The 57,671-nt window shown below is 74.1% G+C and carries 56 protein-coding genes; 27 read left to right on the top strand and 29 right to left on the bottom strand.

Annotated elements, in window-relative coordinates; all coding sequences use genetic code 11:
* Positions 1–233 precede the first annotated feature (233 nt).
* On the bottom strand, positions 234–533 hold the full coding sequence (locus VG869_09190; protein ID HEV3451366.1) for a GNAT family N-acetyltransferase: 300 nt from the start codon (positions 531–533) through the stop codon (positions 234–236).
* Positions 534–661: 128 nt separating this feature from the next.
* Here VG869_09190 and VG869_09195 point away from each other — a divergent pair, with 128 nt between their 5' ends.
* Positions 662–1,954 (top strand): lysylphosphatidylglycerol synthase transmembrane domain-containing protein, encoded by a 1,293-nt coding sequence (locus VG869_09195; protein HEV3451367.1) that lies wholly within the window; start codon positions 662–664, stop codon positions 1,952–1,954.
* On the opposite strand, the gene VG869_09200 is transcribed toward VG869_09195, so the two are convergent.
* The 10 genes from VG869_09200 to VG869_09245 all read right to left on the bottom strand — a co-directional run bounded on the left by VG869_09200 (position 1,935) and on the right by VG869_09245 (position 12,169).
* Entirely contained in the window at positions 1,935–3,047 is a 1,113-nt protein-coding gene (locus tag VG869_09200) for a hypothetical protein (protein HEV3451368.1), read from the bottom strand. The two genes, VG869_09195 and VG869_09200, sit on opposite strands and share 20 nt — an antisense overlap.
* A gap of 145 nt (positions 3,048–3,192) precedes the next feature.
* Entirely contained in the window at positions 3,193–4,452 is a 1,260-nt protein-coding gene (locus VG869_09205; GenBank protein HEV3451369.1) for a VOC family protein, read from the bottom strand.
* A complete protein-coding gene (locus VG869_09210) occupies positions 4,445–4,972 on the bottom strand; it encodes an RNA polymerase sigma factor (GenBank protein ID HEV3451370.1) in 528 nt (175 codons plus the stop codon). The genes VG869_09205 and VG869_09210 overlap by 8 nt, the downstream gene beginning before the upstream one ends.
* A 168-nt stretch (positions 4,973–5,140) precedes the next feature.
* Positions 5,141–6,493: a DUF2254 domain-containing protein gene (locus VG869_09215; protein HEV3451371.1), complete on the bottom strand. Its 1,353-nt coding sequence runs from the start codon at positions 6,491–6,493 to the stop codon at positions 5,141–5,143.
* 190 nt (positions 6,494–6,683) lie between these two features.
* A complete protein-coding gene (locus tag VG869_09220) occupies positions 6,684–7,220 on the bottom strand; it encodes a helix-turn-helix domain-containing protein (protein HEV3451372.1) in 537 nt (178 codons plus the stop codon).
* Positions 7,221–7,242: 22 nt separating this feature from the next.
* Positions 7,243–8,052, bottom strand: a complete 810-nt coding sequence (locus VG869_09225) for a potassium-transporting ATPase subunit C (protein ID HEV3451373.1) — start codon at positions 8,050–8,052, stop codon at positions 7,243–7,245.
* Positions 8,052–10,121: a potassium-transporting ATPase subunit KdpB gene (kdpB, locus tag VG869_09230; protein HEV3451374.1), complete on the bottom strand. Its 2,070-nt coding sequence runs from the start codon at positions 10,119–10,121 to the stop codon at positions 8,052–8,054. The genes VG869_09225 and kdpB overlap by 1 nt, the downstream gene beginning before the upstream one ends.
* A gap of 30 nt (positions 10,122–10,151) precedes the next feature.
* Positions 10,152–11,897: a potassium-transporting ATPase subunit KdpA gene (gene kdpA, locus VG869_09235; GenBank protein HEV3451375.1), complete on the bottom strand. Its 1,746-nt coding sequence runs from the start codon at positions 11,895–11,897 to the stop codon at positions 10,152–10,154.
* Positions 11,898–12,005 (bottom strand): potassium-transporting ATPase subunit F, encoded by a 108-nt coding sequence (locus VG869_09240; protein HEV3451376.1) that lies wholly within the window; start codon positions 12,003–12,005, stop codon positions 11,898–11,900.
* Positions 12,002–12,169 carry a hypothetical protein gene (locus VG869_09245; protein HEV3451377.1) on the bottom strand — a complete coding sequence of 56 codons (168 nt, stop codon included), beginning with the start codon at positions 12,167–12,169 and terminating at the stop codon, positions 12,002–12,004. The genes VG869_09240 and VG869_09245 overlap by 4 nt, the downstream gene beginning before the upstream one ends.
* A gap of 151 nt (positions 12,170–12,320) precedes the next feature.
* Between VG869_09245 and VG869_09250 the strand changes: the two genes are divergently transcribed.
* Both VG869_09250 and VG869_09255 read left to right on the top strand, forming a co-directional pair.
* The gene (locus tag VG869_09250) at positions 12,321–14,906 is read left to right on the top strand and encodes an ATP-binding protein (protein ID HEV3451378.1); all 2,586 of its coding nucleotides are present in this window, start codon (positions 12,321–12,323) and stop codon (positions 14,904–14,906) included.
* Positions 14,903–15,640 (top strand): response regulator, encoded by a 738-nt coding sequence (locus tag VG869_09255; protein ID HEV3451379.1) that lies wholly within the window; start codon positions 14,903–14,905, stop codon positions 15,638–15,640. Before VG869_09250 ends, VG869_09255 begins: the two co-directional genes overlap by 4 nt.
* 169 nt (positions 15,641–15,809) lie before the next feature.
* Here VG869_09255 and VG869_09260 read toward each other — a convergent pair whose 3' ends face one another.
* The 3 genes from VG869_09260 to VG869_09270 form a co-directional block, all read right to left on the bottom strand.
* Positions 15,810–17,024 carry an acyl-CoA dehydrogenase family protein gene (locus tag VG869_09260; GenBank protein HEV3451380.1) on the bottom strand — a complete coding sequence of 405 codons (1,215 nt, stop codon included), beginning with the start codon at positions 17,022–17,024 and terminating at the stop codon, positions 15,810–15,812.
* Between the two features lie 107 nt (positions 17,025–17,131).
* Positions 17,132–17,779, bottom strand: a complete 648-nt coding sequence (locus tag VG869_09265) for a hypothetical protein (protein ID HEV3451381.1) — start codon at positions 17,777–17,779, stop codon at positions 17,132–17,134.
* Positions 17,780–17,878: 99 nt separating this feature from the next.
* Positions 17,879–18,343: a hypothetical protein gene (locus VG869_09270; GenBank protein ID HEV3451382.1), complete on the bottom strand. Its 465-nt coding sequence runs from the start codon at positions 18,341–18,343 to the stop codon at positions 17,879–17,881.
* 163 nt (positions 18,344–18,506) lie between these two features.
* Here VG869_09270 and VG869_09275 point away from each other — a divergent pair, with 163 nt between their 5' ends.
* Positions 18,507–19,196: an inositol monophosphatase family protein gene (locus tag VG869_09275; GenBank protein ID HEV3451383.1), complete on the top strand. Its 690-nt coding sequence runs from the start codon at positions 18,507–18,509 to the stop codon at positions 19,194–19,196.
* Between the two features lie 63 nt (positions 19,197–19,259).
* Positions 19,260–20,015 carry an alpha/beta fold hydrolase gene (locus VG869_09280; GenBank protein HEV3451384.1) on the top strand — a complete coding sequence of 252 codons (756 nt, stop codon included), beginning with the start codon at positions 19,260–19,262 and terminating at the stop codon, positions 20,013–20,015.
* 6 nt (positions 20,016–20,021) lie between these two features.
* Here VG869_09280 and VG869_09285 read toward each other — a convergent pair whose 3' ends face one another.
* The 5 genes from VG869_09285 to VG869_09305 are packed head-to-tail and all read right to left on the bottom strand — an operon-like array spanning position 20,022 to position 25,207.
* Positions 20,022–20,858 carry a DegV family protein gene (locus tag VG869_09285; GenBank protein HEV3451385.1) on the bottom strand — a complete coding sequence of 279 codons (837 nt, stop codon included), beginning with the start codon at positions 20,856–20,858 and terminating at the stop codon, positions 20,022–20,024.
* Positions 20,855–22,096: an MFS transporter gene (locus VG869_09290; protein HEV3451386.1), complete on the bottom strand. Its 1,242-nt coding sequence runs from the start codon at positions 22,094–22,096 to the stop codon at positions 20,855–20,857. The genes VG869_09285 and VG869_09290 overlap by 4 nt, the downstream gene beginning before the upstream one ends.
* Positions 22,093–22,695 carry a glycerol-3-phosphate acyltransferase gene (locus VG869_09295; protein HEV3451387.1) on the bottom strand — a complete coding sequence of 201 codons (603 nt, stop codon included), beginning with the start codon at positions 22,693–22,695 and terminating at the stop codon, positions 22,093–22,095. The genes VG869_09290 and VG869_09295 overlap by 4 nt, the downstream gene beginning before the upstream one ends.
* Positions 22,696–22,752: 57 nt before the next feature.
* Positions 22,753–23,961: an amidohydrolase family protein gene (locus VG869_09300; protein ID HEV3451388.1), complete on the bottom strand. Its 1,209-nt coding sequence runs from the start codon at positions 23,959–23,961 to the stop codon at positions 22,753–22,755.
* A 1-nt stretch (position 23,962) separates the two neighbouring features.
* Positions 23,963–25,207 (bottom strand): cytochrome P450, encoded by a 1,245-nt coding sequence (locus tag VG869_09305; protein ID HEV3451389.1) that lies wholly within the window; start codon positions 25,205–25,207, stop codon positions 23,963–23,965.
* 104 nt (positions 25,208–25,311) lie between these two features.
* Between VG869_09305 and VG869_09310 the strand changes: the two genes are divergently transcribed.
* The 9 genes from VG869_09310 (at position 25,312) to VG869_09350 (ending at position 34,712) form a co-directional block, all read left to right on the top strand.
* A complete protein-coding gene (locus VG869_09310) occupies positions 25,312–25,773 on the top strand; it encodes a hypothetical protein (protein ID HEV3451390.1) in 462 nt (153 codons plus the stop codon).
* Positions 25,770–26,972, top strand: coding sequence for a cytochrome P450 (locus tag VG869_09315; GenBank protein HEV3451391.1), 1,203 nt, complete (start codon positions 25,770–25,772; stop codon positions 26,970–26,972). The genes VG869_09310 and VG869_09315 overlap by 4 nt, the downstream gene beginning before the upstream one ends.
* 80 nt (positions 26,973–27,052) lie before the next feature.
* Positions 27,053–28,318: a hypothetical protein gene (locus VG869_09320; protein HEV3451392.1), complete on the top strand. Its 1,266-nt coding sequence runs from the start codon at positions 27,053–27,055 to the stop codon at positions 28,316–28,318.
* 45 nt (positions 28,319–28,363) lie between these two features.
* The gene (locus VG869_09325) at positions 28,364–29,617 is read left to right on the top strand and encodes a hypothetical protein (protein HEV3451393.1); all 1,254 of its coding nucleotides are present in this window, start codon (positions 28,364–28,366) and stop codon (positions 29,615–29,617) included.
* Entirely contained in the window at positions 29,614–30,411 is a 798-nt protein-coding gene (locus VG869_09330) for an enoyl-CoA hydratase-related protein (protein ID HEV3451394.1), read from the top strand. The genes VG869_09325 and VG869_09330 overlap by 4 nt, the downstream gene beginning before the upstream one ends.
* Positions 30,408–31,661 (top strand): acyl-CoA dehydrogenase family protein, encoded by a 1,254-nt coding sequence (locus VG869_09335; GenBank protein HEV3451395.1) that lies wholly within the window; start codon positions 30,408–30,410, stop codon positions 31,659–31,661. The genes VG869_09330 and VG869_09335 overlap by 4 nt, the downstream gene beginning before the upstream one ends.
* Positions 31,658–32,461, top strand: a complete 804-nt coding sequence (locus VG869_09340) for an enoyl-CoA hydratase/isomerase family protein (protein ID HEV3451396.1) — start codon at positions 31,658–31,660, stop codon at positions 32,459–32,461. The genes VG869_09335 and VG869_09340 overlap by 4 nt, the downstream gene beginning before the upstream one ends.
* A complete protein-coding gene (locus VG869_09345) occupies positions 32,458–33,279 on the top strand; it encodes an enoyl-CoA hydratase/isomerase family protein (GenBank protein HEV3451397.1) in 822 nt (273 codons plus the stop codon). The genes VG869_09340 and VG869_09345 overlap by 4 nt, the downstream gene beginning before the upstream one ends.
* Entirely contained in the window at positions 33,276–34,712 is a 1,437-nt protein-coding gene (locus VG869_09350) for a class I adenylate-forming enzyme family protein (protein HEV3451398.1), read from the top strand. The genes VG869_09345 and VG869_09350 overlap by 4 nt, the downstream gene beginning before the upstream one ends.
* Positions 34,713–34,764: 52 nt before the next feature.
* On the opposite strand, the gene VG869_09355 is transcribed toward VG869_09350, so the two are convergent.
* The 4 genes from VG869_09355 to VG869_09370 form a co-directional block, all read right to left on the bottom strand.
* Positions 34,765–35,184, bottom strand: coding sequence for a DUF3054 domain-containing protein (locus VG869_09355; GenBank protein ID HEV3451399.1), 420 nt, complete (start codon positions 35,182–35,184; stop codon positions 34,765–34,767).
* Entirely contained in the window at positions 35,181–36,320 is a 1,140-nt protein-coding gene (locus tag VG869_09360) for a lysylphosphatidylglycerol synthase transmembrane domain-containing protein (GenBank protein HEV3451400.1), read from the bottom strand. The genes VG869_09355 and VG869_09360 overlap by 4 nt, the downstream gene beginning before the upstream one ends.
* 123 nt (positions 36,321–36,443) lie before the next feature.
* A complete protein-coding gene (locus tag VG869_09365; protein ID HEV3451401.1) occupies positions 36,444–37,445 on the bottom strand; it encodes a cytochrome d ubiquinol oxidase subunit II in 1,002 nt (333 codons plus the stop codon).
* Complete coding sequence (locus VG869_09370) at positions 37,442–38,848, bottom strand: cytochrome ubiquinol oxidase subunit I (GenBank protein HEV3451402.1); 1,407 nt, start codon at positions 38,846–38,848, stop codon at positions 37,442–37,444. Before VG869_09370 ends, VG869_09365 begins: the two co-directional genes overlap by 4 nt.
* 226 nt (positions 38,849–39,074) lie before the next feature.
* Here VG869_09370 and VG869_09375 point away from each other — a divergent pair, with 226 nt between their 5' ends.
* Together VG869_09375 and VG869_09380 are read left to right on the top strand one after the other, a co-directional pair.
* The gene (locus VG869_09375; protein HEV3451403.1) at positions 39,075–39,704 is read left to right on the top strand and encodes an alpha-ketoglutarate-dependent dioxygenase AlkB; all 630 of its coding nucleotides are present in this window, start codon (positions 39,075–39,077) and stop codon (positions 39,702–39,704) included.
* Between the two features lie 126 nt (positions 39,705–39,830).
* Entirely contained in the window at positions 39,831–40,682 is an 852-nt protein-coding gene (locus VG869_09380; GenBank protein HEV3451404.1) for a fumarylacetoacetate hydrolase family protein, read from the top strand.
* A 6-nt stretch (positions 40,683–40,688) separates the two neighbouring features.
* On the opposite strand, the gene VG869_09385 is transcribed toward VG869_09380, so the two are convergent.
* Positions 40,689–41,534 carry an ABC transporter permease gene (locus VG869_09385; protein ID HEV3451405.1) on the bottom strand — a complete coding sequence of 282 codons (846 nt, stop codon included), beginning with the start codon at positions 41,532–41,534 and terminating at the stop codon, positions 40,689–40,691.
* A gap of 2 nt (positions 41,535–41,536) precedes the next feature.
* Positions 41,537–42,541, bottom strand: coding sequence for an ATP-binding cassette domain-containing protein (locus VG869_09390; protein ID HEV3451406.1), 1,005 nt, complete (start codon positions 42,539–42,541; stop codon positions 41,537–41,539).
* A gap of 97 nt (positions 42,542–42,638) precedes the next feature.
* On the opposite strand from VG869_09390, the gene VG869_09395 reads away from it, so the two are divergent.
* The 3 genes from VG869_09395 to VG869_09405 are packed head-to-tail and all read left to right on the top strand — an operon-like array spanning position 42,639 to position 44,946.
* Complete coding sequence (locus VG869_09395; GenBank protein ID HEV3451407.1) at positions 42,639–43,088, top strand: MarR family transcriptional regulator; 450 nt, start codon at positions 42,639–42,641, stop codon at positions 43,086–43,088.
* Positions 43,089–43,090: 2 nt separating this feature from the next.
* Entirely contained in the window at positions 43,091–44,071 is a 981-nt protein-coding gene (locus VG869_09400) for an ATP-binding cassette domain-containing protein (GenBank protein ID HEV3451408.1), read from the top strand.
* Positions 44,071–44,946, top strand: coding sequence for an ABC transporter permease (locus tag VG869_09405; GenBank protein HEV3451409.1), 876 nt, complete (start codon positions 44,071–44,073; stop codon positions 44,944–44,946). The genes VG869_09400 and VG869_09405 overlap by 1 nt, the downstream gene beginning before the upstream one ends.
* Positions 44,947–45,001: 55 nt before the next feature.
* Here the strand turns inward: VG869_09405 and VG869_09410 are convergent, their stop codons facing one another.
* Entirely contained in the window at positions 45,002–45,439 is a 438-nt protein-coding gene (locus tag VG869_09410) for a hypothetical protein (GenBank protein HEV3451410.1), read from the bottom strand.
* Between the two features lie 158 nt (positions 45,440–45,597).
* On the opposite strand from VG869_09410, the gene VG869_09415 reads away from it, so the two are divergent.
* The 6 genes from VG869_09415 to VG869_09440 all read left to right on the top strand — a co-directional run bounded on the left by VG869_09415 (position 45,598) and on the right by VG869_09440 (position 51,571).
* On the top strand, positions 45,598–46,608 hold the full coding sequence (locus tag VG869_09415; GenBank protein HEV3451411.1) for a D-2-hydroxyacid dehydrogenase: 1,011 nt from the start codon (positions 45,598–45,600) through the stop codon (positions 46,606–46,608).
* A 272-nt stretch (positions 46,609–46,880) separates the two neighbouring features.
* Positions 46,881–47,948, top strand: coding sequence for a cytochrome P450 (locus VG869_09420; protein ID HEV3451412.1), 1,068 nt, complete (start codon positions 46,881–46,883; stop codon positions 47,946–47,948).
* Positions 47,945–48,868: an NAD(P)-dependent oxidoreductase gene (locus VG869_09425; protein HEV3451413.1), complete on the top strand. Its 924-nt coding sequence runs from the start codon at positions 47,945–47,947 to the stop codon at positions 48,866–48,868. The genes VG869_09420 and VG869_09425 overlap by 4 nt, the downstream gene beginning before the upstream one ends.
* Positions 48,869–48,980: 112 nt before the next feature.
* The gene (locus tag VG869_09430) at positions 48,981–50,084 is read left to right on the top strand and encodes an alpha-hydroxy acid oxidase (protein HEV3451414.1); all 1,104 of its coding nucleotides are present in this window, start codon (positions 48,981–48,983) and stop codon (positions 50,082–50,084) included.
* Positions 50,081–51,106: a hypothetical protein gene (locus VG869_09435; protein HEV3451415.1), complete on the top strand. Its 1,026-nt coding sequence runs from the start codon at positions 50,081–50,083 to the stop codon at positions 51,104–51,106. The genes VG869_09430 and VG869_09435 overlap by 4 nt, the downstream gene beginning before the upstream one ends.
* A gap of 27 nt (positions 51,107–51,133) precedes the next feature.
* Complete coding sequence (locus VG869_09440) at positions 51,134–51,571, top strand: pyridoxamine 5'-phosphate oxidase family protein (GenBank protein ID HEV3451416.1); 438 nt, start codon at positions 51,134–51,136, stop codon at positions 51,569–51,571.
* Between the two features lie 33 nt (positions 51,572–51,604).
* Here VG869_09440 and VG869_09445 read toward each other — a convergent pair whose 3' ends face one another.
* Entirely contained in the window at positions 51,605–52,381 is a 777-nt protein-coding gene (locus VG869_09445; GenBank protein ID HEV3451417.1) for an SDR family oxidoreductase, read from the bottom strand.
* Positions 52,382–52,663: 282 nt separating this feature from the next.
* On the opposite strand from VG869_09445, the gene VG869_09450 reads away from it, so the two are divergent.
* On the top strand, positions 52,664–54,007 hold the full coding sequence (locus VG869_09450) for a hypothetical protein (protein ID HEV3451418.1): 1,344 nt from the start codon (positions 52,664–52,666) through the stop codon (positions 54,005–54,007).
* A 26-nt stretch (positions 54,008–54,033) separates the two neighbouring features.
* Here VG869_09450 and VG869_09455 read toward each other — a convergent pair whose 3' ends face one another.
* Positions 54,034–56,019, bottom strand: a complete 1,986-nt coding sequence (locus tag VG869_09455; protein HEV3451419.1) for an AarF/UbiB family protein — start codon at positions 56,017–56,019, stop codon at positions 54,034–54,036.
* Positions 56,020–56,060: 41 nt separating this feature from the next.
* On the opposite strand from VG869_09455, the gene VG869_09460 reads away from it, so the two are divergent.
* Positions 56,061–56,984: an SGNH/GDSL hydrolase family protein gene (locus tag VG869_09460; protein ID HEV3451420.1), complete on the top strand. Its 924-nt coding sequence runs from the start codon at positions 56,061–56,063 to the stop codon at positions 56,982–56,984.
* 47 nt (positions 56,985–57,031) lie between these two features.
* Here the strand turns inward: VG869_09460 and VG869_09465 are convergent, their stop codons facing one another.
* Positions 57,032–57,640, bottom strand: a complete 609-nt coding sequence (locus tag VG869_09465) for a GNAT family N-acetyltransferase (GenBank protein ID HEV3451421.1) — start codon at positions 57,638–57,640, stop codon at positions 57,032–57,034.
* Positions 57,641–57,671: the final 31 nt, after the last annotated feature.

The raw sequence follows: 57,671 nt of genomic DNA on the forward strand, positions 1-57,671 counted from the left end.
GACGTCGACGAGGGTGACGTCGGCGTCCTGGAGCGACGGGGTGTTGGCAAAGTCGGAGAGGAGCCGCGGGGTCCAGTGCGTGCTCCCGCCGCCGACGATCGTGACGCGAGGGGTCATGGTTCCTCCGCCGGCGACCCTAGACCGCGGCGGCGGGTCGACAGCCGAAGCCGTGGACGGGGTCGCGGCCCGGCGGGCGGCCGCCTCGCCGCGCCCGCACGGCCGATCGCCAGGGGTTAGGAGGGGGCGACGAGGTCGGCGTAGCCGGGATGCTCGTCGATGAACCGGGCGATGAAGGGGCACCGCGGGGTGACGGACAGCCCACGGGCCCGGGCGTCGTCGAGCACGAAGGCGGCGAGCTGGCTGGCGACGCCGTGGCCCTGCGCCGACGGGTCCGTCTCGGTGTGGGTGAACACGATCCGGCCCGGCTCGAGCCGGTACCGGACGTGCCCGACGAGGCGGTCTCCGATCCGGGCCTCGTAGCGGTGCGCGTCGGGATGGTCCGTCACCCGCACCGGCTCCGGCGCGCTCGTCACGCCCACTCCGGCCCCGACCTCCGTCGACCCACGCCGGCGACGATAGGGCCGTCGCCCATCCCGTCGTGACGGGACGGTCGCCGACGCAGACAGGCCGGATCGGCGCGCCCTCGGAGCAGACTGGCGGCATGGCCGACCCCGACGACGCGCCCGCTCCGGCTCGGGCGCGGCTCGCCGACGTGGCCGTGAGCGCCGCCGGCGAGACCGCGGGCGCGACGAGCGGGGACGAGCACCGAGCCCGTGGCGACGGCGCCGGCGCCAGCCGACCGCGGTGGCGGTGGCCCCGACGCATCGTCGTCGTCGCGCTGCTCGGCGGGGCCGGGTACGGCGCGTTCACCCGCCGCCACGAGCTGGCGCGGGCCGCCCGGCTGCTGGCCCACCTGGGCTGGGGCTGGCTGCTCGTCGCGATCGTGTTCGAAGCGGCGTCCCTCGTCGCCTTCGCCCGTCTGCAGCGCTGGCTGCTGGCCGCCGGCGGCGTTCGGGTGGGACCGGGCACGATGCTCGAGATCGTGCTCGCCGGCAACGCCCTCTCGATGTCGCTGCCCGGCGGCGCCGCCTGGGCCGCGGCGTGGGCCTTCGGTCAGCTCCGGCGCCGGAACGTCGACCGCGTGCTGGCCGCGTGGGTCGTGCTGATGGCGGGCGCGCTCGCGAGTTTCGCGCTCTTCCTCCTGTTCGTTGTCGGGGCCCTCCTCGCGGGGTCGGAAGGACCGGTGGCGTCGCTGCGCTGGGTCGGCGTGGCCCTGGCCACCATCCCCGCTGTGGTCGTCGCAGTCGCCGTGCTCGCACGCCGCGCGCCACGCGTGCGAGCGGGCCTGCGCGCCACGTGGCGGTTCGCGACCCGTCACACCGGCGGCGCGCGCGTGGGGGCTGCCGCCGAGCGCCTCGCGGCGCGGGTGCGAGCGGTGCAGCCGACGACGGCGGCGTGGGCCGAGGCGTTCGGCCTCGCCATGGTGAACTGGCTCGCGACGTGCGCCTGCCTCGTGGCCTGCATCTGGGCGGTGCACGGGTCGGTGCCGTGGCACGGCATCCTCGTGGCCTTCGCGGCCGCGCAGGTCTTCGCGAGCATCCCGATCACGCCGGGTGGGATCGGGATCGTCGAGGGCGGCCTGACCGCGCTGCTCGTCGCCTACGGCATGCCCACCCAGGTCGCCCTGGCCGCGGTGCTGCTGTTCCGGGCCGTGAGCTTCTGGGCGTTGGTGCCGATCGGCTGGGGCGTGTGGGGGTCGCTCGAGCTCGGTGCCCGCGGGCGCGCCCGCGCGCACCCGTGGGCCGTGCACCGGCACGGCGACGGCGCGGCGCCGGCGCCGGCGCGCCAGGCACCGGACCGGATCCTGCCCCCGCGCCCCTGCGATGGGTGCGAGCAGCAGGCCGCACCGGGCGCGCGACCCCGCCGGCCCGCGGCTACGGCGCGACGGCGTTGAGGTCGGCGAAGCCCGACGGGACGTGGCGACCGATGGCGGCGTGCTCGAAGATCCCCCACCCGGTCTGGTCGTCGAAGGTCGCCCGGGCCAGGTGGTCGGCGATCGAGAATGCGGCCCGCCCGGCCACCGCCGGGTCGTGGTGGTCGTACACCGACCCCTCGACCCAGTGCTCCCCCTTCCAGACGCCGTGGGTCCACTCCGGGTCGGCGCCGTACCCGCAGCCGACGTTCAGGGGGATGCCGAGCAGCGGCTCGATCTCGAGGGTGCCGGTCTTGCCGTCCCGGGTCGTGAGCTCCATCGAGGCGTGCGTGGGCTTCCGGCTGCCCGACTCGTAGTGGATGTCGGGCAACGGCCAGCCCAGCTGCTCGGGTGGCCGCCCCGTCGCGGCCGGGAACACCCGCACGGCGAAGTTCGTGTTGCGCAAACCCTGCGGGTCCTCCTCGAGGATCACGTGCAGCGCGAAGTCGTCGAAGCGCAGCGGGATCCAGCACCACCACATCCCGCCGAACTCGCGGGGCTTGCCGACGGGCTCCGGCTCGCCGACCGGGCGGATGCCCCACGAACGGTCGCGGGTCGCGGTGAACCGGTCCGGTGTCACCGCGATCCGCTCGCCCTCGACGCGCAGCTCGCCCTCCCAGGTGCCGACGCCCGCGAACCGAGACGCGTCGAGCAGGATGCGGTCGCCCTGCCGGCGCACGTGCTGAGGCTCGGAGATCGGCCCGTACTCCGAGCGGTAGCGCAGGTCGAGCCCGAGGCCGTGGTCGTCGGCGTCGCAGACGACGCGCAGCTCCCGGAACGGCTCGATCACCTCGATGCGATAGGGCCCGACCTCCTGCTTGGTCTTGTCGTCGGGCCGGACGCCGGAGGTGCGCACGGCCCACTGCCGGTCACCACGCCGCACGGTCGCGTAGGCGTCGATGACGCCGAGGTTCGGGTACACGCCGAGGCCGGTGATGAAGTAGGCGTCGGCGTCGTGGTCGATGCCCTGGTAGATGCAGCGGTCGTAGCAGTTGCGATCGCTCGTGGTGACGTACCGCATGGGCAGCGGCGCCTGGTGGATCGGGAGCTCGTCGAGCGGGTCGAACTCGAGCACGGGGCACCTCGCGGGCTCGGGGGTGGTGGCGCGAGAACGTACCCGAGCCGCCCACCGCGGACCGTCGCCCCGCCCGCGCCGAGCTCGTCCCCGACCGTCACCGCCGGCCGGTCCGGCGACGACCGGCGGTGAGGCCCGGGATCGGTCAGCGCAGCTGCCCGAGGTAGAAGCGCGTGCCCTGGTCGTCAGCGCACGTCGAGGAGACGCCGTAGGGCAGGACCTCGGGGTCGGTGGCGGTCCCGCCGGCGGCACGGACCCGGTCGACGGCGGCGGCGATGTCGTCGACCCGGTACATCGGCACCCCGGTCGCGACGTCGTGGCCGCCGTGCATTCCCACCATCGGGATGACGTCGTCGACCTGCCACCCGTCCTCGACCCGGCCGGGCGCGAACCGCCACCCGAGCACCGAGCCGTAGAAGGAGCGGGCGGCGGCGGCGTCCACCACCTCCATCGTCACGTAGGCCAGGTCCCCGTGCCGGGTGCGGTTCGGCGGGCCGGGCTCGGCGCCCACCCCGCCGGGGGGCTCGTACACGGCGAACCGGACGCCCTGGTCGTCGACGCACTCGGCGAGGAGCCCGTACGGCTCCTGGCTCGGCTCGGTGGCGGTCCCGCCCGAGGCCCGCACCCGAGCCGCCGCCTCCTGCACGTCCTGCACGGCGAAGCAGAGGAAGAGGGTGCTGCGCAGCTCGCCGCCCCACAGCCCGTGATGGAGGCTCTGGCCTTCGACCTGGCGGCCTTCGGGTCCGCTGCCCGCGGCGTATCGCCAGCCGAGCACGGTGGCGAAGAAGACGGAGGCGCGCGCGACGTCGGGCACCCACAGCGACACGTAGCCGAGGTCGCCGTGCCGCGGGCCGACCGGGGTCGGCGCACCCATGATCATCCAGCGGTGACCGAACGGGTCTCGGATCACGCCGTTGCGCCCGTACTCGAAGTCGGCCGCGGCGCGTTCGAGCGTGGCGCCGGCGGCGACGGCGCGGTCGATCAGCGCGTCGACGTCGGTGACGTGCAGGTGGATCGTGACCGGGACTCCCTGATCGAGCGCGGGCGCGACGACGCCGATCTCGGGGTACTCGTCGGACAGCATGACGGGGGCCCCGCCGATCTCGAGCTCGGCGTGGCCAACCCGCCCGTCGGGCATGACGATTGGCTCGCCCCGGCGGCGAGCCCCGAAGGCCTCGGCGTACCAGTCGAGGGCGCGGGTCGCTCCGGCCACGGCGAGGTACGGCGTGATGACCGCCGGCGCGGCCGTTGTCGTGGGGTCGGGCTCGAGCGTGAGTGTCGACACGGTGACTCCTGTCGGGAGGGCGAGGGCCCGCTCGAGGCGAGCCCGCAGGCGGGCGGTGAACGACGGGTCCGGGTCCACGGGCGTGATCGGCGTGCGCAGCGCCTCGAACGGGTCAGGCATCGCGCCCCTCCTCGTCGGTGTAGGCGCGCCGGAACGCGGAGCGGGCCCGCACGAGCAGGGCCTCGGTGGCGTGCACCGTGCGCGCGAGATGCGTCGCGACCTCGGGCACGGGGAGGTCGTCGAGGTAGCGGAGCGTCAGCGCGGCACGGTGCTGGGGCGCGAGCCGATCGAGGGTCTGTCGCGCCCGCACGGCGTCGAGGTGGGCGTCCCACGGGTCCTCCGAGGGGGCCGCCTCGTCGCGAACGGCGCGCAGGCTGCGCTCCTCGCGACCTTGGCGCCGCCAGTGGTCGACGAGCTTGTGGCGCGCCACGCCGATGATCCAGGGCATGCTCATCGGCGGGGGGTCCTGCCGCCGGATCGCGTCGGCGGCGGCGAGGAACGTCTCGGCGGTGAGGTCCTCGGCCAGCGCCGCCCCGCCGCAGCGAGCGACGAGGTAGCCGTACACGGGCGCCAACGCGGTGTCGTAGAAGGCGAGGAGGCTCCCCGGGGCGTCGGCCCGGGCGCTCGACTGCTCGCTCACGTCCCTATCGTCGTCCGGGGACGCAGTCCTCCGACGGGCGACCGGCGGCTTTTTCGGGGGCAGGTCCGAGCGGCCGGCGGACGCCTCGATGCTCCCCGGGCGGCTCGGCGGCCCGGCGCCGAGGCCCAGCGTCGTCCCCGACGCGGTCGGGCTGGGCAGTGACGGGTATCACACCGGCGCGTGCTGACGCCGGGCGACGGCGGCGACGACGCCGGCGTGGGCCCGCTCGACGTCGGCGCGGTCGTTGGCCTCCTCGATCGCCGCGTACGCGGCGCGCAGGATCATGTCCGCCTGCCGCTGGACGACCGCGCGTTGGTCGTCGTCGATGGTCGCGTCGGCGATTCGGCTGAGGCTGTCGAGCTGGCGGATGCCAACCGCGGGCATGCCCCGGCCGGCCTGCCGGATCTTGTCGAAGGCCCGGTTCACGAGGCGGTCGTACGGGACCGTGACCTCGATGAGTCGAACCCGGCCGCCCCGATCGCGGAAGACCCCATCGCGGAGGGGCTGGGCCGACACGCGGGTGAGGCCGTCCGTGAGCCAGTCGATGCAGGTCAAGGCGGTGAAGGTGTCGTTCACCGCGGGCGAGAGGGCACGGATGGCGATCTCGACCAGCTGGTCGATGGCGAACTGCGGGTCTTGGCGCAAGGTTCGGTGCGAGCCGGTCACGTGGGCACGCGCCAGGCCGTCCGCGACCGCCGGCGCCGAGGCGGCCGGCCACACCACCGCGAGGGGACGGCCCCGGATGATGAAGTGCCCGGGCCGGTACGCGAGCTGGACGATCGCGTCCGAGTCGCCGGCGATCTGCACGAGGCGGTGGTGACCGATGGCCTGCAGGTAACCGCTGGACGGCGCGGGAATGCCGACGCCCTCGCGCTCGAGCCGCTCGGCGAGCGCCCCGACCGCCGGTCCCGCCGGCGGCGACGCGGCCGCGAGGCCGCGGTCGGCGTGGAGCTCGTCGATGGCGTGGTGGAAGTCCCGGGCGATCGCGTGGACGACGTCGGTGAGCTGGATCGTCTGGGAGACGTGATGGATGAAGTAGATGAGGACGCCGAGGTCGACGACGAGGAGGACCAGGGCGGCGGTCACCGAGATGTGTGGCACGAAGGTCGCGCCGCCGGTCGAGTTCACCGAGCCGAGGGCCAAGACGCTGAACACGAAGGTGGCGACGAAGGTCCCGAGGGTCAGCTGGGTACCGAGGTCGCGGATGAAGTTGCGGAGCATCCGGGGGCCGAACTGCGTGGACGCCAGCTGCAGGGCCAGGATCGTGATGGAGAAGACCACGCCGACGACGGTGATGACGGCGGCGGCGATGGCCGTGAGGAGCGTTCGGGCCGCGTCGGGCCCGCCGGTGTTCACCCACGACGGCAGGCTGAAGGCGTGGGCGTGGACGGCGCGGTCGAGACCGTAGGTGAGCCCGAACAGCGCGGCCGCGGCCACGACGAGGAGGCTCGGGACGAACCAGAGGTTCGTGCGGAGGGCGTCGCGCCGCCAGCCCGGGATGTGGACGCGGGCTCTGTCCATCAGACCTGGGTGCTGCACGGGATCCTCCGGCGCGTCGACATTGCGCCGACCAGACTTCCCGGCTCGCCGCCAGCACTTTAGCCGGCGGCGACCTCGGACGATGGAAGCCGCGCCTGGTTCGCCGCCGTCCACGGATTGGACCTCGAATCAGGGAATGTGCGTGCCCGAGATGGCTCGCCGGACCGGCAGATCAGCGGCCCTGCAGCCGGTAGCCGCGGCCGCGGATCCGGTGGACCGACAGGCCGACCTCGCGCAGCCGCGTCCGCAGGTGCGTCATGGCGGTGCGCAGCGACCGCGCCGCGCCCGACCCGAGCTCGCCCCGGTCCTCCAGCAGCTCGTCGGCGACGACCTCGCCGAAGTGGTCGGTCAGCGCGGCGGCCAGCCGCGCCTCGAGGGGCAACAGGTGGACGGGCGCGCCGCGGTAGTGGAGGCAGCCGCTGGCGTCCACGAAGGGCGGGGCCTGATGCGCGCTGGCTCGGCGCTCAAGTGCGGCAAGCCGGCCGTCGAGGTCCCGCTCGCCGCCCGGGATCCGGACCCAGTCAGCGAGGCAGCTCGTGAGCTCGGGTGGGTCGTCGTCGCCGAAGACAAGGTAGAGGATCGCCACGCCCGCGCCCGTGAGCCGCGCGGCCTTGGCCCGCTCGTCCGGCCAGCGGACCACGACGACCTCGGCCAGGGTGCTCGGGAGCGGCAGGTCGCCGGGCGGGGGCGGATCGGGCTTCGCGGCCATCATCCCGGTTGGCGAACGGGTCCTAGTGGACGCTGTCGAGCGCCAGGTTGAGGTCCAGCACGTTGATCGTCTGCTCGCCGAGCACGCCCCAGGGCCGGCTGTTTGTGTGGTCGCCGATCAGCGTGAGGACTCGCGACTTGGGGAGGTGCCGAGCGTCGGCGACCCGCTGGGCCTGCAGCTCGGCGTTGGCCACCGAGATGTCGGGGTCGAGGCCGGAGTTCGAGGCCGTCACGGCGTCGACCGGGACCGAGATCTTTTCGCCGAGGTTGTTGAGCTGCCGGTAGGCGCTGAGGCGCTCGGGCACGGTGTTCGAGGAGCAGGCGTAGGTGCCGTCGCTGTTCTTGGCGTACTTCTGGCCCGGAGTCGGGCTCGTCACCGGGTTGCCCTGCTTGTCCGTCGGCACGCAGTACGGGTCCGACGGGTTCGCGAAGGGGTTCGTCTTCGACGGGTTCCCCGCGAGGTCGACGGTGTTGAACCCGGGGATGAAGCCGACCAGCCTCGGGTCGCCGGGCCCGAAGTTCGTCGCGCCCGACGCGCCGCAGGTGGTCGAGGTCGGCGGGCACGTGGCGCCGGTCGGGTCGTACCCGCTAAGGCCCGAAGCCGAGGGCCGCGGCTGGAAGTACCGAGGGTCGGGGTTGCCGTGCTGGTCCACGAAGTTCTGGCCGATCAGCGCCGAGCCCACGACCTTGCCGTGGCGCGTGATCAGCGAGCCGTTCGACCGGTACGGGAACGCCGCCCGGCTGACCCCGGTCACGACGAGCGGGTAGGCCACGCCCGTCAGCACAGCGAGGACGAGGGTGAGCAGGGCGGCCGGGAGGATCTGGCGGCGCATCAGCGCATCCCCAGGGCCGCGACGAGGAGGTCGATGAGCTTGATCCCGATGAACGGCGCGATGAGCCCGCCGACGCCGTAGATGAGGATGTTCCGGCGCAGGATCGCCGAGGCGCCCATCGCCTTGAACTTCACGCCGCGCAACGCCAGCGGGATCAGGACGACGATGATGAGGGCGTTGAAGATGACCGCCGACAGGATCGCCGAGTGTGGGGTGTCAAGGCTCATGATGTTCAGCGTGCTGAGGGCTGGGAACACGCCGACGAACATCGCCGGGATGATCGCGAAGTACTTCGCGACGTCGTTCGCGATCGAGAACGTGGTGAGAGATCCGCGGGTTATGAGCAGCTGCTTGCCGACTTCGACAACGTCCATGAGCTTCGTCGGGTCGGAGTCGAGGTCGACCATGTTCCCGGCCTCTTTGGCCGCCTGGGTGCCGGTGTTCATGGCCACCCCGACGTCCGCCTGCGCGAGGGCGGGCGCGTCGTTCGTGCCGTCCCCGGTCATGGCGACCAGGTTCCCGCCGGCCTGCTCGGCGCGGATGCGGGCCATCTTGTCCTCGGGCGTCGCCTCGGCCATGAAGTCGTCGACGCCGGCCTCCTTGGCGATGGCGGCCGCGGTGAGCGGGTTGTCGCCGGTGATCATCACGGTGCGGATGCCGAGGGCCCGCATCTCGGCGAAGCGCTCGGAGATGCCGGTCTTGACCGTGTCCTTGAGGTGGATGACCCCGAGTGTCTGTGACCCCTCCGCCACCACCAGCGGCGTGCCGCCGTCCTGGGCGATCCGCTCGACGATGGGGGCCAGGTCGGGGGGAACCTGGCCCCCTCGCTCCTCCACCCAGTGCCGCACGGCGTCGGCGGCACCCTTGCGGATGGAGCGACTGCCCCACTCGATCCCGGACATCCGCGTCTGCGCGGTGAAGGGGACGAGCTCGGCGTCGGGCATGTCGACCGCCGTGAGCCCGTACCGGCTCTCCGCGAGCCCGACGATCGAGCGGCCCTCCGGGGTCTCGTCGGCGAGCGAGCTCAGCAGGACGACGTTCGCCAGCTCGGCCTCGTCGTGGCCGCCGACGGGGAGGAACTCGGAGGCCATGCGGTTGCCGTAGGTGATGGTGCCGGTCTTGTCGAGCAGCAGGGTCGACACGTCTCCGGCCGCCTCGACCGCCCGGCCCGACATGGCCAGCACGTTGCGCCGGACCAGGCGGTCCATCCCGGCGATGCCGATCGCCGAGAGCAGTGCGCCGATCGTGGTCGGCGCCAGGCACACCAGCAGTCCGACCAGCACGATGATCGACTGCTCGGCGTTCGAGTAGATCGCGTACGGCTGGAGCGTCACCACGGCCAGGATGAACACCAGCGTCAGCCCGACCAGCAGGATGTTCAGGGCGATCTCGTTCGGGGTCTTCTGGCGGTCGGCGCCTTCGACCAGGGCGATCATCCGGTCGATGAAGGTCTCGCCGGGCGCGGCGGTGATGCGCACCACGATCCGGTCGGACAGCACCTTCGTGCCGCCGGTCACCGCCGAACGGTCACCGCCGGACTCCCGGATGACGGGGGCCGATTCGCCGGTGATCGCCGACTCGTCGATGGCGGCGATGCCCTCTACGACGTCGCCGTCGCCGGGCACGGTCATCCCGGCGGTGACCTCGACGAGGTCGCCGATGCTGAGGTCGGTGGACGGGATCTCCTTCGTCGAGCCGTCGTCCCGGAGGACGTGGGCCATCGTCTCTCGGCGGGTGCGGCGGAGCGTGTCGGCTTGCGCCTTGCCGCGTCCTTCGGCCAGGGCCTCGGCGAAGTTCGCGAACAGGACGGTGAACCAGAGCCACAGGGAGACCAGACCGCCGAACACGCTCGTGGCGGTCGAAACCTTGTTGAGGTCGCGGAAGAAGAGGACCGAGGTCCAGACGGCGCCGATCAGCACGATGAACATGATCGGGTTCTTGGCTTCGGTTCTCGGGTTGAGTTTCAGGAAGGCGTCGCCGACGGCTCGCCGAACGATCGTCGGTTCGAACAGCGAGGTGCGACGCGTCGCGCGCAGCTCCTCTCCAGACGGCGGGGAGGGAGGCGGCATGCTGTCGGTCGCGATGGCCATCGATGCTCCTTAGAAGTGGCCGGCGAGGTGCTCGACGATCGGGCCGAGCGCGAGGATCGGGAAGTAGATGAGGCCGACAAGCACCACCGTGACCGCGACAAGCAGGCCCGCGAACAGTGGCGTGTCGGTGCGGAAGGTCCCGGCGGTGATGCGCGCGGTCTGCTTGCGGACGAGCGACCCCGCGATCGCCATGACCGGGATGATCGTGAAGTAGCGGCCGATCAGCATCGTCATGCCGAGCGTGGTGTTGTACCACTGCGTGTTGGCGCTGATCCCGGCGAAGGACGAGCCGTTGTTGTTCGCGGCCGAGGTGTACGTGTAGACCATCTCGGTCAAGCCGTGCGGCCCGGACGCCGACAGCGAGTGCTGGGCCGAGTCGAGGACGATCGCGACCGCCGAGAACACGAGCGTGACGAGCGGCACCGCCAGCAGGTACACGACGACGAGCTTCATCTCGGCGCCTTGGATCTTCTTGCCGAGGTACTCCGGCGTCCGTCCGACCATGAGCCCGGCGATGAACACCGCCAGCAGCACGAGGACCAACTTGCCGTAGAGCCCGCTGCCGGTCCCGCCCGGGCTCACCTCGCCGAGGGCGATGTTCACGAGCGGGACGCTGCCGCCGAGCGGGACGAAGCTCTCGTGGGCAGAGTTCTGCGCCCCGGCCGACGTGGCCGTGACGCTGTTGGCGCCGATGCTGGCGCTGGCCACCCCGCCGATGTGGAGGTCCTTGCCCTCGAGGTTGCCGCCGGGATGGGTCGCGGTGGCGGCCTGGCTGACTCCGGACGGGAGCTTCGGGTTGCCGGCCCCCTCCAGCGGAGCGATCAGGACGAGGCCGCCGACGAACAGGACCACCATCGAGAACAGGACGACGAGGCCCTGCCCTCGCGACTTGACGAGGCGCCCGAACGTCCACGGGAACGCGAACGGGATCATCACGACGAGCCAGTAGAGGAGGACGTTCGTGATCGGATTCGGGTTCTGGAACGGGTGGGCCCCGTTGGCGTTGAAGTAGCCGCCGCCGTTGTCGCCGAGGGCCTCGATCGGCACCATGCTCCCGACCGGCCCGCCGGGCACGCCCTGGGTCTTCACCACCGCGCCCTTCGGCGTGAGCGTCTGCACCGAGAGGGTCTGCACCGTCTTCGAGGCGTGGAAGTTCTGGATCGCGCCTTGCGAGACAAACACGAGGGCGAACACGAACGAGATCGGCAGCAGGATGCGGACCGTCGAGCGAGTCACGTCGACCCAGAAGCTGCCCAGCGTGGTCCGAACCCGCCGGGTCAGCGCCCGGATCAGCGCCACGACGACGGCCATGCCAACCGCGGCGGATAGGAACTGCTGGATGGTCAGGGCGAACATCTGGCTGAGGTGACTCATCGTCAGCTCGCCGGAGTACGACTGCCAGTTCGTGTTCGTCAGGAAGCTGACCGCCGTGTTGAACGACAGCCCCGGCGAGACCGCCTTCATGTGATCGGGGTTCAGCGGCAGGTGCGCCTGGAACCGCAGGACGGCGTAGGACAGGAGGAGGCCGGCCAGGCTGAACAGCAGCAGGGCAATCGTGTAGGTGCTCCAGCGCTGCTCGCCCTCGGCGTCGATCCGGCAGACGCGGTAGATCGCGTTCTCGATGGGCCGGAAGACCCGGTCACCCGGCGCGGGGCCGCCCCGGTAGACCTTGTACATGTAGTTGCCGAGCACCGGTGTGCTGATGACGATCAGGACGCCGAAGACGAGGAACTCCAGCCAGTTCGCGCCTGACATCTAGAGCTTCTCCGGACGAATCAGCGCGTACACGAGGTAGGCGCCGGCGAGCGCGGCGATGAAGATCCCCGCCAGGTTGTCGGCACCCATCGCCAACCCGAGGATCACGCGGCGCGCTCCTCGAGTGCGGGCTCCGGCTCGGGCTCGCCGCCGGGGGTCTGGGCCAGCGCCGCCTCGTCCGAGCCGATGATCTTCTCGCAGGCCACCACGAACAGGATGGAGACCAGGAAGAAGCCCACCATGATGGCCAGGTAGCTCAGGTCGTTCTTCACGCTCCGCCTCCGGTCGCAAGTCCTTCGCCTCTGGCACGATGACCGGGACGCGCGTCGAAGTGAAGAGCTCTTAACGCGGACTTGACGCCGGCGGCCTTTTGTCGACGCGGGCTTAACGCTCGATCCCGCTCGGTGGGTCGATAATTGCTCCGTGGCCAGAGGCAAGCTTCGGATCTATATCGGTGCCGCCCCCGGTGTCGGCAAGACGTACGCGATGCTCGACGAGGGTTGGCGGCGCCGTGAGCGCGGCACCGACGTGGTCGTCGGCTTCGTGATGACCTACGGCCGCCCGAAGACGATCGCCCAGCTCCGGGACCTCGAGCAGGTCCCGCCCCGCCGCGTGAGGTACCGGAACCGGGAGTGGGAGGAGCTGGACGTCGACGCCGTGCTCGCTCGCCGACCGCAGGTCGTGTTGGTCGACGAGCTCGCCCACACGAACGTGCCCGGCTGCCGCCACACAAAGCGATGGGAGGACATCGAGGAGCTCCTCGACGCCGGCATCGAGGTGATCTCCACTGTCAACATCCAGCACTTCGAGAGCCTGAACGACGTCGTGAACCAGATCACCGGGGTCGTGCAGCGCGAGACCGTGCCGGACGCCGTCGTGCGGCGAGCCGACCAGATCGAGCTCATCGACATGAGCCCGGAGGCGCTCCGGCGGCGCATGGCCCACGGCAATATCTACCCCGCCGACAAGATCGACGCCGCCCTGGGGAACTACTTCCGGGTCGGCAACCTGGCTGCGCTCCGCGAGCTGGCGCTGCTGTGGGTGGCCGACCGGGTCGAGGATTCGCTCCAGGACTACATGACCGCCCGCGGCCTGCTCGGTCCGTGGGAGACGCGCGAGCGGGTCGTCGTCGCCTTGACCGGCGCCTCGGGCAGCGAGGACCTCGTGCGACGCGCCTACCGCATGGCCCGGCGCTCGAGGGGCGACCTCCTCGGTGTGCACGTCGTCCGCGACGACGGCCGGGCCAAGCCGGGCGAGAGGCGCCTCAGCCGCGACCGCGCCCTGCTCGAGGAGCTCGGCGGCAGCTACCACGAGGTCCTGGCTAGCGACATCCCGAGCGCCCTTGTCGAGTTCGCGGGCGCGCAACGGGCGACGCGGCTCGTCATCGGCACGACACGCCGGTCGCGACTCGGTGAGCTCCTGCGGGGGTCGATCATCAACCGGGTCATCCGCCTCGCGCACATCGACGTGCACGTCATCACCACCAACGCCCCGCCCAGCGCGCGCCCGGCGGGGCCGAGGATCCGGCTCTGGCCCGCCGGTCAGCGCCGACGCAGCCTCTTCGGGTTCGGGATCGCGGCGGCCGTGCTGCCCGTGCTCACCTTCGCCCTCGCCCGCGGCTCCGCGATCCGACCGGGCCACGCCGGACCGGTTAGCCCGGCCCAGGGGTTCCTGGCCTACCTGGCGCTCACTGTCGTGGTGGCCGCCGTCGGCGGCGCGATCCCGGCCTTGGCCACCGCGGTCGTGTCGGCGGCAGCCGTCGACTGGTTCCTGATGCGGCCGTACGGGACTTTCGCCCTCGCCCGAGGCTCCGACGCGGTGTCGATCCTGGCCTTCATCCTCGGCGCGGGCGTGATCAGCGTCGTCGTGGAGCGAGCGGCGCGACATCGCCTCGCCGCGGATCGCGCGCGCGACGAGTCCGACGCCGTCATGTCGCTTGCGCACCGCCTTGCCGGACCCAACCCGCCCCGAGCGGTGCTCGAAGAGATCCACGCCGCGCTGGGACGCGAGTCGGTCGCCCTGCAGGTCCGACAGCAGGACCGCTGGATCACCGAGGCCACCGTCGGCGAGCCCGCCCCGGGTGCGGAGCCCGAGCGCTACGCGCTGCGCACCGGACAGGTCCTGGCGATGACCGGCCGGCCTCTTCACGAGCAGGAGCAGCGCCTCGCCGCCGCGCTCGTGTCGTACCTCGAGGCGGTGATCGCCATGGACCGGCTGCAGGGCCAGGCGAACACCGCGGCCGAGCTCGCCCACACCAGCGACCTGCGCGCCGCGCTGCTCGCCGCGGTCAGCCACGACCTGCGCACGCCGCTGGCCTCGATCAAGGCGCTCGCCACCACGCTGCTCGAGCCCGACGTCCAGTGGTCCGAGCAGGACACCCACGAGTTCCTCGCCACGATCAACGCCGAGGCGGACCGGCTCAACAAGCTGGTCGAGAACCTGCTCGACATGAGCCGGCTCCAGAGCGGCGTCCTTCGGCTGTCTCGACAGGCGGTCGGCCTCGACGAGGTGATCCCGGCCGCGCTGGCGAGCCTGAGCCAGTCGCCGCGCGAGATCGTCGTCGACGTCCCGGAGACGCTCGCGCGCGTCGACGTCGACCCGGCGCTGCTCGAGCGGGCGATCGCGAACCTGGTGGACAACGCCCTGCGACACTGCCCGGAGGACACGCCGGTGCGGATCTGCGCCGGCGAGGTCGGCGGGCGAGTCGACCTTCGCCTCATCGACCGCGGCCCCGGCATCCCCGCCGCGCAGCGCGAGCGGCTCTTCGAGCCTTTCCAACGATTCGGGGACGCGGAGAACGACACCGGCGTCGGCCTCGGCCTCGCGGTGGCCCGAGGCTTCGTGGACGCCATTGGCGGCGAGCTCACCGTCGAGGACACGCCAGGTGGCGGCGCGACGATGGTCATCAGCCTGCCGATCGCCGCCGACCAGCCCTCCTCGTCGTCGCCGACGGCGCCGGAACCGACCCCCGCGGTCGGCTCGGTCCCGAAGCTGGCCCGTCCCACGTGAGCCGGGTCCTGATCGTCGAAGACGATCGCGCGCTGCTGCGCGCCCTCACCGTCAACCTCGAGGCCCGCGGCTACGACGTCGACCCCGCCTCCACCGGGGAGGCGGCGCTGGCCCGGGTCGCGACCACCCCGCACGACGCCGCCATCATCGACCTCGGACTCCCCGGCATCGACGGCATCGAGGTCGTCGAGGGCCTGCGGGGCTGGACGTCGATCCCGATCATCGTGCTGTCGGCCCGACAGCAGGAAACCCAGAAGATCGCCGCGCTCGACGCCGGCGCCGACGACTACGTCACGAAGCCGTTCAGCATGGGCGAGCTCCTCGCCCGCCTCCGCGCCGCGCTTCGTCGAGGCAAGCCGTCCGACCAGCCCCTGCCGGTCGTCGAGACCGGCCACTTCAGCATCGACCTCGTGAACAAGCGCGTCCACGGCGCCGAGGGCGCCGAGATCAAGCTCACGCCCACCCAGTGGCACCTCGTCGAGATCCTCGTCCAGAACCCGGATCGGCTCGTGCCGCAGCGCCAGCTCCTCGAGGAGGTGTGGGGCCCCGCCTACGGCGACAACTCGCAGTACCTGCGGGTGTTCATGGCCCAGATCCGACGCAAGCTCGAGCCGAACCCCGCCCGCCCCCGGTACTTCCTCACCGAGCCCGGCCTCGGCATCCGCTTCGTCCCCCGGCCCGACGCCGACGAGGCCCGGCCCGCTCCCGACGCCCCGCCCGGCAGCCGCGCCTGAACTCAGGCCGCCTCACCGCACGCCGAGGGCGAGCGCCCGCGCCGACCGCCGGCGTCCCGAACGTGATCGTGGCGACGCTGGCGACGCGTGGCCAGCGCGGCACGGCATGACGTGGAGGGATGGCAGTGGCGAGACGGCATCGGCACCGCCCTCCCGGCCCGACCCCGAATCACGGAATGTGCACGCCCGAGATGGCTCGTGCGACCACCAGCCGCTGGATCTCCGAGGTCCCCTCGAAGATCGTGTAGATCTTGGCGTCGCGGTGCCAGCGCTCCACCGGGTAGTCGCGCGTGTACCCGTAGCCGCCGAGGATCTGGATGGCCTCCTCGGTGACCTTGACGGCCACCTCGCCCGCCTTGAGCTTGCTCATCGAGCCTTCGCCGTTCTCGAACCGCTTGCGCGTCGCGGCCATCCAGCAGGCCCGCCACACCAGCAGCCGGGCGGCGTCGATCTCGGTCTTCATGTCGGCGAGCTTGAAGGCGATGCCCTGATTCTCGATGATCGCCCGGCCGAACGCCTTCCGCTCCTTCGCGTAGTCGAGCGCGTACTCGTAGGCGGCCCGGGCGATCCCGAGGGCCTGGGCCCCGACGAGCGGGCGGCTGGCCTCGAAGGTGCTCATCGCGGCCTGCACCTTCGTGCTCTTGCCCTCACGCACGCGGGCCAGCCGCGCGTCGAGCTTCTCCTTGCCGCCGAGGAGGCAGCGGCCGGGGACGCGCACGTCCTCGAGGATGACCTCGGCGGTGTGGCTGGCCCGGATCCCGTGCTTCTTGAACTTCTGGCCCTGCCGGAGTCCGGGCGTGCCGGGCGGCACCACGAAGCTGGCGTGCCCGCGAGCCTTGAGCTCCGGGGCGACGGCGGCGACGATGACGTGCACGTCGGCGATCCCACCGTTCGTGATCCAGGTCTTGGTGCCGTTCAGCACCCACTCGTCCTTGGCCTCGTCGTAGACGGCGCGCGTGCGCAGGTTGGCGACGTCGCTGCCGGCGTCGGCCTCGCTCACCGCGAAGGCGCCGAGCTGGAGCTTCTCGGGGGTGCCGAAGCACTGTGGCACCCACTCCGCCACCTGCTCGGGCGTCCCGCTCCCGACGATTCCGGAGACCGCAAGCGTGGAGCCGAAGATCGCCAGGGTGATGCCGGCGTCGCCCCAGCACATCTCCTCGCTGATCATCGGAAAAGTGATCCCGGTCGGGTCACCGAAGGCGTTGGCGATGAACTCGACCGAGTAGAGGCCGATGTTCGCGGCCTCCTGGATGATCGGCCAGGGGGTCTCCTCCCGCTCGTCCCACTCGTGACCGGCGGGGCGGACGACGTCCTCGGCGAAGTCGTGGACCCACTTCTGGATCTGGAGCTGGTCCTCGTTGAGGTCGAGCGAGAAGTCCGCCACGGCTGCCTCCTGGTCGGGGCCTCAGGCCACAAGTTACCCGCCAGTAACCACCCTAGCAAACCTCGGTCGGCACGGCCGGACCCGGGCACCGGGCGCCAGGGTGGCGCTCAGGTGGTGGTCGTGGTGCTGGTGCTCGTGGAGGTGGTCGGCAGCGGCAGGGCGGTCACGGTCAGGGACCGGCTGGTCTGGCGGCCGGCGGCGCTCGTGGCGACGAGGACGTAGTGGTGGGCGAGCGGCGGGCAGCGGAAGGGCGCCGAGTGGCTGCCGGACGGAGCGAACGTCCCCCCGATCGGGAGCCCGTCGGCGCTGATCGTCACGCTCACGGCGTTCTGGGTCGACCAGGTCAGGAGCACCGCGTTGTTCGGCAGGCAGGTCGGGCTGGTGGGCGAGGCCTGGAGGGCCAGGATCTGGGGCAGCGCCGGCCCGGTGGTCGACGTGGTCGTGCTGCTGCTCGTGGTGGTGCTGCTGCTCGTGGTGGTGCTGCTGCTCGCGGTCGTGGCGCTGGGGTGGCCGGTGCTGCTCCCGACGGCTAGGGCCAGGACGGCTCCGACCGCCAGGCCGGCCAGGGTGGACCCGGTCAGCAGGAGGATGGCGCCGCGGTCGCCGGGCCCGGGACCGTCCGGTCCTCCGGGGGGCGGCGGGCCGCCGGGGCCGCCACCGGGGGGGCCGGCGGGGACGGTGGGCTCGCCGGTCGGGCGGGCCCGCCCGGAGGGTGGGGCCGGGACCGTCCGGTCGCCCTCGCCGGGCATCGTCATCGTCGCTCCCTGCGTCGCCGCGGCCTGGCGGACGGTAGCGGATCGGTCGCGACGCGCCGGTGCCCGCCGAGGTCAGGCGGGCACCGTGACGGCGACGGGTCAGCTGGTGCTGGTCGGGGTCGTGACCCCGCCGTTCTGCAGTCGCTGACACTGCGCGCTCGAGGGGTGGAAGTCGTTCACGAGCTTCGTGACCTGGGCCTCGACCCGCTGCTTGCGCTCGGCCGCCTTCGACCCGTCGAGGTGCCTCGTCGTGACCGCCCGGTCGATGCGCTGGTCGGCCGCCTTGACGAGGGCGTTGATCAGGTCCTGGCTCGACTTGCCGTGCTGGGCGGCGAGCTGTCCGATCGTCTGGCCCCCGCACGCCCCGGCCAGGAGGTCTCGCGGCGTGACGCCGAGGGTCCGCGCCGCGACGCGGAGCAGCCCGACGCGGGCGTGGCCGTGGTGGGTCGCGCTCGGCGCCGGCGTCGTCGGGGTCGTCGTGCCGCCGGTCTGAGCCGCGGCGACGCCGACGCTGCCGAGGGTGACGAGCCCGGCGGCGAGGGCGGTGACGATGACTCGCTTCATGGTTCGCTCCTGTTCGGGGGGTGACCACCAAGGCAACGGCACGGACGTGAGGTGCCGGTGAAGGCGGGGCTAGGCGCCGGCCAGGCCGTCGGCGGCCAGAATGCCGGGCGTGGGCGACCACGAGGACGCAGGCCGGTACGCGGCGGCGGCGGGTGACCTGCTCATGGGCCTGCGGGCCCGGGGGATCGCCGACGGGGTCGACGGCTGGCCGCTCGGCGATCGGGGCGACGTGCTCGCCAACCGCTGCCTGCTGGACCTGCTGGCGCAGGACCACCCGGCCGACGCCGTCCTCTCGGAGGAGTCGGTCGACAGCCGAGCCCGGCTCCGCGCCGACCGGGTGTGGATCGTCGACCCGCTCGACGGCACCCGCGAGTTCAGCGAGCCGGGCCGCACCGACTGGGCCGTGCACGTCGCGCTCTGGCGGCGCGACGTCGGCGTCCGCGTCGGCGCGGTGGCGCTCCCCTCCCGGGGCCAGCTGCTGTCGACGGCGTCTCCGCCGGCGGTGCCGGCGCGGCGGGGGCGCCCGCTGCGGGTCGTCGTGAGCCGGAGCCGCCCGCCCGCCGTGGGTCGGCAGGTCGCGGCTCGGCTCGACGCCGAGCTGGTGACCCTGGGCTCGGCGGGCGCGAAGGCGATGGCGGTCGTCCTCGGCGACGTCGACGTCTACCTCCACGCCGGCGGCCAGCACGAGTGGGATTCGGCGGCGCCGACCGCGGTGGCGCAGGCCGCGGGCCTGCACGCCTCGCGCCTCGATGGCGCGCCGCTCGAGTACAACCGCCGCGACTCGTGGCTGCCGGACCTGCTCGTGTGCCGGCCCGAGCTGACCGAGTCCGTCCTCGCAGTCACGGCCGGATAGGGGGTTCGGAAGCCCTCGCCGCGTGCCGATCGGACGGTATCGTCCCGGCTGAAGGGGAGGGGCGTGGAACTCGTCACTAGCGACGGCGTACGGCTCGTCGCCCGCCACTGGCGGGCCCGCTCGCCGCGGGCCAGCGTGGTCCTCGCCCACGGCTTCGCCGCCGGGGTGGCCGAGCTGCGGGTCGTCGCGCTCGCGGAAGCGCTCCGAGACGCCGGCCTCGACGTGCTCGCGTACGACGCCCGCGGGCACGGCGGCTCTGGTGGCGTCGCGACCCTCGGGGACCGGGAGCGCCTCGACGTGGCCGCCGCCGTCGAGGCGGTGGCCGCCGACGGCCCGGTCGTGATCGTCGGCGCGTCCATGGGCGCGATCGCGGCGCTCCGGTACGCGTCGTCGGCGCCGGGCACCGTGGCCGGCGTGGTGTCGGTCAGCTGCCCCGCCCGCTGGCGGCTCCCGCGCAACGCCCGCGGCGTGCTCTCGGCGCTCCTCACCCAGACCGGGTTCGGCCGCCGACTGGCGCGCCGGCGGATGGGCGTGCGGATCGCGCCGACCGGGACCCGCGCCGTGCCCCCGGTCGAGCTGGTCGGCTCGGTGGGCGCGCCGGTCACGATCGTGCACGGGCGTCGCGACCCGTTCATCGCCGTCGGTGACGCCGAGGTGCTCTACGCCGCTGCGCTCGAGCCGCGCCAGCTCGTCGTCGTCGACGACCTCGCCCACGCCTTCGACGGGCCCGCGGTCGCGCCGGTGCTCGCCGGCGTGGAGTGGTGCCTGGCGCAGGCGGACGCCCGCGACCCGTTGGGGCGGCGGGCCGGCGCCGCGTAGCGTCGCTCAGCCGCCGGCGCGGTCGTCCCACCACCAGGCCAGCCCGGCCAGGCCGGGGCCGGTGTGCACGACCATCACGGGGCCGAACTCGCCGAGGAACGCTGCTGCGGGGTGGTCACGCTCGCGGACGCGCTCGAGCAGGTCGTCGGCCGCGTCGACCGCCAGCGCGTGGAGCGCGGCCACGTGCAGCCGCGCCCCCGGAACCCGGGAGCGGCGGAGCAGCCCGACCATGCGGTCGAGGGCGGCGTCGCGGCTCAGCGCCGGCCGCAGGCGACGCACCTTGCCGTCCCGGAACTCGAAGAGCGGGTTGATCCCGAGCCGGTTGCCGGCCCAGCCCGCGAGGCCCGGCACCCGGCCGCTGCGCACCAGGTGGTCGAGCGTCGGCAGCGTGGCGACGAGCCGCACCCGGCCGATCACGTGGCGGGCGGCCCGCTCGACGTCGTCGAGCCCTGCACCGGCGGCGGCGGCCTCGGCGGCCGCGAGCACGGCCAGGGCCTCGGCCCCGCCGGCGGTGGCGGTGTCGATCACCCGCACCGGCCCGCCCACCGATTCGCCGGCGAGTCGGGCGGCGCCGTAGGTGGCGCTCATGGACCCGGCGATGGTGAGCACGAGCACGCCCTCGCTGCCGCGGAGCCGATCCTTGATCGCCTGCTCGAACTCGCCCGGGGTCGGCGCCGAGGTGGTGACATCCGCCTCTCGCACCAGCTCGTCGAGGGATCGCGTCCCCTCGAGCTCGGCGACGCCCCGCACCGTGAGCCACATCGGCACGACGGTCACGGCGTGGTTCCTCGCCAGGTCGGCGGGCAGGGCGGCAGCGCTGTCGGTGACGACGGCGACGGTCACGGCGCCGCCTGTCGCACCGCCGGGCTGGCCACGCGCTCGCTGACCAGCATCGAGGCCAGCACGGTCAGCAGCCCGCAGGACAGCAGGACGACGCGCGACGGCTCGAGCTGGCCGACCAGGGGCCAGCGCACGTCGTGGAGGAGGTCGGCGGCGAGGCCGGCGCCGATGGCGGCGAGGCTCAGCGCGACGCGGATCACGACGTGGAAGGCCGCGAAGGCGAGGACCCGCTCGGTGCCGTCGAGGCGCGACTGCAGCGCGCCCATCCCGGACGCCAGCGTGAACGCGGCCGCGGCGCCGAACGCGGCCGCGCCGATGTCGGCGATCCACACGTGGCCGGCGAGGGAGAACACGGCCACGACCCCGCCGATCGTGGCCACGCCGAGGCGAGCCTCGAGCAGCGGGTCGGAGCGACGCCGGCGCTGCAGCACCGCCAGCCCGAGCGCGGCGCCGACCCCGAACAGGGCGATGAGCACGCCGAACTCGGTGTCACTGGCGTGCAGGACGGTCCGCACGAACACGATGCCGAGCGAGAACAGGGCGCCGAGGCCGAGCGCCACGGCCGCGGTCGCGGGCATGACCGCTCGCACCAGCGGGATGCGGAAGGCGTCACGGAACCGGACGTCGCGGCGCTCATGGTCCGGCGCGGTCGGCGCGCCGAGGATCCGGAGCCGGCTGATGTACGCGAACGACACCAGGAACGTCACCGCGTCGATCCAGAACACGAGCGCGAGGGGTCGGTGCAGCACGGTCGCGATCGGCAGCGCGGCCACGGCCGCGAACGCGCCCGCCCCGAGCGGGATGGTCCCGTACGACGACCCGAGCACGAGCCCGTTGGCGAGCGGCAGGTCGTCGCCCGCCACGAGGTCCGGGATCGAGGCGTCCCGGGCGGGGAGAAACACGATGCTGGCGGCCTCGATGACGACCGCGCACAGGTAGATCCACCAGAGCCCGCGGATCAGCGGCACCGCCGCGATGACGACGGCGCGGAAGCCGTCCATCGCCAGCATGGTCCGGCGCCGGTCCCAGCGGCGCACGGCGCGGGTGGCGAGCGGGCCCCCGACCGCGGCGGGCAGCAGCCGCAGGGTGAGGATGCCGCCGACCGCCGTCGGCGACCCGGTGAGCTTCAGCGCCAGGGCCATGAAGGCGACGGTGCCCATCCAGTCGCCGAGGGCCGAGACGCCCTGGCCCGCGAGCAGGTCCCGGAACCCGCGCCGGCGAACCAGCGTCGACACGCTCACGGCGCGACCGGGTCTCGATCGAAGAGGAGCCGACGCACGTACGCGGCCCCGGCGGGCGGCGCCGGGCGGGCGTTGCCGAGGACCCGCTTCAGGAGCATCGGCGCCGCCACCGCGCCGCCGGCCACGGCGCCGCCGGTCCCGTTCGTGACCGCCAGCACGGGGGCGAGCACGACCGCGGCGACGAAGCCGCCGAGCCCGGTCTGGTGCGCGAGCCGGAACACCACGAGCGTGGCGAGCAGCAGCAGCGCGCCCGGCCAGGCGGTCACGAGCAGCGATCCGAGCGCGGGCGCGATGCCGCGCCCGCCGTGGCCGCGCAGAAACGGCGACCAGTCGTGACCCGCGACGGCGCAGCCGCCGGCGACGCCGGCGAGGACCGGGTGGTGCAGCAGCAGCAGCGGCCCGAGCGCGCCCTTCGCCACGTCGCAGATCCCCGCCCCGGCGAGGGCGGGGAAGCCCGCGACCCGGTACAGCGCGGTGCCCGAGACGGTGCCGGTCTCGGTCTGGCGCAGGTCGACGCCCCGCCGCCAGCGGGCCATGAGGTTCGAAAAGGGGATCGCGCCGACAAGGAACGAGAGCACGCACACCCCGGCCGCCAGCATCGGGTCATTCTGGCCTGGGCCCGGTCGCGGCCGGCCGATGGCGGGCGGGTCGGCGGGTCAGGGTCGACAGACGGCCGGCAGGGGGTGGCGGTACAGGCCGGCCGCGTTCTGGTGGGTCAGCTTCCGCAGCTCCTCGACGGGCAGGTCGCCCCAGAAGCGCTCGATGACCGCCTGGGTGTTCGGCCACGTGCCGTCGCCGTGCGGGTAGTCGACCTCGACCATGATGTGGTCGATCCCGATCGCGTGCCGGGTGGCGATCGTCGAGGGGTCGTCGATGGTGCAGAACCAGAAGCTGTGGCGCAGCACGTCGGCGGGCCGCATCCCCCGGAACCCGTCGAGCCCGTAGCCGGAGCGGTCGACGATGTTGTCGAGGCGGTCGATGAGCATCGCGACCCAGCCGATGCCGCCCTCGGACATCGCCACCTTGAGGTCCGGGAGCTTCACCGACCACGCCGACCACAGCCACTCGGCGCACGCGGTGAGCGACAGCTGGCCGAAGAGGGTGGCGCCGAGCTGGAGCGGCGGGCAGCCGCGCGGGAAGTCGGGCATGCCGGAGGAGCCGACGTGGAGGCTCACCACCGTGCCGGTCTCGGCGCAGGCGGCGAGGATCGGCGCCCAGTAGTCGTCGAAGATCGAGGGGAAGCCGATCCGGTGCGGACGCTCCGGCAGCGTCACCGACCGGAAGCCCCGCTCGGCGTTGCGACGGATCTCGGCCGCGCCGAGCTCCGGGTCGGCGAGCCACGTGATGCCCATCGGGATGATCCGGTCCGGGTGGGGCGAGTACCACTCGTCGTAGAACCAGTCGTTCCACGCCCGCGTCACCGCCAGCCCGAGCTCGGGGTCCTTGGCGTGGGAGTACACGCGCCCGCAGAAGCCCGTGATCATCGACGGGAAGTTCAGGGACGCCCAGACCCCGTTGATGTCCATGTCGTGGACGCGGGCCTCGATGTCCCAGCAGCCGCGACGCATCTGGTCGAAACGGAACGGCTCGATCTTCACCGTCTCGAGCCGCCGGCCCGCGACCGCGTTCTGGCCCACCTGGAAGTGCCGCTCGCCCTCGAACTCCCACACCTCGTGGCCGGCCTCGTCCTCGACGACCCGCGGGGCCCGGTCCTGCAGCGCGCGCGGGAGGCGACCCTCGAACATGTGGGGCGGCTCGACCAGGTGGTCGTCGACCGAGATGATCGTGTATCGCACCTCGCGCGGCTCGGGCTCCGGGAGGAACAGCTCGGGGTGCAGCGCGGCGGGATCAGCGGTGGTGGTCACGTCAGCTCCTCGGGTTCGCCCTGCGCAGCCGCAGGGGGACGTGGCGAAGTCCGGTGTGCTTGTTGCTACGCGTCCACTCCGGGACGCCGGCCGGCTCGAGCGCCTCGACTCGGCGGGCCAGCTCGTCGAGGGTGACCCGCAGCTCGAGCCGGGCCAGGCTGGCGCCGAGGCAGAAGTGGGGCCCGTGCCCGAAGCCCACGTGCGGGTTCGGGTCCCGGCCCACGTCGAACCGCATCGAGTCTGGGAAGACGCGCTCGTCGCGGTTCGCCGACGCCTCCCAGAACACGACCTTCTCACCGGCGGCGACGGGCACGCCACCGAGCTCGGTGTCGCGGGTCGCCGTGCGCCGGTTGTACGCCGCCGGGCTGGTCCAGCGCACGACCTCCTCGACGGCGCGGTCGCGGTGGGCCGGCTCGGCGCGCAGCGCCCGCCACTGCTCGGGCCGCTCGGCCAGGGCCAGGAGACCGCCGGCGGCGGCGCTGCGCGTCGTCTCGGCCCCGGCCGCGTACAGGAGGGAGAAGAAGAGCTGCAGCTCCTCGTCCGTGAGCTGCGGCGGGTCCTCGTCGTCGAGGCGGGCGTGCACCACGACGGAGAGCATGTCGGGCCCCGGGTGACCCCGCTTCTCGGCGATGAGCGCGGTGCCGTAGTCGAGCATCGCCGCCTGCGCCGCCACCACCTCGTCGGTGGCCTCGAGGTAGGCACGCGCCTTGAAGTCGAAGGTGAGGTCGACCCACTCGCCGAGCTGGTGGCGGTCCCCGGGGGGCACGCCGAGGAGCAGCGCGATGGCCTGGAGGGGCAGCTCCCGGACCAGCGCCACCGCGTCGCACTCGTCGCCGACGTCCTCGAGGACGGCGGCGAAGCGGCGCCGCAGGTCGGCCTCGAGGTCGCCCACGACCTTCGGGGTGAGCCCGACGCTGACCAGCCGGCGGATCCGGGCGTGCCGCGGGTCGTCCATCATGTTCAGCACGGCCCCGGCGATCGCCTGGTCGGGCAGGATCGTGCCCGCCCGGGCCCGGTGGCCGCCGCGCTCGGAGGAGTACGTGGCCGGGTCGTGCGTCACCGCGAGGGTCTCGGCGTGGGTGGCGACCGACCAGAAGCCCTCCCCGTCGGGGGTGTGCGGCGTCGCCTCGTGCCAGAGCACCGGCGCCTCGCGGCGATGGGCCACGAAGACGTCGTGCGGGAACCCGTGCGCGAAGTTGTCGAGGTCGGTCAGGTCGAAGCCCGACAGGACATCGGCGGTCGGCACCGCCCGCACCGTCACACCGAGCAATGTAGGCGCTCCCCCGTTCGCCGACCGGCGGCGTCGCGTCGAGCGTGCGGGGCCGTCCGGGCGGGCGATACGGTGCGGGCGTGCCGACCGTTCGCTTCAACCACATGGAGCTCACGTTCCCGCCCGGCACGCTCGACGAGGCCTTCCGCCGCGACGTCGCCGCCTGCTACGGCGAGCTGTTCGGCTGGGAGAGCTCGGACGTCGACATCGTGGGCCAGTCCTGCCAGTTCCTGCGGGTCGACGACGGACAGTTTCTGCTCCTCGCCGAGTACGAGCGGCCGATGCAGTCGCTCGGCTACGACCACCTCGGGCTCCTCTGCGACAGCCGCGCTGAGGTCGACGAGGTCTTGGCGCGCGCCACGGCCTACCGGGACCGCGACGACCGCCTGCGGATCAAGGAGTACGAGGACCTCAAGACCGGGAACGTGACCGTGCACGCGTTCTACGTGAAGTACCTCCTGCCGATCTGGTTCGACGTGCAGTGCATGGAGTGGCAGCCCGGCACGGCACCCGCGCACCACTGGCAGTACGCGCCGGCGTGAGCGTCGCGGTGGAGTTCAACCCGTTCTCGCCCGACTTCTTCGACGACCCGTACGACACCTACCGGTGGATGCGCGACGAGGCCCCAGCGTACGAGAACGAGCGCTTCGGGTTCTGGGCGCTGTCCCGCTACGAGGACGTCGTCGCCGCGCACCGGGACTGGCAGACCTTCAGCAGCGCCCACGGCGTGACCATCGACCAGCTCCGTGATCCCGAATCCCCGGTGCCGGGGACGAGCCTCATCATGATGGACCCGCCCGAGCACGAGCGGATGCGCAAGCTCGTCAGCCGGGTGTTCACCCCGCGCGCGGTCGAGGGACTCGAGCCGCTGGTGTGGGACGTCGTGCGCTCGCACCTCGACCCGCTCCGGGACCGGGCCACCTTCGACCTCGTCGCCGAGTTCTCGGCCCCGTTCCCCGTCGAGGTGATCTCGAGCATGCTCGGGGTGCCGCCCGCCGACCGCCAGCAGATCCGGCACTGGACCGACCAGCTGCTGCACCGAGAGCCGAACGACCCGCAGCCGACGCAGGAGGGCATCGAGGCCGCGCTCTACCAGGTCGCCTACTTCATGGACCTCATCGCCGAGAAGCGCCGGCGTCCGGGCGACGACATGATCACCCGCCTCCTCGAGGCCGAGGTCGCCGACGACGACGGCGAGCGGCACCACCTGACCGACGAGGAGATCGCCGGGTTCGCGTTGCTGCTCGCCGCGGCCGGGAGCGAGACGGTCACGAAACTGGTCGGCAACGGTGCCGTGCTCTTCGCCCGCAACCCCGACCAGTGGCGCCGGCTGCTCGAGGACCGGTCCGCGAGCCCCGCCGCGGTCGAGGAGGTCCTCCGCTACTGGGCCCCGTCGCAGTACCAGGGCCGGTTCTCGCACGCCCCGTCGACGTGGCACGGGGTCACGATCCCCGCCGGCGCGCCGGTCCTCCTCATCACCGGCGCCGCCAACCGCGACGAGCGCGCCTACGAGGACCCCGACCGCTTCGACGTCGACCGCCCGGCGCGCCTGCCGGTCGGGCTCGGCCACGGCATCCACGCCTGCCTCGGAGCCGCCCTGGCCCGGCTCGAGAGCCGCGTCGCCTTCGAGGCCATCGCCGAGCGGTGGCCGCGCTACGCCGTGGAGGAATCGGGCCTGCGCCGGGTGCACATGTCGAACGTGGCCGGCTTCTCCAACGTGCCCGTCCTCGCCGCCGCCTGAGGCCCGCCCGGATTCCGTATATGATATACGAACCCGGCACGGGGGACCCGAGCCGGGGCCGCGCAGGGGAGGGCGCCCGCATGACCGTCGCGCCTGCACTCGACGAGCTCCCTCGGGCCCAGCTGGTCTCGGTCGTGCTCGAGTGGATGCTGTCCGGGATGATCGTGACGCGGGCGATGCTCCCGCAGGTGGTGATGCGCGGCGGCGACCTCGACCTCATGAACCAGGTCGCGATCGACGAGTGGATGGGCGCCAGCCCGGTCTACACGCGCCGGATGCGACAGCTGATGGGCATCGAGGGCGACGACGTCGCCGCCATCATGAAGGCGCTCCAGCTCGACGTCGGCTTCGTGCACCAGTACATGGACGTCGGCTACCGGCAGGTCGACGAGCAGCACGCGGAGTTCTGGCTCGCCCACTGCGGCGCGCTCATGGACACCGAGCCGCACGGCGAGGAGCGCGTCGTCGGGATGTGCCACACCATCGAGGACCCCACCTTCGACGCCACCGCCCTCGCCACCAACCCGCGGGCGCGCATCCGCCCGATCCACCGGCCGCCGCGCGTGCCCGCCGACCGGCACCCGCACTGCCACTGGACGATCACGATCGACCCCGCCGCCGAGCCGGTCGGGTCGGTGCCGCTCACCGACGCTGTCTCGACGCTCCCGCTGGCGCGGATCCCGAACCCTCGCCCCCCCGACCGCGAGCCGGGCGGTCGGCGCGACTACGCGGGCCCGTTCGACCCGGACTTCGAGCTGTCCGACCTGTCGGACGGAGCCCTCGTCGGCGTGGCCCGCGAGTTCCAGGTGCAGGCCCACCTGCTGATGTGCGCGAGCGAGCTGGCGCTGCGCGACCGGTTCGGGGCCGACGCGGCACGGGAGATCCTCGCCGACGCCTGGGCCGGCGCGGGCTGGATCGCCAGCGAGCGCCTGGGCCGCGCCCTGCCGGCGACCGGGTCGAGCGCGGACGTGGCGCGCGTCCTGGCCCTGCAGCCCATGCTCCCGCCCGGGTTCGACACCACGATCGAGGAGCTGGAGCCCGGCCGCGTGCGCGTCGAGCTGCGCCCTTGCACCGACGGGATCCTCGACCCCGACCACCCCGGCTGGTGCGGGCTGCTCGCCCGCGGCGAGACGCGCGGCGTCGCGGCGATGGCGCACGCGGTCGACCGGCGGGCCCGCGTCGCCGAGCGCGCCGTTCACGACGGCACGCTGCGGATCGACGTCGTCGTCGACGAGGACGCGGCTCCGGTCCCCGAGCCCGACGCCGCCGCCCTCGTCCGCATCGGCATGGTCAGCGTCTGGGACTTCGACACCGCCGATCGTGTTGCCGCCCCCCGCCGTCGCTGACCGTCGCCCGGGCCGAGGCCGGCCGGGCCGTGCGACACTGCGAACGTGAGCGACGCCGGCCGCATCACCGACGAGGGCGTCGCGCGCCTGCGGGCCCGGATCGGCGTGCCCGAGCCCCACCCGCAGCCGCCGCACTACCGCGGCCCCGGCGGCGACGCCTTCCGCCACGTGGCCGAGTGCTACGGCGACGACAACCCGCTCTGGTCCGAGCCCGACTACGCCGCCGCGACCCGGTGGGGCGGCCTGATCGCGCCGCCGGCGCTGGTCGGCGGCGACACCCTGATCGGCGAGGACGAGGTCGCCGAGGTCGCGCCCGAGCAGCGCGAGCTGATGCGCGGCGACCCGCTGCGGGGGGTGCACGCCTACTACGCCGCGAGCGCCCACGAGTGGTGGGCGCCGCTGCGGCCCGGGCGACCGACCTGGCGACGGAACGCCCTCGTCGGCGTGCTCGACAAGCCGAGCGACTTCGCGGGCCGGGCCGTCCACGAGTGGACGGCCCAGGTGTTCCGCGACCCGGACGACCTCCTCGCCGCGCAGCTGCGGCTGATGGTGCGGACCGAGCGCGGCGAGGCCCGCGAGCGGAGCCGGGAGGAGGAGCTCGCCCCGACCGAGCCGTACACCGACGAGCAGCTCGAGGCGATCGACGCCCAGTACGCGCGCGAGCGCCGCCGGGGCTCCGAGCCGCGCTGGTGGGAGGACGTCGCGGAGGGCGACGAGCTGGACCCGCTCGTCAAGGGCCCCCTGACCGTGACCGACATGATCTGCTGGCACGTCGGGATGGGGATGGGCCTCTACGGCGTCCGCCCGCTCCGGCTCGGCGCCGCCAACCGCGCCCGCATCCCCCGCTTCTACCGTCGAGACGACCTGAACATCCCCGACGTCATGCAGCGGGTCCACTGGGATCCGGCCTTCGCCCGCGCCGCCGGCAACCCGACCACCTTCGACTACGGCCGCATGCGCGAGACCTGGCTCATCCACCTCTGCACCGACTGGATGGGCGACGACGCCTGGCTCTGGACGCTCGACTGCGAGTTCCGCCGGTTCAACTACGTCGGGGACACCCACTGGATGCGGGGCGAGGTCCAGCGCAAGTACTGCGCCGACGGTCGCCCAGCGGTCGACGTGACGCTGCGGGGCGAGAACCAGCGGGGCGAGGTGACGACGCCCGGCCGCGCCACGATCCTGCTGCCGAGCCGGGAGCACGGGCCGGTCCGGCTCCCCGTGCCGGCTGGGGACGCCCGAGACCTCCAGGGCGCGCTCGACGCCATCAGCGCCCGGTTCGCGGCGGACCGGACGTGACCGACGCCGCCCTCGACGTCCGGCACGACGGCGCCGCGCTCCGTCTCACCCTCGACCGCGCCGAGCGGCGCAACGCCCTCGACGACGCGACGACCGCGGCGCTGATCGCCGAGCTCGAGCGCGCCAACCAGGACGAGGCCGTGCGGGTCGTCGTGCTGACCGGACGCGGCGACGACTTCTGCGCCGGCTTCGACCTCGGCACCCGGGCCGCCGACGGGCAGGCGCGGCCGCGGGTCGGGAGCATCCAGCGACGGGTCCCGGCCCGGGCCCACCGGCTCGTCGCGCTCCTGTGCTCGATCCAGGTGCCGGTCGTCGCCGCGGTGCGCGGGTGGGCGGCCGGCATCGGCCTCCACCTGGCGCTCGCCGCCGACTTCTGCGTCGCCGCGCGCGACGCCCACCTCTGGGAGCCGTTCAGCGCCCGCGGCTTCACGCCCGACAGCGGCGGCACCTGGCTCCTCCCCCGCCTGGTCGGCGTGGCGCGGGCGAAGGAGCTGCTGCTGCTCGGCCGGGAGCTGTCCGGCACCGAGGCCGCCGCCTGGGGCCTCATCCACACCGCCGTCGACGCCGCCGACGTCGAGGCGACGGCCGACGAGCTGGCGGGTCGCCTGGCCGCGGGCCCGACCGTGGCCCTCGGCCTCACCCGGTGGCTCGTCCACGCCGGGAGCGGCCTCGACCTCGAGCGGCACCTGGCCAACGAGGCGCTGGCGCTCGAGCTGTCCTCGCGCACGGCCGACTTCCGCGAGGGCCTCGCGGCGCTGCGGGAGCGGCGGGACGCCCGCTTCGAGGGCCGATGAGCGCGCGCCCCGCTGTCGACGCCGACACCGGCGAGGCCGACGCGGTCGCCGCGACCGCGGCCTGGGTCGAGCAGCACGTCCCGGCGTCGTGGCGCGCCGCCGCCGCCGGTGGTCGCGACGCCATTCGGGCCGTGCGCAGCCGCGACGACTACGAGGCCTGGTACCCGGTGTTCGGCGCCTCCGGCCTCGTAGCGCCGACGTGGCCGCCGGCCTACGGGGGCCTCGGCGTGTCGGCCGCGGTCGCCCGCGCGCTCGAGGCGGTGCTCGCCCCGTACCACCTCGGCCGGCTGAACCCGCTCGGCCTGAACCTCTGCGCGCCCGCGCTCCTCGCGCACGGCACCGAGGCGCAGCGACGACGGTTCCTGCCGCCGATCGTGCGGAACGAGGAGCGGTGGTGCCAGCTGTTCAGCGAGCCGGGCGCGGGCTCGGACCTGGCGTCGCTCGCCAGCCGGGCCGAGCGGGACGGCGACGAGTGGGTCGTCACGGGCCAGAAGGTGTGGACGACCTGGGCCCATCGCTCCGACTTCGCGGTGCTGCTTGCCCGCACCGACCCCGACGTCCCGAAGCGGCGCGGCATCACCTACTTCCTGTTGGCGCTGCAGCAGCCCGGCGTGGACGTCCGGCCTCTGCGTCACCTCACCGGGGAGGTCGACTTCAACGCCGTGTTCCTCGACCGGGCCCGCGTTCCCGACGACCAGCGGGTCGGCGCCGTCGGCGACGGCTGGCGGGTGGCCAACGCCACCCTGGCGTCGGAGCGCCAGATGGTCGCCGGGGCGGGGTCCGGCGGCGTGGACCGCATCGGTGGGTCCGGCGTCGAGCACGTGCTGGCGCTGGCGCAGCGCCGCGGGCTCGGAGCCGAGCCGCGCGCCCGGCAGCGCCTCGCCGGGTGTTACGCCGAGGAGCGCGTCCGCGCCTGGACGAACGCGCGCGCCCGCGCCGGTCGCTCGGCCCGCCGCCCTCCCGGCCCGGAGAGCAGCATCGGCAAGGTCCACTCGGGGGAGGTCAACCAGCGGCTCCAGCTGCTGGCGACCGACCTGCTCGGCGCCGACGCGACGGGTTGGACGACGAGCGCGCGCGCCGAGCCGACGATGCCCCACGAGGTCCACGGCATGCTGCGCAGCCGGGCCAACACCATCGAGGGCGGCACGAGCGAGGTGAACCGCACCATCGTCGGCGAGCGCGTGCTCGGGCTCCCCCGGGAGCCCGACCCGTGGCACGACGTCCCCTGGCGAGAGGTCCCCCGCTCGTGACCACGCCCTACACCCGCCTCGAGGTGTCCCGACGGGGCCCCGTCGGGTGGCTGGTGTTCGACCGTCCCGAGGCCGGGAACGCCCTCGACGCGGCCATGTTCGACGAGCTGGAGCGGGCCTGGCTCGAGCTGGACGCCGACCCCACGGTCCGGGTGATCGTGAATACCGGCGCCGGCTCGGCGTTCCAGACCGGCGTGGACCTCGGCGCGCTCCGCGACGACCCGGACGGGCTGCGGGCGCACGCCCGGCGGACCCGCGACGCCGAGCTGCGGTTCACGGCCTGGCACCTCGGGATCGCCAAGCCGGTCATCGCCGCCGTGAACGGGGTGTGCGCGGGCGGCGGCCTGCACTTCGTCGCCGACGCCGACGTCGTGATCGCGGCGTCCGACGCCACCTTCGTCGACCCGCACGTGTCGGTCGGCCAGGTCGTCGCGTACGAGGGCATCGCCCTCGCCCGCAAGTCGCCGATGGAGGCGATCCTCCGGCTGGCGCTGGTCGGCCGCTACGAGCGGCTGACGGCGCGGCGCGCCTACCAGCTCGGCGTCATCAGCCAGGTCGTCGACCCACCGACGGCGCTGCGCGACGAGGCCCAGGCCCTCGCCGAGACCATCGCCCGCAACTCCCCCGCGGCCATGGCCGCCACCAAGCGCGCCCTCTGGGGCGCGCTCGAGGCCGGCCTCACCGACGCCAGCCGCGCCGGCGCCCGCGAGCTCGTCTCGCTCTGGGGCCACCCCGACCAGGACGAGGGACCCCGCGCCTTCGCCGAGCGGCGCGAGGCCGAGTGGGTCGTGGCGCCGTGACCTACGAGCACCTCCTCGTCGAGCGCCACGGTCCGGTCGGCTGGCTCATCAACAACCGGCCCGACCAGCTGAACGCGATGAACGCCCGCATGCGCGACGAGTTCGCCGACGCCTGGGTCGAGCTCGACTCCGACCCGGCGGTCCGGGTCATCGTCCACACCGGCGAGGGGCGCGCCTTCCAGACCGGGGTCGACGTCAGCGAGATCGCGACCGACGGCGTCGGCATGCAGCGCTACCGGCAGTCGGTGGAGGACTTCGACCTGCACTTCACGGCGTGGCACCAGCGGGTGTGGAAGCCGGTCATCACCGCGGTGAACGGGATCTGCTGCGGCGGCGGCTTCCACTGGATCGCCGACGCCGACATCGTCATCGCGGCGTCGGACGCGGTGTTCTTCGACCCGCACGTCTCGGTCGGCCAGGTCGTGGCGCTCGAGGCGATCGGCCTGATCCGCAAGATGCCGGTCGAGCCGGTCATGCGCATGGCGCTGGTCGGGCGGCACGAGCGCGTCAGCGCCGTGCGGGCGTACGAGCTCGGCATGATCAGCCAGGTCGTCGACCCGCCGGCGGCGCTGCGCGACGAGGCCCAGGCCCTCGCCGAGACCATCGCCCGCAACTCCCCCGCGGCGATGGCCGCCACCAAGCGCGCCCTGTGGGGCGCGCTCGAGGCCGGGCTCACCGACGCCAGCCGCGCCGGCGCCCGCGAGCTCGTCTCGCTCTGGGGCCACCCCGACCAGGAAGAGGGACCCCGCGCCTTCGCCGAGCGGCGCGAGCCGCGGTGGGCCGAGCCCGTCGGCCGCGACGCCGGTCCCGGCCGGTGACGCTCGCCGACCTGTTCGGCGCTGGTGACCCCGCCGCCGTCGTCGTGCACGCCGGGGACCGGCGCGTGACGCGCCGCGAGCTCGACCGGATGGCGGGGAGCCTCGCCGACGCCCTGGCCGGGCTCGGGGCGCCCGCGGGCAGCCCGGTGGCGGTGATGCTCACCGGACCCGAGGTCGTCGCGGCGCTGTTCGCGACCTGGCGGGCCGGGCTCGTCTACGTCCCGGTCAACCCGCGGCTCACCGACGCCGAGGTGGGCCGCGTCCTCGCCGCGGTCCCGGTCGCGGTGGTGGTGACGAGCGCCGCCGACGCCCGCCGGTTCCACGACGGACCGGTCGTGGTCCTCGACGCCGACGGGGCGCGTCCGGTCCGGGACCAGCCCCCGGCCCGTCCGCCGGCCCGCTACGACTCGGACACGGCGCTCGTGCAGCTGACGTCGGGGACCACCGGGCCGCCGAAGCCGGTCCGGCTCCGCCACTCCTCGGTTCGGGACCAGTTAGACCGGGTGCTGACGACCCTGCGTCCGCGTCGCAGCGACGCCAGGCCGCCGGCGGCGAGCATGCCGAACCTGATCCCGCTCTCGCTCTCGCTGTGGGCCGGGATCTACAACGTGTGCTTCGCCCTCCGCGCCGGGGCGCCCATCGTGCTGCTCGAGCGCTTCGACACTCGGGCGTTCGCCGAGCTCGTCGCCCGGTTCGAGGTGCGGTCGGTCGTGCTCCCGCCGGCGGCGATGGCGATGCTCGCCGACGACCGGTCCGTCACGTCGCTCGCCCCGCTGCGGCTCGTGCGCAGCATCACCGCGCCGCTCTCGCCGTTCCTCGCCCGTCGGTTCCGGGATCGGTTCGGCGTCGACGTCCTGAACTCCTACGGGCAGACCGAGCTCGGCGGGGAGGTCATCGGGTGGAGCGCCGCCGACCTGCGCGCCTTCGGCGCCGCGAAGCTCGGGGCCGTCGGTCGCCCGCACCCCGGCGTCGAGGCGCGCGTCGTCGACGGGGAGCTGCAGGTGCGCACCGGCGCCGGGCTCGGCGGCTACGCCGACGGGACCGGCTTCGAGGACCGGCTCGACGCCGACGGGTGGTTCCGCACCGGCGACCTGGCCCGGATCGACGACGACGGCTTCGTGTGGATCGACGGACGCGTGGCCGAGATGATCAACCGCGGCGGCCTGAAGGTCTTCCCGGGCGAGGTGGAGGAGGTGCTGCGCGCCGAGCCGGGGGTGCGCGACGTGGCCGTGGTCGGCGCTCCCGACGAGCGGCTCGGCGAGGTCCCGGTGGCGTTCGTGGTCGGCGACGTCGACGACGGCCGGCTCGCCGCCCGGTGCCGCGCCGAGCTCGCGCCCTACAAGGTCCCGGCTCGGTTCGTGCCGATCGACGCCCTCCCCCGCAACGCGGTGGGCAAGGTCGTGGCCCGCGACCTGCTCGCCGCGCTGCCCTGAGCGCGGCCCCGACCACGGGGTCGTGGCGGCGGCGCGCTTCGCGCCGCGGCCGTCACCCGGAGCGGCGCTCGCCGGCGCTGACGCCCGCCGGGGTGGGGGTCGAGCCGGTCACGACCCGCGCGACGGCCCGCCACCCCGCCGTCGCCAAGGCGACGAAGCCGAGGGCGACGACCCCGAACACCACCGGCGTGGCCCGGCCGGTGACGGTGGCCCGGAGTACGAGCGCCAGCGTGACCCCGAGCAGGCACGTGGCCGACAGGCGACGCCACGGCCGGGACCGGGCGGTGTAGAGGCCGGTGGCGGCGGCGGCCGCGAACCAGCCCACGAGGAACGGCCACAGCACCACGACGAACCAGCCGGAGCCCCCGTGCAGGTCGTGGCTGCGCCGGCCCAGCGCCACGAAGGCGACGAGGGCGGCGGCGTCGGCGAGCGCGGCGCCCAGCGGGGCGCGCTCGAGCCGCGGTGGGGTCACGAGGCCGAGTGTGCCGGCCGCACCCCGGCTCGGGTCGCATCGGGCCCGGGTGCCGACCCCGGGGGGGGATGACGATGCCGGAACGCGAAGGCGGCGCCGAGGCCGACGGGGAGCGGCAGCCAGAACGAGACCAGCCGGAACGTCAGCGTGGCCAGCACGGCGTCGGACGCGCCGACGCCGGCGAGCGCGAGCGTGCCGGTCAGGCCGGCCTCGACGAAGCCGAGCCCGCCGGGCGTGAACGGGAGGAGGCCGAGGAGGGAGGCGGTCGTGAACGCGAGCAGCACCAGCGTGGGCTCGACCTTGGCGCCGATGGCGTGGAGCGCGACGAGGAGGCTGAGGTACTCGAACGCCCAGCGGGCCACCGCGTAGGTCACCGCGAGCGCCCAGTGCGAGCCCACGGTGATGCGGAGGGCGTCGCGCTGCTCGACGAGCCGCGACCCGAGGTCGCGGATCGGTGGCCGACGACGGCGGAGCCGGTTGACAGCCGCGGCGAGGCCGTCCCCGAGCAGCTCGAGCGGGCGTCGTCGGTGCAGGACGAGCGCACCGACGATCGCGATGACGACGAAGACGACGGCCCCGATCCACGCCGCGTCGGCGAGGCTGCCCGGGACGTTGAGGCCGGCGAGGATGGCGGGGAGGCTGAAGATCGGCAGGACCAGCACCGCGATCGTGATGAGGATCGACTGGGCGGTCAGCGCCGAGGCCACGGCGGTGAGGTCGTAGCCGGCGTCGGCGAGCAGCCGAGCCTGGAGCGCGGTGCCGGTGGCGCCCCCGCCGGGGGTGATGCGGTTGAACGCGTTGCCCACCAGCTGGCTCGTGGCGCCGTCGAACCACGTCACCTCGGGCATGACGACCCGCTGCAGGGCCCAGATCGCCGCGAAGCTGGCCGCCTCGCAGGCGAGGATCACGACGAGCCAGACGGGGTCGAAGCGGTCGAGGCGCTGCCACGCCGCCAGCACCTCCACGATGCTCGGGGCGAGCAGGTAGAGGCAGATCCCGGTCACGCCGAGGAGCAGGACGCGTCCGAGCGACCAGCGTCGGTGCGGCGCCGACCCGTCGGTCGCCCCCACCGCCGCGGCGCGCGCACGCGTCGAGGTGTCGGCCCCCGGGTCGGGAGTCGCTGCCGGCCGCTCCACGCGATGACCCTCCCGCGCTCATCTCGTCGGTCCGCTGCAGCCTCGACGTTATGGCACCGGCCGGCACCCGATCGGGGACCGGGCCCGGACCGGCGGTCGAGCGGCGCACCCGCGGCCGGGCGCCTACAGGCTCGTGCCGTCGAGGCGACCCCGCTCGCCGAGCGTGTAGAGGTAGACGAGCGACGGCACGCACGTCACCGCGGCGACGAGGAAGATCGCCACGACGATCCGCAGGGTGGCGTCGGGGGCGGCGCCGGCGCCGAGCGACAGGTGGGTGCCGAGCAGGAACGGGTACTGGGCCACCCCCCAGCCGCCGACGACCGCCGCGACCGCGGCCGCGGCCAGCGGCCGGCCGGCCCGCGGCGCGCCCCGGCCGAGCACCGCGAGCGCGCCGAGGCCGCACAGCCCCGACAGGACGACGAGCGGGAGCGCCACCCCGATGAGGTGGTGGAACAGCCGCGGCGCGTCGCCGCGCAGCACCCAGATGCCGGCGACCGCGACGACGCCGGCGAGGAGGCCGGCGCCGACGGCCCGGGCCCGGAAGTACCGCTCGAGGTCCCGGAGCCCCCGCCGGTTCGAATCCGCCACCAGGAACACCGCCGCGAGGTAGGCGCAGACGATGACGGCGAGCGTCCCGCCGAGCATCGAGGTCGGGTTCACCCAGCTGGCGATCGGGCCGCCGGCCCCGTCGGCCGGCACCCGGCCCGAGGCGATCCCGCCCGCGACGGCGCCGAGGAAGAAGGGGGTGATGAGCGACGACACCGCGAACGCCACCCCGTAGAGGCGCTGCTGGGTGAGCGTCTCCGACACCTTCCCGAACGCGAAGCCGGCACCGCGCGCCACGATCCCGACGGCCGCGACCGCCAGGGGGACGTAGAGCGTCTCCATGATCGACGCGAACGCGCCCGGGAACGACGTCCACAGCACCACGAGGCAGAAGATGAGCCAGACGTGGTTGGCCTCCCACACCGGCCCGATGGCCTGGTCGATGAGCCCGCGGGGCCGCCGGCCCCGGTCGACGCCGCCGGCGGTGAGATCCCAGAAGCCGGCGCCGAAGTCGGCGCCGCCGAACACCGCGTAGAGGGTGACGCCGAGGAAGAGGACGACGCCCGCCAGGTCGCTCACGGCGTCCGGCCCGCCGTCGCCGGCGCGTCGAGGCGGCGCGCCGGGCCGTAGGGGACGTCCTGGTCGCCGACCCCGTCGTCGGCGCGTCGCCAGCGCCGGGCCATGCTCCGCAGCACGAGGATCGTCGCCGCGGTGAGGAGCGCGTAGAGCACCACGACCACACCGAGGCTGACCCACACCCCGTCGGCGCGCGTCACCGCGTCGCGGGTGCGGAGCACGCCGTAGACGATGTACGGCTGACGCCCGACCTCGGTGACGGTCCAGCCGGCCCACATCGTCACCAGCGCGGCGGCGCCGGCGACCGAGGCCGCCCGCAGGAACCACGGGGAGGCGCTCACGTCTCGGCGCCGCCACCACAGCGCGGCGAACCACGCCGCCAGCGCGAGCAGGGCCGTCCCGAGGCCCACCATCACGTCCCACGCCAGGTGCACGATCGTCGTCGGGGGCCGGTCGGCCGGCGGGACGGCGTCCAGGCCCCGGACCCTCGTGCTCGTGCTCCACCCGGAGAGGAGGGACGCCACGCCGGGGAGCCGCAGGTAGGGCTCGTGCACCCGGCCGCCGGCGAGGTAGCCGCCGATCGTCTCCGGCACGTGGCGGCCGGTGTTCGGCGCCAGCTCCATCGCCGCGAACTTCGTCGGCTCGTTGTTGAAGACCCAGCGCGCGGCCGCGTCACCGACGCCGATCTGGAACGGCATGAGCACGGCGGCGACCGTGAACGGGATGAGGAAGCCGATCCGGTGGTAGCGGTCGCGTCGGCCGCGCAGCATCGCGACCGCGTAGACGCCGCCCACCAGGAAGCCCGCGACGATGTAGGCCGCGAGCAGCATGTGCAGGCCCTCGTGCCAGAAGGCGCCGTTGAAGATCACCCGGCTCGCGTCGACGGCGACGACGCGGCCGTGGCGCAGCGTGTAGCCACCGGGGTCGTTCATCCACGAGTTGGCGGCGACGACGGACAGCGCGCCCCCGATCCCGGCCAGCACCACCGGCACCCCGGCCCAGAAGTGCGGCCACGGCGGCATCCGCTTCCAGCCGTAGATGTAGATGGCGACGAAGATCGCCTCCAAGAAGAAGAACAGGCCCTCGACGACGAACGGGATCCCGTACGCCGGCCCGAACCGGCGCATGAGCCCGGGCCACAGAAGCCCCATCTCGAACGACAGCACCGTCCCCGTGACCGCGCCGACGGCGAACAGCACCGCCGCCACCTTCGACCAGCGCTCCGCCAGCACCAGCGCGTCGCGGTCGTGCCGGCGGAGCCCCCGGTAGTTCGCCAGCAGCGCCAGGGCCGTGAAGGCCACGCCGAAGGGCACGAGCACGATGTGGACGCCGAGCGTGAACGCCATCTGGGTCCGGGCCGGCAGCAGCTGGGACGGGTCGGCGGCAGCGAGGACCGCGCTCAGCACGGCCGCGGCCGCCGGCCCGAGCGCAGGAGGACGACGGCGCCCAGCAGGAACCGAGCTCGCCGTTCCTGCAACCCGTGCCCCCTGGTGTCGACGCGGCCGCCCCATTCTCGCCGGCCGCGCCGACCGGGAGCGGGCAACGACCGCGGTCGAAGCCGGGCTCCGTGCCGCTGGCGTCGGGGGTCGGGGTCCCGGCGGGCGGCAAACGCGCGTTCGGTAGGGTGGTCCGGTGGAGGCTCTGCAAGGGACGTTCCTGGGGGCGGGCACGCCGTCGGTCGATCCCGACGCGGCCGTGGAGCGCGTCCAGCTCGATGCCACCTCGTGGATCGACGTGTCCCGCGGCTGGCTCCGCGGCGCCGACACCCTCCTCGAGGCACTCGTCGAGACGGTGCCGTGGCGGCAGGGCCGTCGCAAGATGTACGACCGGGTCCTCGACGACCCCCGGCTGTCTCACTGGTACAACGCCGCCGACCCGCTCCCCGACCCTGCGCTCGACGCCATCCGGGCGTCGCTCTCGGGCCGGTACCGGGTCCGCTTCGGAGCGGTCGGGCTCAACTACTACCGCGACGGCCGCGACAGCGTCGCCTCCCACCGCGACCGGGAGCTCCGGCACCTCGACGAGACCCTCGTGGCGATCGTCACCCTCGGGGCCGCCCGGCCCTTCCTCGTGCGCCCGCGCGGCGGGGGGCCGTCGCACGACGTGCGGCCAGCGTCTGGTGACCTGCTCGTGATGGGCGGGCGCGCGCAGGCCGACTGGGAGCACTCGGTGCCGAAGGTGGCCCGTGCCGGGCCCCGCATCAGCGTGTCCCTGCGGTGGTCGTCACAGCACGGCCCGCCCACCGCGCCCCGCCGCCGCTGACGCCCGACCGGCCCGGGCGGGACCCACCCGACCGCCAGCTGGGCGCGACCGCCGGCTTGGATGCTCGCGCCGACGAGCGGCGCGGCCGGCAGACTGGCGGCCCAGCACCGATCGTGGAGGCGGGCCGTGCGACTGGCGACGATCCGAACCGGCGACGGCACGCGCGCCGTGCGCGTGGACGACGACCGGCTCGTCGAGCTCGACGCCCCTGACGTCGGCGCCCTGCTCGCCGCCGGGCCCGACGCGATGCGCGAGGCCGCGACCGCACGCGGCCCGGCGCGCGACCCCGCCGCGCTCGACGGGGCCGCGCCCGTCGTCCCCCGGCCGCCGAAGATCATCTGCCTCGGGCTGAACTACGAGCGCCACATCCGCGAGATGGGCCACGAACCGCCCGACGTCCCGACGATCTTCGCCAAGTACACCCGCGCCCTCATCGGGCCCCGCGACCCGATCGTGCTGCCCACCGCCTCGGAGCTCGTCGACTGGGAGGCCGAGCTCGCGTTCGTCGTCGGTGTCGCCGTGCGCCACGCCGACGAGGCCGCGGCACGTCGGGCGATCGCGGGCTACACGATCTGCAACGACGTGTCGATGCGCGACTGGCAGTGGCGCACCGACCAGTGGCTGCAGGGCAAGACCTTCGAGCGCTCGACGCCGGTGGGGCCGGTCCTCGTCACCCCGGACGAGGTGGACGACGCCTGCGACCTGCCGCTCCGCTGCGAGGTCGACGGGGTGGTGCGCCAGGACGCCCGCACCTCGGACCTGGTGTTCGACCCCGTGGCCATCGTCCGGTACGTGAGCACGATCCTCACCCTCGAGCCCGGGGACCTCATCTCCACCGGCACGCCCGGCGGCGTCGGCGCCGGGCTGAGCCCGCCGGTGTTCCTCCGCCCCGGTCAGGTCGTCCGCACCGTCGTCGAGGGCATCGGCGAGCTCCGCAACCCGTGCGTGGCCGAGGCGGACGCCCCGCCGCCGCCCTGACCGCGCTCACCCGACGCGGTACCGGCGCACCGCCAGCGCGGTGAAGATCCCGACGATGAGCACCCACGCCACCGCGAAGTGCCCGGCCGCGGTCGTGAGGTGGACGTGGCTCACGCGGTAGAGGGTGTGGTCGCCGAGGGCGAGGCCCCGGGCGGTGTCGATGGCGGCGGTGATCGGGTTGACCTTCGCCACCGGCTGCATCCAGCCCGGCAGGCGCGACACCGGCGCGAAGGCCGAGCTCGTGAACACGAGCGGCAGCACCGGGATGAACACCGCCGGCTGCACCGTCTCGGGGTCCTTGATCGCCAGCCCGACCCACGCCGAGAAGGCGGTGAGCGCCATCCCGAACAGGACGATCACGACGACCATGCCGACGGCGCCGAGGAAGCCGTTGTGGAAGGAGAACCCGATGGCCAGCGCCGCCGCGACGAGCAGGAGCGACTGGATCCCGAGCCGCAGGCTGTCGCTGAGGGTGCGGCCGACGAGGAAGGCGGAGCGGGCGATCGGCAGCGAGCGGAAGCGGTCGATCATGCCGGACTGGAGGTCGTAGGCGATGCCGACGCCGGAGCCCATCGCCGAGAAGGCCAGGGCCTGCACGAGCACGGCGGGGACGACGAAGTCCTTGTAGTTCGTGCCCGGCCCGATGTTGGCGACGGCGCCGAACACGAACGCGAAGAGGACGAGCTGCATGAGCGGCTGGATGGTCGAGAACACGATCAGGCCCGGGCTGCGCAGCACCTTGCGCAGGTTCCGCTGGGCGACGAGGGCGATGTCGGCGAGGACGCGCGGCGGCGCCAGCGCCGCCCGCTCCTCGATGCTGACGGGCCTGGCCTCGGCGGCGAAGACGGCCATCGTCAGTCCCGCCGGCGGCCGCGCCCGAGGCGGGGCTCCGGCGCGTCGGGGCGGGGCTCCTCGGCGAGGTGCCCGGTCAGGCTGAGGAACACGTCGTCGAGGGAGGGGCGGCGGAGCCCGAGGTCGGCGACCTCGACCCCGGCGGCGTCGAGCGCCCGCACCGCCTCGACGAGCGCGGCGGCCCCGGCGTGGACCGGCACCACCAGCGACCCCAGCTCGGCGTCGGTGACGATGTCGCGCCGCGGGACGCCGAAGGCCTGGGCCAGCGCCGCCGCCGCGGCCGGGACCTGGGCCCGGTCGGGCACCTGCAGGTCGACGACGTCGCCGCCGACCTTCGTCTTCAGCTCGTCCGCGGTCCCCTCGGCGATGATGCGCCCGGCGTCGATGACGCTGATCTGCTCGGCGAGGTGGTCCGCCTCCTCCATGTACTGGGTGGTGAGCACGATCGTCTTGCCCTCGTCGCGCAAGGCCGTGATCACCTCCCAGAGGTGCAGGCGGCTGCGCGGGTCGAGCCCGGTCGTGGGCTCGTCGAGGAACAGCACCTCGGGCGACGCGATGAGGCTGGCGCCGAGGTCGAGGCGCCGCCGCATCCCGCCGGAGTAGCCGCGCACCACCCGGTCGGCGGCGGCGGCGAGGTCGAAGGCCTCGAGCAGCTCGGCGGCCCGCTCCTCGGCCACGGCCCGGCGGAGCCGTCCGAGCCGGCCGACGAGCACGAGGTTCTCCCGGCCGGTGAGGTCCTCGTCGACGGCGGCGAACTGCCCGGTCAGGCCGATGGCGGCCCGCACCTGCTGGGGGTGGGTCACGACGTCGTACCCGGCGACCCGGGCCCGGCCGCCGTCGGGGCGCAGCAGCGTCGAGAGGATCCGGATCGTCGTGGTCTTCCCGGCCCCGTTCGGGCCGAGCAGGCCGACGAGCCGGCCCTCGGGGACCACGAAGTCCACGCCGTGGAGGGCGACGAAGGACCCGAACCGCTTCACCAGGCCCTCGACGACCACGCCGGCGTCCACGCCCGCCGAACCTATTCGGCTTCCGCCCCAGACGCCGTCCTCGTCCCGGGCCCGGCCGTGGAGACCCGATCGGTGCGGGCCTAATGTTTCGCTTCCTATGGAAGAGCCGCTCGGTCGAGAGCTGGCCGTCACCGGCCGCCGGGTCCGAGACCGGTTCGACGCCTGCCTCGGGCAGCACGGCGCCAGCCTCGCGACGTGGGTCGTCCTGCGCTGCGCCGAGCGCGAGGACGGGCTCAGCCAGCGCGAGCTGGCCCGCCGCGTCAACATCGAGGGCCCGACCTTGGTTCGTCAGCTCGACCGGATGGAGCACGACGGGCTCGTCGAGCGGTGCCGCGACGCCGTGGATCGTCGCGTCGTGCGCGTGTGCCTCACCCCGACCGGCCGGCAGCGCCACGCCGAGCTCGTCAGCGTGGCGGCGACGCTCGACGCCCAGCTGCGCACCCTGCTCACCGACGACGAGATCGAGACCCTGCGACGCGTGCTCCCGCGAATCCGCGACTGCTGGCACCCCCACGCGGGGAATGGTCAGCGCGGAGACGGGAGGTAGCGATGGGGACGACCGGCGCCGATCCCCCGGCCGCAGTGCCGCTCGCGCCGGTCCGGACCGAGGACCTCACGAAGGTCTACCCGGGCGGGACGAAGGCGGTCGACACGCTGAACCTCTCGCTCGAGCACGGCGAGATCTTCGGGCTGCTCGGCCCCAACGGGGCGGGGAAGACGACCACGGTGGGGATGCTCACCACGATGGTGGTGCCGACCGGCGGGCGGGCCTGGGTCGGCGGCGTCGACGTGCTCGCCCACCCCGCGCTCGCCAAGCAGAACATCGGGGTCGTCCCCCAGCAGAACACCCTCGACCGGTCACTGTCGGTGTGGGAGAACCTCTACTTCCACGGCCGGTTCTTCGGGATGAGCGCCCGCGAGGCCCGCACCGAGGCCGACTATCGCCTCGAGCAGTTCCGGCTCGTCGACTGGGGCCGGGCCCCCGTCCTCGCGCTGTCCGGCGGCATGGCCCAGCGCCTCATGGTGGCGCGGGCGATCCTCCACAAGCCGACGATCCTGTTCCTCGACGAGCCCACCGCCGGCCTGGACCCGCAGAGCCGGCTGGCGCTCTGGGACATCCTCGGCGAGCTCCACGACGCCGGCGAGACGATCCTGCTCACCACCCACTACATGGAGGAAGCCGACCAGCTCTGCGACCGGGTGGCGATCATGGACCACGGCCAGATCCGGGCCCTCGACCGCCCCTCGGAGCTGAAGCGGAGCATCGGCGCCGACACCGTCGTGACCGTCAACGCCGACGGGGACCTCGAGCGGCTCGAGCGCGTGCTCGCGGGTGAGGTCCCGGGCGTCACCGAGACCCACCGGGTGGACGGCTCGGTGCAGCTCCACCTCCGGGGCGGCGACGGGATCCTGCCCCGCGTGATCAGCGCCGCCGAGCGCGACGGCTTCAACGTCACCGACCTCTCGGTCGCCGAGCCGACGCTCGAGACCGTCTTCATCACCCTGACCGGAAAGGACCTGCGCGACTGATGGCTAGCGCGACGACCACCGTCGACACCACCCTCGTCGACACGACGACCCGCACCGCCACCCTCGCCAGCTGGACCGCCTTCAAGGCGCTGCTGCTGCGGGACATGACGGTGCTGCGGAAGAACCTCAAGGAGTTCATCCCCCGCACGGTGCTGCAGCCGTTCCTGCTCGTGTTCGTGTTCACGTACGTGTTCCCGAAGATCGGGCAGGGCATCGGCGCCGCCCGGGGCGCCGGCGCGGGTGCGTCCGGCTTCGCGACGCTCCTCGTCGCCGGCGTGGTCGGCATCACGATCCTGTTCCAGGGCATCCAGTCCGTGGCCCTCCCGATGGTCCAGGAGTTCGGCTACACGAAGGAGATCGAGGACCGGGTGCTCGCCCCGCTCCCGGTGGCGATGGTCGCGGTGGCCAAGGTCGCGTCCGGCGCGATCCAGGGGCTCATCGCCGCGCTCATCGTGTTCCCGATCGCCGCGGTCGTCCCCGCCAGCCCGATCCACCTGCACGTGTCGTGGCTGGTGCTGCTCACTCTCGCCCCGCTGGCGTGCGTCAGCAGCGCCGCGCTGGGGCTCACGTTCGGCACCCGCTTCGAGCCGCGCACGGTGCCGATCATGTTCGGGGTGGTCGTGATCCCCCTCACGTTCCTCGGCTGCGTCTACTACTCGTGGGTGGCGCTCACCCCCATCAAGGTGGGTGGCTTCTCGTGGCTGAAGACGCTCGTGCTCGTGAACCCGCTCGTGTACATGAGCGAGGGATTCCGCGCCGCGCTCACGAACGCCAACCACATGTCCCTGCTGGCGGTCTACGGCGTGCTGCTCGGCTTCGCCGCCCTGTTCCTGTACTTCGGGATCAACGGCTTCAAGAAGCGGGTCCTGAGCTGACCGGGGCCGCGGCGACGGCCGAGCGTGCTCCCGCGGCGACCGCGGGCGGGCGGCGTCAGCGCCGCGGCGCCAGGTCGAGGTCGGGGGGTGGCTCCTCCGGGATCTTCCAGCGCAGGAACTCCTTGTCGTAGACCTCGTGGTAGGCGTTGGCGGCGTCGACCATGGCCCGGAACGCGGGCTCGAAGCGGTCCCAGTCCTCGGACTCGATCGACTTGCTGACGGCGGCGACCTCTTCGTTGATGAACTTGTCCATGTTGTCGGCGTACTTGGGGCGGAGGAAGGCCCCCTTCTCCATGAGGTTCACGGCTTCCTTGAGCTGGAACCGAGCGAGGGCCCGGTTGTGGGCCTGGCCGGCGTAGTAGCACTTCCAGATCCGGGCGCCGACGAGCGGCATGATCTCGGCCATGCCCGGCATGAGGTGACCGAGCTCGTCGAGCGAGAAGGTCCCCTTGCCGGTGTCGATGATGTGTTCGTGGTCCGCGGCGGGCGTCATGGCGCGCAGCCTACCGGGCCGGCGCGGCGCGACGGCGAGCCGCGCGTCGGCGCGGTGCGGACGAGCGGGCGCCGCCCACCGTCGCCGACGGCGCGGCGCGCGGACGCGCGTCGAGGGCCGGATCGCCACCGCGACGCCGGCCGCGAGAGCATGGCGGCGTGACCGAGATCCTCCTCACCGAGCAGGCGTTCCGGAGCTTCGGCGATCGGATCGCCCGCTCCGGGATCCCCGCGCGGCTCGTGCGGCTGCAGCCCGACGGCCGGCTCGTCGTCAACGGGGAGATCGAGCCTCCGGACGCGGCGCAGCCCGAAGTGGCCTGGCTCACGGCCGACGCCTTCTACGACGGGAGCGTCGAGCCGTTCTTCGCCGTCGTCGCGTCGAAGCCGTCGGTCCGGTGGCTGCACTCGGCGGCCGCCGGCGTCGACCTGCCGTACTACGCCGGGCTCGGCGAGCGGGGGGTGCGCGTCACGACCTCGCACGTGAACGCCATTCCGATCGCCGAGTACGTCGTCGGCGCGGTGCTGGCCCAGCTCCAGCAGGCGCACCGCTGGCGGGAGGCCCAGGCGGCGCGCGCGTGGCGTCACCACGAGTTCCGCGAGGTGTGGGGCACGACGTGGCTGATCGTCGGCCTCGGCGCCATCGGCACCGCGGTCGCGACCCGGGCGCGCGCCTTCGGGGCCCGGGTGCTCGGCGCGCGGCGACACCCGACCGGCGCCGAGCCGGTCGACGAGCTGCTCCTGCCGGACGGGCTGCTGGAGTCGGTGCCTCGCGCCGACGTCGTGGTGCTGGCGGTGCCGGGCACCGCCGAGACGCATCGGCTCGTCGACGACGCCTTCCTCGCCGCCATGCGGCCCGGCTCGGTGCTCGTGAACGTCGGGCGCGGCTCGCTCGTCGACGAGGCCGCGCTGCTGCGGGCCCTGGACCGGGGCGTGCCGGAGGCGGCGATCCTCGACGTGTTCGCGACCGAGCCGCTCCCTGCGCACAGCCCGTTCTGGGACCACCCCCGGGTGGTGGTGACCCCGCACTCCTCCGCCGGTGGCAGCGGCCGGCTGGGGCGCGCCGCCGACCTCTTCGTCGAGAACCTGGGCCGCTACCGACGCGGCGAGCGGCTCCACCACGAGGTCGACCCCGCCGACCTGCCGTCGGGCTCGCGGCGCGACCGCCCGTGACCGACGCCGCCGACCTCCGCAGCGTCGACGACGCCGCCGCCGGCGCGCGGGCGGTCGACGATCGGCGAGCTCGACCGAGCCGTGGTGACGCCGGCCCCAGGCTGACCCGGGGCGGCGGGCGGTAGCGTCGGGCCGCGACCACCTACGACCCCTTCGACGACCGCCCGCCGGAAGACGCCTGGCCGCTGCTGGCCCGGCTGCGCGCCGAGACCGCGGTCGCGACGATCGCCGGCGGCCTGCGCTACGTCACCCGCTACGAGGACTGCCGCGACGTGCTGCGCGACGTGGCGTCGTACTCGAACGGGTCGGGGATGAAGGAGCCGGGCGTCGAGATCCCCGCCGAGGAGCGGCTGCTCGGCGAGCTCGACCCGCCGCTCCACACCCCGGTGCGGCGGGTGATGGTGACCGCGCTCACCCCGCGCGTCGTGCACGCGGCCGAGCCGTTCATCGCCGACACCGCCGCCGCCCTCCTCGACGCCGTCCCGGTCCCCGGCACCGCCGACCTCGTGCCCGCGTTCACGGTGCCGCTGCCGAACCGGGTCACCGTGCACCTGCTCGGGCTCCCGGCCGCCGACGCCGAGCGGCTGGCGGGCTGGGCCAAGGAGCTGATGGAGAGCGAGTTCCCGCGCACGAACCGCACCGCCCGCGGCGAGGGCTTCGCCGCCGCGTTCCCCGAGTTCGCCGGCTACATCGACGACCAGATCGACCGGCGGGCCGCCGGCGCGCGGGCCGACGAGGACGCCGGCGTCCTGACCCGGCTCGTCGCCCTCGAGGTCGACGGCCGGCGCCTCCCCCGCCGCCAGGTCCGGGCGCTCGTGCGCAACCTCATCACCGGCGGGCTCACCACGACCAGCCAGCTGCTCGGGAACCTGCTCCACGAGCTGCTGCGCGACCCCGACCTGGCGAGCGCGGCCCGCGGCGACGACGGCGCGCTGAGCGGCGCCATCGAGGAGAGCCTGCGCCTCGCGCCGCCGGTCCTGTTCGTCGCCCGCGGCTGCCAGCGCGACACCGAGGTGGGGGGCACGTCGCTGACGGCCGGGGAGCGCGTGATCGTGGGGACGGGGTCGGCGAACCGCGACGAGGCCGTGTTCCCGGGCGGGGACGAGTTCCGCGTCGACCGGCCCAACGGGGACCAGCACCTCACCTTCGGGTACGGGCCGCACGTCTGCCCCGGGGCGGCGCTGGCGCGGGTCGTGGCCCGGGTGGGGCTGACCGCGTTCCTCCGACGTTTCCCGCCCGGGGCCGTCCGCCTCGCCGACGGCTTCCGCTACGAGAACGTCCCCACCTTCTTCGAGTGCGGCCCCCGCCGCCTGCCGATCGAGACCCGCGCCCCCGCGTGATCGCGGCGAGCCCGTGGCCCGCCCTCGCCGGGCGCCGCGTGCTGATCACCGGCGCCACCGGTCGCGTCGCGTTCCCGATCGCCCGCGCCCTGGCGGCCACGAGCACGGTGTTCGGCGTGGCGCGCTTCTCGGACCCCGACGGCCCGGCGCGCCTCGAGGCGGCCGGCGTCACGCCCGTGCGCGCCGACCTCGGGCGCGCCGACCTCGACGCGCTCCCCGACGCCGACTTCGTGTTCCACGCCGGCGCCGCGCTCGGTCGGGAGTCGTCGGACTGGCAGCGGGCGTTCGCGGTCAACGTCGAGGCCGCCGGGCGGCTCGTCGCCCGCTACCGCGGCGCCGCCAGCTTCGTCGCCTGCTCCACCGGTTCCGTCTACCAGTACCAGGGCGCCCGTCCCCTGCGAGAGGATGACCCGCCGGGCCTGCACCTCGGCCTGTACAGCCTCTCGAAGATCGCCGGCGAGGCGGTGGTGCAGTTCGCGGCCCGGCAGCACGAGGTGCCGACGACGATCATCCGCATCTGCTCCGCCTACGGGCCGCTCGGCGGGGCCCCGGCCGACCGGCTCGACCGCCTGGTCGCCGGTCGCGACATCCCGCTGCACCCGGGCCCGCCGAACCGGTACAACCCGATCTACGAGGACGACTACGTGCGGCTCGGCGTGCGGGCCCTGCTCGCGGCGCGCGTCCCGCCGCTGGTCGTGAACTGGGCCGGCAGCGAGACCGTCAGCGCCGAGGAGTACTGCGAGCTCCTCGGGGAGCTCGTGGGCGCCCGCCCGCGCTTCCGGTACACCGACGCCGCGCCGACGCCGCTGTGGCCCGACGTGACCCGCATGCACGACGTGCTCGGCCGCACCGAGGTGCCGTGGCCGGAGGGGATGCGCCGCATGGCGGCGGCGCGCCACCCCGACCGGGTCGCGCGCTGAGGGGGAGGGCTCGGGGGACCGGAGCCGCGGTCGGGCCCGGCCCGGCCACCGACGAGAATGGGGACGCGCCCACCCCAGCCCGGTGGCGCAGCCGGTGACCGATCGGAGGACGATGACGGACGCGCGCGGCGCCGACCGCGCACCGCGGCGGGCCTCGACGGGGCCGCCGGTCGTCGACCTGGCCCGCCTCGAGGAGCTGGCGACCGCCCGCCTGGACGCCGGGGCCGCCGAGTACATCAACCGCGGCGCCGGGGACGGCGTGACGCTCGCCGCCAACCGCCGCGCCTGGCAACGCCGGCTCCTGCGGCCCCGGGTGCTGCGCGACGTGCACGTCGTCGCCACCGGCGGCGTCGTCCTCGGCACCGAGGTGCGCGCGCCCGTCCTCGTCGCGCCGACCGCCATGCAGCGCCTGGCGGCACCCGACGGGGAGCGGGCGACCGCCCGCGCCGCCGCTCGCGCCGGAACCGTCATGGTGGTGTCGATGGCGGCCAGCTGCTCGCTCGAGGAGGTCGCGGCCGCCGCGCCGGGGGCGCCGCGCTGGGCCCAGATGTACCTGCTGCGCGACCGGGGTCGCACGCGCGCCCTGGCCGAGCGGGCCGCCGAGGCCGGCTACACGGCCGTCGTGGCGAGCGTCGACGGCGCCGCCGTCCCGCACGGCGACCACGGGGGCGCTACGCCCCCGGGGCTCGCGTTCCCGAACCTGGCGCCCCCCGGGCGTCCCGGGGACGGCGACCTCCTCGCCACCCTGGCCGACTTCGACGCCGGCGTCACCGCCGCCGACCTGGCCCGGTTCCGCGAGTGGAGCGGGCTCCCGCTGGTCGTCAAGGGGGTGCTGCGGGGCGACGACGCCCGCGCCGGCGTCGACGCCGGCGCCGCGGGCGTGGTGGTCTCGAACCACGGCGGCCGGATCGTCGACGGCAGCGTCGCGACCGGCGACGTGCTCCCCGAGGTCGTCGACGCCGTCGGCGGCGACGCCGAGGTGTACGTCGACGGCGGGATCCGCGGGGGCGCCGACGTGGTGAAGGCGCTCGCCCTCGGGGCCCGCGCCGTCATGGTCGGACGACCCGCGGTCTGGGGTCTCGCCCTCGACGGCGAGGAGGGGGTCGTCGCCGTGCTCGACGCGCTCACCCGCGACCTCGGTCGCGTCATGGCGTTCTGCGGCGCCGCCGACCTGTCCGCGGTCACCCGCGACCTCCTCGCGAGCGCGTCACCGTGACGTCGACGGCGCGGCGATGGGTGGGTCGCGCCGCGGCCCTGGCCGTCCTCGGCGTCGCGGCCGCGGCGCCCACCGCGGCCGGGGCGCCGGCGCCGGTGGCGGCGTGGGCTCCGCTCGCGCGCGCGGCGACCGTCGTCGACGTCGCTGGCCCGAGGAGCGACGGGACGTTCGTGGTCGCCACCGCCGGGCGCCTGGCCGTCCTGACCCCCGACGGCACGGTGAGCCCGTTCGCGCGCGGGGCCGGCGGCTACGCGACGCGCCTCGGCACCGAGGCCTACCTGGCCCTGACCCCGGACCAGCCCGTCGACGGCGCCGACTGCGCCTTCCACCAGGACGACGTCTACGCCCTCGAGCCCGCCGGTCGCCCCGGCGTCGTGGTCGTCGACCCGCAGGGCCGGGCGCGGCGGGCGGTGAACCTGCCGCGCGGCGACGTCCCGAACGGGATCGTCTACGACGCCGTCGGCGCCTTCGGGCACCGGCTGCTCGTCACCGCGCGCGCCAAGCGGGGCACCGCGGTCTTCGCCATCAACTGCGACGGGCAGGTCCACGCCATCACCACGACCGGGCCCCGGGTCGAGGGCGGCCTGGCCGTGGCGCCGGCGACGTTCGGTCCCTACGCCGGCGACCTCATCGCCCCCGACGAGCTCAGCGGACGGATCATCGCCTTCGACGCCCACGGCGGATCCCGCACCGTCGCGGTGTCCGGGCTGCCCACGGGAGGGGACGTCGGCGTCGAGAGCGCCGGGTTCGTGCCCCCCGGGTTCGGCCCGGCCTGGATCGCGCTCCTCGCCGACCGGCGCACGCCCGGCAACCCGCACCCGGGCAGCGACCAGGTCCTCCGGCTCGCCGGCGGCGCGCTCCTCGCGGGCGGCGCCCGACCCGGCGACCTCGTCGTCGCCACCGAGGGCGGCGCCCAGACCGTCGCGGTGTCGTGCGCGGCCACCTGCACCGTCCAGCACGTCGCCGACGGCCCGACCGCGACGCACGCCGAGGGTCACGTCGTGTTCGCGGCCACGCCGTGACGACGACGCCGCGGTAGCGTCCGATCCGTGATCCTCGCGATGACGCCGTCGGAGCGCGACGCGTTCCTCGCCGGCGTCCACGTCGGCGTGCTCAGCGTCGCCGAACCCGGGCGGGCACCGCTCACCGTCCCGGTCTGGTACGCGTACGAGCCCGGCGGGCTCGTCACCGTCCTGACCGGCCGCACCTCCCGCAAGGCCGAGCTCCTCGAGCAGGCGCAGCGCCTGAGCCTCTGCGCGCAGACCGAGACCGCGCCGTACCAGTACGTGAGCGTCGAGGGTCCCGTGGTGCGGGTCGACACCACCGTCGACGCCGCCGAGCGCCAGGCCATGGCCTACCGCTACCTCGGCCGGGAGTTCGGCGACCTCTACCTCGCCGCCACCGAGGCCGACGCCGCGGAGGAGGTCGCGATCCGCATGCGGCCCGAGCGCTGGCGCACCGTCGACTACAACAAGCAGTTCGGCTGACCGGCACCGGGACCGGGTCCCGGACGTCGTCGGTCAGTGCGGGATCTCGCCGGCGTTCACGAGGATCGACTGGGCCGTGACCATGCGGGCCCGGTCGGAGGCGAAGAAGACCACGACCTCGGCGACGTCCTCGTCGGCGGGGATCTCGCCGAGCGGCATGTTCTTGGCGATCCCGGCGACGATCTCGTCGGGGGCGACGCCCTGGGCCTGGGCGGTCATCTCGACGTAGCCCTCGACCGGTGGGCCCCACATCCACGACGGCACCACCGTGTTCACGCGGATCTTGTGCGGGCCGAGCTCCTTGGCCAGGTAGTACATCGCCGACGTCAGCGCGCCCTTCGACGACGCGTACGCCATCTGCATGAGCTGCGGCCAGTACATGGCCTGCGACCCGATGAACACGATGGCGCCGCCCCGCGTCTTCAGGTGCGGGATCGCCGCCTCGCAGATCCGCAGGGTCCCGAGGACGTTCGTGTCGAAGGTCTGACGCCACTGGTCGAAGTCGGCCCCCTCGAGGCCGCCGAAGACCGTGTCGAGCGCGGCGCAGTTCACGACCGAGTCGAGCCGCCCGAACCGCTCGACCGCGCCGTCGACGAGGCCCGCGCACGCGGCCGGGTCGGTGATGTCGGTCCGCCGCCACGCCACCCGTCGGCCCGACGGGTCGAGCTCCGACGCCACCGCCTTCAGGTTCTCCTCGCGCCGGGCGCCGAGCATCACCGACGCCCCCTCCCGGAGGGCCACCGCCGCGATCTCGCGGCCGAGGCCGGGGCCGACCCCCGACACCACCATCGTCGTGCCCTCGAGCAACACGGGTTCCTCCTCGGTCGGGTTCTCGGCTCATTCTTGTCACGGGCGCCTCGCCGCCGGCCACGCCGCCGGTGCGAGCCCGCCGCGACGGACCCCGATGCGACGGGCGGGCCGATGCTGGTGCGGCGGCCACGGGCCGGGCCGTCGGCGACGACTTCCGGGCGCCCTGGTACCCCGGCGCCGGGTTCGGCCTGCCGACCCGGACGCCCGACCCGGAGCGCGTCGCCGCGGGTTTCTATGCTGCCGGCGCCCGCGGCCTCGCCGGGGGAGAGGCCGTCCAAACCCATGTCGCAACGCGGACAACGACTCATCGCAGCGGCGCGCCAGCCGCTGCCCGAGGGCACGTTCGCGGTCGGCGCGGGCCTGATGGTCGCCGCGGTCACGACCTACGGGTTCCAGATCCTGGGGTTCCGGGCCCTCTCGAAGACCGACTACGCGGCGCTGAACGCGCTCTGGGTGTTCGTGTTCATCCTCGCCCCCGGGATCTTCCTCCCGCTCGAGCAGGAGGTCGGGCGCGCCGTCGCCGCCCGCCGGGCCCGGTCGATCGGCGGCGGCCCGGTGGCCCGTCGGGCCGCGGCGCTGGGCCTCGCCTTCGCCGGCGGGCTCGCCGCGCTGGCGGTGGTGATCGCCGCCGTGACCCCGATCGTCGGCCGGCTGTTCGCGGGGAACGACGGGCTCGTCGCCTGCCTCGTGCTCTCGCTCTTCACCTACGGCTTCGAGCTGCTGGCGCGGGGCCTGTTCGCGGGTCACGGCCGCTTCGGCGCCTACGGCGTGAGCATGGGCGCCGAGGGCGTCATCCGGATCCTGCCCGTCGCCGTGCTGGCGGCGGCCTCGGTCTCGAACCCGCTCTGGTACGGGCTGTGCCTCGCCGGGCCGCCGGCGCTGGCCACCCTCGTCGCGCTCCGCGGCGAGCGCGACCTCCTGCCGCCCGGGCCCGACGCGCCGTGGTCGGAGCTCTCCGCCAACCTCGGCTACCTCCTCTTCGGATCGCTGTTCGCGCAGATCCTCGGCTACGCGCCGTTCCTCGGCGCCCAGGTCCTCGCCTCGTCGGGGCAGCGGAGCGCGGTCGCCGACTTCATCGTCGGGCTGTTCCTCGCCCGGATCCCGATCGTGCTGTTCCAGGCCGTCCAGGCTGCGCTCCTCCCGAAGCTGGCCGCGCTCGTCAGCGCCGGCCGGCACGAGGACTTCCGCGACGCGGTGCGGAAGCTGGTGCTGGTCGTCGTGACCATCGGCGGGGTCGGCGTGCTCGCGGCGGCGACCCTCGGGCCCTTCGTCGGGAAGGTCCTCTTCGGCGGCAAGTTCCACCTCAACGACCTGGACCTCGCCCTGCTCGCCGCCGGCAGCGGCCTCTTCATCCTGGCCCTGACGCTGGCCCAGGCGCTCATCGCCCTCCTCGGGCACCGCCAGGCGATGGTGGCGTGGCTGGTCGGGATCGCCGTCTTCGCCGCCACGACCGCGGCGAGCGGCAGCGACCTGTTCCTGCGGGTCGAGGTCGGCTCCATCGTCGGCGCCGCCGCCGCCGCCGGCGTCATGTTCCGGGCCCTGCAGGACCGCCTGCGGACCGGGGTGTCGAGCGACAGCCTCGCGGCGCTCGTCGAGCAGATCGAGCACGAGCCGCTCGAGATCTGAGCCTCGCGTCCCGGCCCGGCGGCGGCTCAGTTGACGCCGTCGCGCAAGACCGCGACCAGGACCCGCATGATGAGGACCGTGGAGCAGAAGAGCCCGAAGTAGCCGAAGAACCGGAAGAGCGACGTGCCACCGGTGAACGGCGGGCCGCCTCGGATCGCGATCAGCGCCACCGACACGCCGCCGACGCCGGCGCCGAGGATCGCCAGGACAAAGCGGTTCACGAGCCGGGTGACGCCGACGACGTCCCGGGGCTCGGAGAGCAGGCTGACCCGGACCCGCAGCCCGTCTCGCTCGGTCGCGGTCACGATGCGGTCCAGCTGTCGCGGGACGCGCCGCAACGTGGGCAGCAGCTTGATGAGCTCGGCGCGCGCGATCGCCTCGACGTTCTCCGGCATCAGCCGATCGCCGACGATCTCGAGCGCAGCTCGTTCTGCCTCGTCGATGGTCTCGAAGCCCGGCGCCATCGTGCGCAGGGTCCCGTCGAGGGTCACGAGGGCCCGGAAGAAGGTGCTCAACCCGGTCGCGACGCTCAGGTCGAAGTCGTGGAGGAGGTGCAGGAGCTCGTTGAACATGGCCGGGCTCGGCTTCGCGCCCGCACCGAGGTGGCGGCCGATGAAGCGGGCGAGCGCGCGCTCGAGGGCCTCGTCGTCGACGGGGCTGTGCACGTCGGCCACCCGGAGCAGGGCCTGGCGGAGCAGGTCGGGGTCGTTGTTCGCGAGCGCGTACATCATCTCGCGCACCGCGGTCTGCTCGAGCGGGTCCAGCACGCCGGTGGCGCCGAAGTCGATGAGCCCGAGCCGACCGTCGGCGAGCACCATCACGTTCCCCGGGTGCGGGTCCGAGTGGAACCGCCCGTCGCCGAGGATCTGGCCCAGGACGGTGCGCAGCAGCTCCCCCGCCAGCCGTGACCGGTCCACCCCGAGCGCGTCGACGCGGTCGGCCTGCCGCACGCTGACGCCGTCGAGCCACTCCATGACGAGGACCCGCGGCGTCGTCAGGTCCGGGTACACGCGCGGGACCCGAACCTGCGAGCCGGCCGGCAGGTGCCCGCCGATCTGCACCGCGTTCTGCGCCTCGACGAGGTAGTCGAGCTCCTCGCGGAGGCGCTCGGAGAACTCGCGTGCGATCCCGCGCACGTCCCAGCGGGCCCCCCACGACGTGCGGGACTCGATGGCCTCGGCGACACGCGCGAGGACTTCGAGGTCCCGGTCGACGAGCTCGGCGACGCCCGGGCGCTGCACCTTGACGATGACGACGTCGCCGCCGTGGAGCCGAGCCCGGTGGGCCTGCCCGATCGAGGCCGCCGCCACCGGGGACCAGTCGAACTCGGCGAAGACGGCCTCGACCGGGGCGCCGAGCTCCTCCTCCAGGACGCTCGCCAGCTCGTCCGGGCCCACGGGCGGGACCGCGTCCTGGAGCTTCGAGAGCTCGGCGGCGACGTCGTCCGAGACCAGGTCCGGCCGGGTCGAGAGGACCTGGCCCAGCTTCACGAACATGCCGCCGGCGTCCTCGAGCGCCACCCGCAGCCGGCGGCCGACCGGCGCGCGCTCGTGCCGGGTCTGGCGGCCCATCCCCAGCGCGGGTCCGAGGCCCTGCCGGGCCGCGATCGCGGTGATCTGGGCGTAGCGCTGGACCCGGTGCCCGCGCCGGCGCAGCGACCGGATCGGTCGCGGGATGCTCGACAGGCCCGTCTGGGCCCGAGCCATCGCGCCGGGTCGGGCGAGGAACTCGATCCACACCGACGCCACCAGGGAGCCGAACGCGGAGAACAGCAGCACGTTGCGAACGAAGCCCGTGTTCGGGTTCGACCGCTGCCCCGCGATCGCCAGCGAGATGCCGATGCCGACCAGCCACCCGAAGAACCCCGACGCCACGGTGAGCGAGAACGATCGGCGCACGCCGAGCAGCCGCCCGCCGACCCACGCCGTGAGCAGGGTCCCGGGCAGGGCGAGCGCGACGACGAGGATCGCGACCCCACCCAGTGACGCCGCCGCGAGCTCGGGCGCGATCACCGATCGCACCGCGCGCGAAGAGCAGCGACCATGATGGCCCGGTGGCGCGGGGACGAGACGGCTGGTGGCGGGTCGCCGCCGCCGGCGCGGCCGGCCTGGGGCTCGCGGTCGGCGGCGGGTGGGGCACCGCGGGGCGCGCCGCGGTCGTGCAGACCTACGTCGCGCTCGGCGACTCGTACACGGCCGGACCGCTCATCCCGCTCCAGCAGCCGAACCCGCTCGGCTGCCTCCGGTCCGACCACGACTACCCGAGCGTCATCGCCGCCGCGCTCGGCGTGTCGACCTTCCGCGACGCCAGCTGCAGCGGCGCCACGACCGACAACATGACCGCGCCGCAGAACGTCACGCCGGGGCCCAACCCGCCCCAGTTCGACCGTCTCGACGCGCAGACCCAGCTCGTGACGGTGGGGATCGGCGGGAACGACATCGGGTTCGAGCAGATCGCCACGACGTGCGCCACGGCCAGCCCGGCCGGCACCCCGTGCCACGACCACTACGTCGTGAACGGCGACGACCAGCTCAGCGACCGCATCGTGGCCACGGCACCGAAGGTCGCGTCGGTCCTGCAAGGGATCCACACGCGGTCGCCGATCGCCGAGGTCGTCGTCGTTGACTACCTCGCCATCCTCCCTGAAACCGGGTTCGGGTGCTGGCCCCAGGTGCCGTTCGCGTACGGCGACGTGCCGTACCTCCGGGCGAAGGAGCACCAGCTCAACGCCATGCTGGCTCAGCAGGCGGCCGCGAACGGGGCCCGGTTCGTCGACGCCTACACGTTCAGCATCGGCCACGACGCCTGCGACCCGCCGTGCCTCCGCTGGGTCGAGCCGGCGGCGCCGAGCTCGCCGGCGGCGCCGCTGCACCCGAACGCGGTCGGGATGCGGGCGACGGCGGACGCGGTGCTGGGCGCCCCGCCGCCGGCCTCCGGTCCCTGTCCGGTGACGGCCGGGCCGCGCTTCACCGGCTGAGCGCGGCGCCGCGGCGCCGCGCTCGGCCGCGCGGGGACGGCCGGCGCCTACCTCGGATCCCGCCACATCAGCCACAGGCGCGGGCCGTCGGCGAAGTCGTAGGTGTCGGTCACGACGAACCCGTGCCGCTCGTAGAAGGGCACGTTCGACTCCTTCGAAGACTCGAGGTAGCTCGGCAGGCCGTCGGCGTCGCAGCGGGCCAGCTGGTCGGCGAGCAGCGCCGACCCGAGGCCCTGGCCCTGGCGGTGCGGGTCGGTCCCGAGCGTGGCCAGGTACCAGTGGGGAGGCGCCGACGGATGGCGCCGCTCCACCGCCTGGAACCCGGCCAGGCGGCTCGGGAGCACGCGGAGCGAGACGAGCCGGACCAGCCCGGGCAGCATGCGCAGCTGGTCGACGGGGCCGAGCCGCCACCGGCCGGGCGGGAGCCACAGCGCGACCGCGGCGAGGTCGTCGGTGGTGAAGATCTCGCCGTGCCGCCCGAAGGGGCCGCGCAGCTCCAAGTCGCGGAAGAAGCGCTCCATGCGCGCCAGCCGCCGGTCGGCGTCGGGGAGGAACCAGGCCATGACCGGGTCGTCGGCGAAGGCGCGGGTCAACGTGCGGGCCAGCTCCGGGTACTCGGAGCGCTCCGCCGTCCGCACCGCGGCCGTCGCTGCCATCGCCGCGCATCGTACGCGGGCCGGTCACGAG

It is taken from the genome of Acidimicrobiia bacterium (assembly GCA_035948415.1).
GTDB lineage: Bacteria > Actinomycetota > Acidimicrobiia > IMCC26256 > PALSA-555 > PALSA-555.

What these genes read in the sequence shown, in the direction of transcription:
- VG869_09195 (HEV3451367.1), top strand. Translation starts at nt 662, where the DNA reads ATGGCCGACCCCGACGACGCGCCCGCTCCGGCTCGGGCGCGGCTCGCC.
- VG869_09205 (HEV3451369.1), bottom strand. Translation starts at nt 4,452, where the DNA reads ATGCCTGACCCGTTCGAGGCGCTGCGCACGCCGATCACGCCCGTGGAC.
- VG869_09215 (HEV3451371.1), bottom strand. Translation starts at nt 6,493, where the DNA reads ATGGACAGAGCCCGCGTCCACATCCCGGGCTGGCGGCGCGACGCCCTC.
- VG869_09220 (HEV3451372.1), bottom strand. Translation starts at nt 7,220, where the DNA reads ATGGCCGCGAAGCCCGATCCGCCCCCGCCCGGCGACCTGCCGCTCCCG.
- VG869_09225 (HEV3451373.1), bottom strand. Translation starts at nt 8,052, where the DNA reads ATGCGCCGCCAGATCCTCCCGGCCGCCCTGCTCACCCTCGTCCTCGCT.
- kdpB (HEV3451374.1), bottom strand. Translation starts at nt 10,121, where the DNA reads ATGCCGCCTCCCTCCCCGCCGTCTGGAGAGGAGCTGCGCGCGACGCGT.
- kdpA (HEV3451375.1), bottom strand. Translation starts at nt 11,897, where the DNA reads ATGTCAGGCGCGAACTGGCTGGAGTTCCTCGTCTTCGGCGTCCTGATC.
- VG869_09265 (HEV3451381.1), bottom strand. Translation starts at nt 17,779, where the DNA reads ATGACGATGCCCGGCGAGGGCGACCGGACGGTCCCGGCCCCACCCTCC.
- VG869_09270 (HEV3451382.1), bottom strand. Translation starts at nt 18,343, where the DNA reads ATGAAGCGAGTCATCGTCACCGCCCTCGCCGCCGGGCTCGTCACCCTC.
- VG869_09275 (HEV3451383.1), top strand. Translation starts at nt 18,507, where the DNA reads ATGGGCCTGCGGGCCCGGGGGATCGCCGACGGGGTCGACGGCTGGCCG.
- VG869_09295 (HEV3451387.1), bottom strand. Translation starts at nt 22,695, where the DNA reads ATGCTGGCGGCCGGGGTGTGCGTGCTCTCGTTCCTTGTCGGCGCGATC.
- VG869_09320 (HEV3451392.1), top strand. Translation starts at nt 27,053, where the DNA reads ATGACCGTCGCGCCTGCACTCGACGAGCTCCCTCGGGCCCAGCTGGTC.
- VG869_09335 (HEV3451395.1), top strand. Translation starts at nt 30,408, where the DNA reads ATGAGCGCGCGCCCCGCTGTCGACGCCGACACCGGCGAGGCCGACGCG.
- VG869_09385 (HEV3451405.1), bottom strand. Translation starts at nt 41,534, where the DNA reads ATGGCCGTCTTCGCCGCCGAGGCCAGGCCCGTCAGCATCGAGGAGCGG.
- VG869_09395 (HEV3451407.1), top strand. Translation starts at nt 42,639, where the DNA reads ATGGAAGAGCCGCTCGGTCGAGAGCTGGCCGTCACCGGCCGCCGGGTC.
- VG869_09400 (HEV3451408.1), top strand. Translation starts at nt 43,091, where the DNA reads ATGGGGACGACCGGCGCCGATCCCCCGGCCGCAGTGCCGCTCGCGCCG.
- VG869_09405 (HEV3451409.1), top strand. Translation starts at nt 44,071, where the DNA reads ATGGCTAGCGCGACGACCACCGTCGACACCACCCTCGTCGACACGACG.
- VG869_09410 (HEV3451410.1), bottom strand. Translation starts at nt 45,439, where the DNA reads ATGACGCCCGCCGCGGACCACGAACACATCATCGACACCGGCAAGGGG.
- VG869_09430 (HEV3451414.1), top strand. Translation starts at nt 48,981, where the DNA reads ATGACGGACGCGCGCGGCGCCGACCGCGCACCGCGGCGGGCCTCGACG.
- VG869_09450 (HEV3451418.1), top strand. Translation starts at nt 52,664, where the DNA reads ATGTCGCAACGCGGACAACGACTCATCGCAGCGGCGCGCCAGCCGCTG.
- VG869_09465 (HEV3451421.1), bottom strand. Translation starts at nt 57,640, where the DNA reads ATGGCAGCGACGGCCGCGGTGCGGACGGCGGAGCGCTCCGAGTACCCG.